Source organism: Nannocystis sp. RBIL2 (assembly GCF_026626745.1).
Classification (GTDB): Bacteria; Myxococcota_A; Polyangia; order Nannocystales; family Nannocystaceae; genus Nannocystis.
In genome coordinates this window covers 3,942,812-4,000,056 of the sequence record NZ_JAPNJW010000001.1, presented here as the reverse complement: position 1 = coordinate 4,000,056, position 57,245 = coordinate 3,942,812, and the positions used below count along the sequence as shown (strand labels likewise).

The following is a 57,245-nucleotide window of genomic DNA, read 5'->3' as shown; positions in this document are numbered from 1 at the left end:
CGGTTGGCCACCCGAGCGTGCCGGCCAGCACGAGGGCGTCGCCATAGACGACGCCCGCAAACCAGCCGTCGTCGGCTTCTTCCTCGAACACGCACCGAGGGTCTCCCGTCTCGGGCAACTCCACCTTCAGGGTGGCCGTTGCGATGTCCGTCTGGTCCTCGTCGTCCTTGGCGGTCAGCTCGAGCTGGTAGATGCCGTCGGACTTGGCCTTGGAGGTGGCAGTGAAGAACCACTCGAATTTCGCCGGAGCGCCGACCGGGACGTCGACGCCGTTGACCCTCAGCTCCAGCTGGGTGACGTTCTCGCTGAAGGACACGATCGCGTGGGCCGTGCCGGCCTCGTTCAGCATGTCGGGCTCGATCTCGAAATGAAAGATCTCCGGCGGCTGGTTCTCCGGCTCGCCGGTGGTCATGCTCCACGGATCGCCGGAGCCCGGGGTGGCGGGGAGTGGATCGTGGGTGGTCGCCGGCATGCCGCTCGCCGCGCTCGCGTCGACGCCGGTGCTGGTCGCCCAGGACGACGCGCCGCGGCTGTCGCTGTCCTTGGGGAACAGCGCCGTCGCGTGGCCCTCCACGTCCGTGTAGCAAGCGACGGTCACGAGGGAGAGGAGAAGTGTTCTTCGGGACATGTCCTCGGCTCCGCACGCGCCGCGCAAGAAGATGATACCGACGGAGCGGCCGCGCACGAACCACGGCAACTGCCGAGTCCTCGTCGGGACGGCGGGCGCCGACCCGTCAGAGAATCGAAGGCGGCGGCGAAGTTGACGCCCCGCGGCACGAGCTCAGTCGTTGCCTACGCAACGAAATAAATGTTCTGAAACTGTGCGCGAAGTCGCGCAAAACGCGTCGCATGGGCTCCTGGAGGCCAGTAGCCTGGCGCGCGATGTCGCGCGCCTCCCGCTGCGCTGACATGTTTTACATTCTTGGCTGCAACGCTGCGTCGCCCGCCGAGTCGACAGTGTTCAGCAGCGCGGGCGCCAAGGTGACCGCGGATGGGCTGCCGACGGTGACCTCGAGCGCGACGTGGTCGTCGTCGACGACCACCGGCATGCGCGACATGTCGACGGCCGGTGACGCGCCGACTTCGGCGTACGCCGGCGAGGCCGCGCCCGCTGCAGGGCCGGCCTCGTCGACGCGCAGCACGTGTACATGCAGCGAGTGAGGCTGAATCTGCGCCGTCTCGAGTCACTCGGGCAATTCGGGCCGCCTTCTTCGGAAGCGCCGTTCGCTCGCACCGAGCCCAATGGCATAGACCAGGATGATGCCGATGCCCCAGAATGGGCCCGAGGAAAATACGACAAGAGCGCCGAGTGACAGCTCCAGGGCGAGCCGTATCGCTCCTCCGGCGCTCCCAAAATGGTGGCGGAAGAAGGCTTGTTGAAATTCCTCGGTAGCGCAGAAGCCAAGAGGTTGATCGGGGCCAGCCTGAACCAAGGCCACGGACTGGGTAGGTTCGGACTGGGCGGGTAACCGGGGTGGTCGTCGCTGGACAAGGTCGCGCGTGAACCGCTCGATCATGCCAGCGACAGGAAGTAGCAGCAAACTATACACCCATATTTGCCACGCCGAGAAGCTGAACCAGCTGTCCAAGAACATGAGCGAGATGAAAGCCAAGGCCATCGCCCCAAGCCCCAGCGGGGTCCGAATCGCCACGTTCCAGAATTCGCGGGTGGGCCAGAAACCCAGGTACTGGGCGGGGAAGGGCCGCTTCCCGTAGATTGAGAGCTGCATGTGCCCCTCAACTCCTTGTTCTTCCCGTTCTGGGCTTTGTCACACTTGTTCTTCACAAGGCCCCGGCGGCGAGCGCGGTCGCGGCGGCCGCCCTGAGCGGCCCGTGAGACAGCATCGACGGGTGATGGGTGCGGGCCGCGCGATGGCGGCGAGGTTGCCGCCCTCCGTTGGTTCGAGGCCGGTCGTTGCTCAAGCAAGGAAATAAATTTGAGTTGCGCCTAGGGACGCGCAAAGAGGTAGCACGGGCCGTTGGGGGTCGGTAGCGTGGCGCCCGATGTCGCGCATCACCAGTCTTGCCGTCGTTCTCTACCTCGTTGGCTGCAACGCTCTGCCGTTCGCAGAGACGACGGCCTTCGGCAGCGGGGGCGCCGAGGGGACCACGGGCGGGCCGTCGACTGTGTCCACGGACGCGAACACGAGCACGACGACGGCGGCGCCGACGACGACCTCGGCGCGGTCGAGATGTCGACGACCAGCGATGCGTCGACTTCGGGGTCGAGCGAGCCCGTCCTGAGCAGCAGTAGTGGCGGAATCTTGCCTGATTTCGGGGATGTGGCGCCGATCGGCTGCCAGGGCAAGGTGGACATCATCTTTGCGATCTCTGCCGAGTTCACGATGGAATTCGCCCAGCCGCGGCTGCTTGCGGCATTCCCCGAATTTGTGCAGGCACTCGAGGAGGAACTCAGCGGCTTCGATCTGCACGTCCTTGTGACCGATTCGTCGTTTTGGTGGTCGATGGACGATTGCTCCTTGTGCCAGGATGCCGCCGACTGCGATCCGAACGGCATGCCGGACCTGTGCGGAGCGACCATCGACGAATGCGACTTCACGCTGGGCGCTGGCGAGACGTTCAGCAGCGAGATCGGCTCCTCAGGTCGCCGCTGCAAGCTCGCGGGCGGTCATCGCTACATCACCCGCGAGGAGCCCGACCTTCCCGCCGCGTTCGATTGTCTCGCCCGTGTCGGCTGGGGCGGGGCAAGCCCGCTGCCGTTCGACTCGATCCTCGCGGCTCTCGACCACCCTCTAATCGAGACGGGCGTTGTACTGAACGGCCCCGGCGGCTGCAACGAAGGGTTTTTGCGTGACGACGCGCTGCTCCTGGTGGTGGTCATTCAAGACATGTACGACCAACTCTCTCTTGGGGGCCCTTACCAGTGGACCAAAGCGCTATATGCGGTCAAGGGAGGCGACGAGGACGCCGTGTTCGCCCTCGTCATCACGACCGACGTGGACCTCGCGCCGAGCCTCTGTTTTCCCGGGGAGCCTCCGGTGGACGCCAAAAACCGCCTCCGGCTGTTCGGGGAGAATTATCTCAAGCACGGCAAGGTGGAGTCGATCTGCGCGCCGTCCTACGGCAAGTTTTTCAAAGAGACGGCGGCACAGGTAGCTGCGCTGTGCGATCAGTTCATTCCGCAGTAGAGCCGGTGCTTCGTCGGCGTGAGATCGCGTCACGGGTGATGCTCGCGGCCCCGGGGGCGAGGTTGCCGCCCCCGGGGCCGCGAAGCCGGTCGTTGCTCAAGCAACGAAATAAAATTTTTGAGTTGCGCCTAAGGACGCGCAAAGGGGTAGCACGGGCCGTTGGGGGTCGGTAGCTTGGTGCGCGATGTCGCGCATCACGGGTCTTGCCGTCATTTTCTACCTCGTTGGCTGCCACGCTCTGCCGCTCGCCGAGACGACGCCCTTCGGCAGCGGGGGCGGCGAGGGGACCACGAGCGGGCCGTCGACTGTGTCCACGGACGCAAACACGAGCACGACGACGGCAGCGCCGACGACGACCTCGGGCGCGGTCGAGATGTCGACCAGCGATGCGTCGATTTCGGGGTCGAGCGAGCCCGTCCTGAGCAGCAGTAGTGGCGGAATCTTGCCTGATTTCGGGGATGTGGCGCCGATCGGCTGCCAGGGCAAGGTGGACATCATCTTTGCGATCTCTGCCGATCACACGATGGAATTCGCCCAGCCGCGGCTGCTGGCGGCGTTCCCTGCGTTCGCGCAGGCGCTCGAGGAGGACCTCGGCGGGTTCGATCTGCATGTTCTCGTCACGGATTCGTCGGAGTGGTGGGCCATGAAGGATTGCTCCTTGTGTCAGGATTCGGCTGACTGCGATCCCAATGGCATGCCGGATCTGTGCGGGGCGACCGTCGACGAGTGCGATTCCACAATGGGCGCCGGCGAGAACTTCCCCGTCGGAATCGGTTCTTCCAACCGCCGCTGCAAGCTCGCGGGGGGCCACCGCTACATCACCCGCGATGAGCCCGACCTTCCCGCTGCGTTCGACTGCCTCGCCCGGGTCGGCTGGGGCGGGGCCACTCCGGCTCCCTTCAACTCGATCCTCGCGGCCGTCGATCATCCCTTGATCGAGACAGGCGTTGAACTGAACGGCCCCGGCGGCTGCAACGAGGGGTTTTTGCGCGACGACGCGCTGCTCCTGTTGGTGGTCATTCGGGATACCTTCGATCAGGAGTCGCTCGGAGGCCCTTATCAGTGGACGAAGGCCCTCTATGCGGTCAAGGGGGGCGACGAGGATGCCGTATTCGCCCTCGTCATCACCTCCGACGTCGAGCTTTCGCCGAGCTTGTGCTTTCCAGGCGAACCCCCGTTAGCCGCGACAAACCGCCTCCGGCTGTTCGGGGAGGATTACATCAAGCACGGTAAGGTCGAATCGATCTGCGCGCCCTCTTACGGTGTCTTTTTTAAAGAGACAGCGGCGCAGGTGGCCGCGCTGTGCGACCAGTTCATCCCGGAGTAGCGCTGGTAGCGGTAGGGGCGCTTCACGGGTGATGCACGCGCACCCACGCGTGATTGCCCAGAAGGCCGGCTGCCGCGCAGAAGCCACGGGAATCGCAATCGACGGCCGCCAATGTGGCCTGCGGAAACAAGTGATTGAACAGGAAGGGATCGTCGCTGCTTTTGAAGTTGACGGCGTAGGCGTCGGTATCGGTCGTCGCCACTGCCGATATTTTCTGCTCGCGATCACAGGCCACGGCCCGCATGGATGCGTCGGCCAGGTTGTCGATTCGGCGCTTGTCGCCGTTGCCGAGGGGATCGAGCCAGCGAGTTGCCGTGGTGCTGCTGTTCGGTCCGGAGCTCACCCAGCCGGCAGCCACTGGTTTTCCGCTGCAAGTGGCGACCGCAAGGAGTCCGTCCTCGTCGCCGTCGAGACCGCTCGAGGTCCAGGCACCGACTAGGGCGCCGTTCGCCGTGTAGCGCGCCGAGAAGGCCCGCGTCCACTTGAAAATGATGTTTTCTCTGACCAGACGTTCGCCGACGACGAGCAGCGTCTGACTCTCCTCCTGCCACTTGAGTGCGCGTGGATGCTCGGCGAGGTCGTTGTTGTTGTCCGCGAAGTCATCGCCCGGCAGCGGTGCTGCGAGAATTCGCGACCAGACCTTCGTGCCTGCGGCGTCGAAGCTCTCGACGAGCCCGTCGTAGGTCGGAGGATTATTATTGTCATTGGGATTGACATGCACCTCACCCACCACCACGAAGCGATTCGGCGCGGCAGTGACCCCGCTGTACGTCTGCCCCATCGGGCCGACGTACTCCCACTCGAGCGCGCCCTCGGGCGACAGCACCGCCAGGTAGGGCCGGCGTGACAGGCCCGCGCCGATGTTGGCGGCGATCACCATGCGGCCCTCGGCGTCGAGCGCCAGGCCCACGGCCTCCGAGGTCGTTGGCATCGGCTGCGGGCTCCACTGCGAGAGCTGCCACGGGTAGCCGGCTTGCGGCTGGCACGAGTCCGGGTCGAGGCGCCACACCGTGGCCTGGTACGACGGATTGGCCAGCGCGCCGACGACGACCAGCGCATCTTCAGAATAGACCGCGGCGGTAAGGCGGCCTGCGCCGACGTCTTCGGTGAATGTGCAGCGCTCGGCCCCTGTGTCCGGCATCGTGACCCACAGCATCGCAGTCGCGCTGGCGGTGAGGCCCTCGCTGTCGCGGGCGACGAGCTCGAGCGTGTACGTGCCCTCGGACGCGGCTTTCGAGGTGGCCGCGAAGCTCCACTCGAACTCGGCCGGCGGCCCGGCCCATACCTCCTCGCCGTCGACGCGCAGCTGCAGCGACACCACGTCGTCGCTGACGACGGCGTGCACCTCCGCGGTGCCGGCCTCGTGCAGCGTGTCGGGCTCGACCGTGAAGCTGGAGATCTCCGGAGGCTGGGCCGCGGGACCCTCGGACGTGGACGAGCCGGTGACGAGGTCGGTGGTGCCCGGCCACGTGGTTCCCGTCACGGTCTGCGGCGGCTCGCCGGTGGTCGTGGTCGTGCCCGTGCTCGTCGCTGCCGACGAGCCGGCTTCGCTGTCGGTCTCGTGGGGGAATCGATCCGAGCCGTCGGCCCACGACTGCGCGAAGCAGGCGGCGGCGGCGAGCGGGAGCACGAGTGTACTTCGGGACATGTGCGCGGTGCTCCGATCAGAACGCCCCGCTGAAGATGACACCGGCGGTCTCGCCGCGCACGTACGGGCTCACTCGGGTCCGCCGCTTCGCCTTCGCGAACATCGGGATCCCGACGGCCAGGGTCATCACGGCGGCGACCCCGAAGCCCAGCCCGAGCCACCGCGTCTGGTCCGCGATGCCGAACACCCGCAGGAACTCGTCCTTCTCCTCGAAGGTCATCAGGCGGTGCTCGACGATCGCCTGCGACGTGATCGACCGGGCCTGGTCGAGGTACACGCCCGACACCACGAGCGTGCCGATCATGAGCGCAGCGAGGCCTCCGCCGGCGCCGAGCAGACCTCGGCCGGTGCTGAGGCGCTCCTTGTCGTCGCGCTCGGGGACCGGCGATCGCGGCGGCTTCGTCGGGCGCGGCGCCTCGGCTTCGGACGGCGACGCGGGCGGGGGAGTCGCCGCGGCTTGCGGCGGGGCTTCGGCGGGCGAGCCGGACTTTTCACACTTATCGGCCTCGACCGCGCGGCGGCGGCGCTCGAGCGCCGAGTTGCGCGGCAGGGTCGGGTCCGCGAAGTAAGCGTCGAGCAGCGCCTTGGCCCTGCACCGGGTGTCGGTGCGGCCTTCGTCGATCCACACGCCTGCCGCCATGGCGGCCGCCAGGCGGCGGTCCTCTGGCGCGACGGACGCGGCGGCTGCGATCGGTGCGGCGAGCTCGGCGGCTTCGAGCCGGCGGTCGGCGGCGTATTCGGTGCAAGCCGGCACTAAAACTTCGGGACAGGTGCTGGGGGCTCCGACCAGCGTGAAGAACAACATGTGCGTGTACATCGTCTTACCGTCGCAGGGCCTGGTCTCGTCTCGTATACCAAGAACTTGCAGCGCCGGGGAAACATGTGCGTGTACATCGTCTTGAAGGCGCTTGGCTCACGCCCCCTCGTATACCGCAGACCTGCGGTCGTGCTATGAGACGCCATGGTCAGGCCGGATCCGAAGGCGCTCGTGGGACGCACCTTGGGCGGCGTCTACCGCATCAAGCGGCACGTCGCGGCCGGTGGCTTCGCCGACCTGTACGAGGGCTGGCACGAGGTGCTCGAGACGCCGGTCGCGGTCAAGGTGCGGCGGATGGTCGGGGCGGACGGCGACCCGGAGGACTTCGCTCGCAACGACGACTATTGCTTCGCCCACTTCAAGACCGAGGCGATCCTCGGCTTTCGGCTGCGCGACCCTCATGTGGTGCGCGTGCTCGACTTCCGCCTCGAGGCCAAGGTCGAGTACCTGGTGATGGAGTGGCTCGACGGCAAGAGCCTGCAGGGGCTCGCCGACGGGCGGCCGATGTACTGGCGGCGGGCGGTCGAGCTGATGGCGAAGGCGGCCGACGCGGTGGCGAGCCTGCACGCGGCGGGGTGGTTTCACCGCGACATCAAGCCCGACAACTTCATGGTGCTCGGCGGCGGCGACGACGACGAGCGGGTCGTGCTCATCGATCTCGGGCTGGTGCGTCAGCGGCCGCTGGCGGCGCCGATCGTGTCGCAGCTCGCCGAGCCCACGGCGTGGATCGCCCACACGCCCGGTTATTGCGCGCCCGAGGTCTACGCCCAGATCAAGGAAAAAAAGATCGAGACCTCGCCGTTCACCGAGGCCTCCGAAGTGTTCGCGCTCGGCGTGACGCTCTACAAATTGCTCACGGGCCGGATCCCCTGGGACGGTCACACCGCGCAGCAACAGCAGGCCGAGATCGCGGGCGGCTCGCCGCCGATCCCGCTGTCGCGGCTCGGCACGCACGTGCCGCCCGAGCTCGATCAACTGCTGCAGCGCGCCCTCGGCACCAATCCCGCGCGGCGGCCGAGCTCCGCGCAGGCGTTCGCCCGCGAGCTGCGGCGCGTCCAGGCGCCGTCGAAGTCGATGCCCGGGGTCGCGACTGCGCGGCCGCCCGCGGCCGACGTGGAGCGCGAGGCCGGCGAGGCGGCGCCGTGGATCGCCGCGCCGCCGGTGTCGCCCGCGAGCCCGCCGCGCTCGCGCTGGAGCCTGCTGCGATGGGCTCCGCTGGTGTTGTTGCTGGCGCTGGGCGGGTCGCTGTGGTGGCTCGTGCCTGCAGTGCCGGCGGCGCTGCAGATCGCCGAGGCGCCGCCGCCGAGCCCCGCGCCGTCGCCGGTGGTGGTGGTCGTGCCCGACGCGAAGCCGCCACCGCCGTCACCGCCGCCCGTGCCGGTCCGCCGCGCTCGACCCACTCTGGTCGATCAGCTGCGCCGCTGCCCGGCCGCGCCGTCGGGCAACGTGGCGTTCACCATCCGCGGCGGACGTCTGGGCGCCGTCGATTTCGAACCGCTGCGCGCCGACGACGAGTGGCATCAATGCGCCGCGAAGTGGGTCCGCGGTTCGAAGGACGGGCCGCTGGTCGTCCACCTGTGAGCGGCGATCGGCGCTGCGTACATTCGTCGCCGCGGTCGCATGAAAAAGTTGGTACTGCGACTCTCGGTGGGACAGTCGCACGTATGTCGGAGGACAGGGTTCGATTGCGCGTTCTCGCGCGCCGCCGGTGCACGAGCGTGCTCGGCGCGGGCGGAAAGCAGCGAACGGGCGTGAGTCGCCAAACGTTGTCTGCTGGCCCGCATTCGTGCATAAAGCAGCGGTCCGGGCGGCGGCGGCGGGCGCGAGTCCGCTTGCGAAGATACCGACCAGCCGGTATGTTTCCCGCCCCGTGTCGCTCGCCAACCAGCGCAAGAAAGAGCCGGATGTCGTGCGACAGAAGTTGCTCGATTGCGCTGCGCAGATTTTGGTCGACCGCGGCCTCGCCAACCTCACCGTGCAGGCGGTGGCCGACGCCGCGGGGGTGACGAAGGGCGGGCTGCTGCATCATTTCGCCAGCAAGCAGAGGCTGACCGAGGCGCTGTTCGCCGAGCAGCTGCGGAACCTCGACGGCGAGATCGACGCGGCCATGGCGGCGGATCCCGTCGCCCACGGACGATTCACGCGGGCATATGTCCGCAGCACCCTGCGCGTCGACAAGACCGGGCCCTGTCCGTGCGCGGCGCTCTCGGTCTCGACCCTGATCGACCCGGCGCTGCGGCAGGCGTGGGGCGACTGGTACAGGGAGCGCCTGCAACGTCACCGCGACACCGACGCCGATCCGGAGCTGCAACTCGTCCGCTACGCGGCCGACGGGGTGTGGCTGGAGGACCTGATGGCGCAGGACGGTGAACCCCCGATCGACCGCCAGACTCTCCTCACGCAAATGATCGACCTGACCCGAAAGCGGTAACGACGGAGCCTGCGGCGCTCCACGGCACCTGCGATCGTCCCCCACATTTCTACCAATGCGCGCTGCGCCTCGGACCCGGACGTCGTCCGGTCGGAGAGGTGCGAATGCGACGGGTCCTGAATCATGCAACCGTATCTCTCCTCCTCGTTCGTCCCTGGCCTGGCGCTGCTCGCCCTGCTCGTCGGGTGTGAGCCGTCGGCGACTCACGCGGCCCCCGCAAGCGAGCCGCCCGTCACCGAGGTGTCGACCGTGGTCGCCGCGACCCAGGCGGTCCCTCGCGTGCGCGAGCTGCCGGGGCGTGTCGCCTCCTCGCGCGTCGCCGAGGTCCGAGCGCGGATCTCCGGCATCGTCCTCGAGCGCGTGTTCGAGGAGGGCAGCTTCGTGCGCAAGGGCGACGTGTTGTTTCGCCTCGAGCCCACGCTCTACCGGGCGGAGCGCGACGCCCAGACGGCCGCGCTCGTGCGCGCCGAGGCGACACGCGATCAGGCGCAGCGCCACGCGAACCGCACGCTGACGCTGCTCGAGCGGCAGACCGTCAGCACTGCCCAGAACGACGTCGCCGACTCGGCGCTCAAGCAGGCCGAGGCGGACGTCGCGTCGGCGCGGGCGCGGGTGGCTCGCGCGCGCGTCGACCTCGATCACGCCACGGTGCGCGCGCCGATCAGCGGGCGGATCGGTCGCGCTCTGGTGACCGAGGGCGCGCTCGTCAACGAGGTCGCCGCCACCCACCTCGCCACCATTCAGCAGCTCGATCCGATCTACGTCGACTTCGTGCAGCCGGTCGACCTCGTCGACCCGAGCGAGCGCGACGGCGCGGCCAAGGTCGAGCTGGTGCGCGCCGACGGCAGCCTGTACGGCGAGGTCGGGCAGCTGCTGTTCACCGACGTCAGCGTCGACCCGGGCACCGCCCAGGTGACGACGCGCGCGTCGTTCCCCAACCCGGAGGGCGGCCTGCTGCCCGGGACCTACGTGCGCGTGCGGCTGGCCCGCGGGCGCGACGTCGAGGCGATCGTGGTGCCGCCGCAGGCGATCCAGCGCAGCAGCGCCGGCGAGGCGCAGGCGTACGTGGTCGACGACGCCGGCAAGATCGCGCTCAAACCACTGCGCACCGGGCCGCTCACCGAGCGCGGCTGGATCGTCGAGGAGGGCCTCGTCGCCGGCGACAACGTGGTCGTCGAGGGGTTCCAGAAGATCGGTCCGGGCGCCAGCGTGAAGGCCGTGCCCTGGGCCGCGCCGGCGCCGGCGTCGGCCACCGCGCAGCGCTGATTTTCATTCGCCCGAGGGGGCACCGTCATGATCCGCTTCTTCATCGATCGCCCGATCTTCGCCTGGGCCGTGTCGCTGTTCATCATGCTGGCGGGAGCGATCTCGCTGGTCTATCTGCCGATCTCGCAGTACCCGAGCGTGGCGCCGGTGACGGTCTCGGTGACCGCGATCTATCCCGGCGCGCCGCCCGAGCGGCTCTACGAGGGCGTCACGCGCATCCTCGAGGAGGAGCTCAACGGCATCCCGGGGGTGATGTACTTCGAGTCGACCAGCGACGCCTCGGGCACCGCGCAGATCATGGTGTCGTTCGCGCCCGGCTACGACCCGGCGAAGGCGACCGTGGCGGTGCAGAACCGGCTCAAGCGGGTCGAGGCGCGGCTGCCCCGGGTGGTGGCGCAGCAGGGCGTGCAGATCGAGGAGGCGACGACCGCCATCATGCAGTTCGTCACGGTGCGGGCGACCGACGGCAGCATGACGGAGGTCGAGCTCGGCGACCTCGCGGCCCGGCGGATCCTCGGCGAGCTGCGGCGCGTGCCCGGGGTCGGTCGCGCGACCCTGTTCTCGACCGAGAAGGCGCTGCGCGTGTGGATCGATCCGGTCCGCCTGGTCGGCTTCGGCCTCACCGCCGGCGACGTCACGGCCGCGATCGAGAGCCAGAACGCCCAGATCGCGTCGGGCACCGTCGGCGCGCCGCCGGCGGTCGACGGCCAGCGGATCGCCGCCAACGTGCTCGTCAAGGGCCAGCTCGGCACCGTCCAGGAGTTCGAGCAGATCGTCCTGCGCGCCAACACCGACGGCTCGCTGGTGCGCCTGCGCGACGTCGCCGACGTCGAGCTCGGCGGCCAGAGCTACCTGTTTCAGTCGCGCCTCGACGGCGTGCCCGCGGCCGGCATCGGCATCCAGCTCGCGCCCGGCGGCAACGCGCTGGCCACCGCCACCGGCGTTCACGAGAAGATCGCCGAGCTGATGCGGACGATGCCGGCGAACGTGGAGATCTCAGTCCCGTACGACACGACGCCGTTCGTCGAGGTCTCGATCCGCCAGGTCGTGGTCACCCTGCTCGAGGCGATGGGGCTGGTGTTCGCGGTGATGTTCCTGTTCCTGCAGGACTTCCGCTACACCATCATCCCGGCGATCGTGGTGCCGGTGGCGCTGCTCGGGACCTGCGCGGCGCTGCTGCTGGCCGGGTTCTCGATCAACGTCCTGACCATGTTCGGCATGGTGCTGGCGATCGGCATCCTCGTCGACGACGCGATCGTGGTGGTCGAGAACGTCGAGCGCATCATGGCCGAGGAGGGGCTCGGGCCGAAGGCGGCGACGCGCAAGGCGATGAGCCAGATCACCGGGGCGATCATCGGCATCACGGTGGTGCTGATCGCGGTGTTCCTGCCGATGGCGTTCTTCCCCGGCTCGGTCGGCGTGATCTACCGCCAGTTCGCGGTGTCGATGGCGACGTCGATCGCCTTCTCGGCGTTCCTCGCGTTGTCGCTGACACCGGCGCTGTGCGGCACGCTGCTGCGCCCGCACACCGCGGAGCACGGCCGCGCGCGCCGCGGGCCGTTCGCGTGGTTCAACCGCGGCTTCGAGGCCCTGACGATGGGCTACCGCGCCGGCGTGGGCGGGGTGCTGCGCCGGCCGGCGCGGTCCCTGGTGGTCTACGTGGCCCTGCTCGGCGCGCTGGCGTGGTGCTACCAGCGGCTGCCGTCGAGCTTCCTGCCGACCGAGGACCAGGGCTATCTGATCGTCGACGTGCAGACCCCGCCGGAGGCGTCGCAGGAGCGCACGCTCGACGTGATCGAGAAGATCGAGGCGCACTTCGCCAGCGATGCGGCGGTCGCCAGCGTCGCCACGATCGCGGGCTTCGGGTTCTCGGGCCAGGGTCAGAACGCGGCGCTCGCGTTCATCATGCTCGACGACTGGTCGCAGCGCGGGCCGGAGGACTCGGCCGACGCCGTGGGCAGGCGGGCCAACGCCGCGCTGGGCGGGATGGCCGACGCGATCGCGTTCGCCCTCGCGCCGCCGGCGATCGAGTCGCTCGGCAACTCGAGCGGCTTCAGCTTCCGCCTGCAGGACAAGGCGCAGCGCGGGCAGAAGGCGCTGGCGGCGGCCCGCGATCAGCTGCTCGCGGCGGCCTCGCAGAGCCCGGTGCTGGCCAACGTGTACGTCGAGGGTCTGCCGACGGCGCCGCAGATCGAGCTCCGGGTCGACCGCGACAAGGCGAACGCGCTCGGGGTCCAGTTCGGGGCGATCAACCAGACGCTGTCGACCAGCCTCGGCTCGGGCTACGTCAACGACTTCCCCAACCAGTCGCGGATGCAGCGGGTGATCGTCCAGGCGGACGCGGCCCGGCGCATGAAGGCGGAGGACCTGCTCGACCTGTTCGTGCGCAACAGCGAGGGCAAGATGGTGCCGATGCGCGCGTTCGCCGAGGTGGCGTGGACGATGGGGCCGTCGCAGGTGGCGAGCTTCAACGGCTACCAGACCATCAAGTTCAGCGGCATGGCGGCGCCGGGGCGCGCCAGCGGCGACGCGATGGCCGAGATGGAGCGCCTCGCGGGCCAGCTGCCGGAGGGCTTCGACCACGCATGGACCGGCCAGTCGCTGCAGGAGAAGCTGTCGGGCAGCCAGGCGGTCTATCTGCTGGCGCTGTCGCTGGTGTGCGTGTTCCTGTGCCTCGCGGCGCTGTACGAGAGCTGGTCGATCCCGCTGGCGGTGCTGCTCGTCATCCCCACCGGCGTGCTCGGCTCGGTCCTCGCCATCCTGTGGCGCGAGCTGCCCAACGACGTCTACTTCAAGGTCGGCCTCATCACGATCATCGGCCTGACCGCGAAGAACGCGATCCTCATCATCGAGGTCGCCAAGGAGCTGGTCGCAGAGGGCCGCTCGGTCCGCGCCGCGGCGGTCGAGGCCTGCCGGCTGCGCTTCCGCCCGATCGTCATGACCTCGCTGGCGTTCATCCTCGGCGTGGTGCCGCTGGCGATCGCCTCCGGCGCGAGCTCGAACAGCCAGCGGGCGATCGGCACCGGCGTGCTCGGCGGGATGCTCGCGGCCACGGTGCTGGCGATCTTCGCCACCCCGCTGTTCTTCGCGCTGATCGCCGCGGCCTCGCGCAAGAAGGCCGAGCCCGAGTAATCTTTCGGGACATGCCCGTTCGGACATGCCCGATGCGGCATGTCCGCGACGACATGTCCCTTCGGGCGCAGAAAGTCAGGCGCGGCCGAGCTGGTCGCGCAGCTCGCGGGCCCAGCGCTCGAGGTCGTGGAGGGTCGCCTCGGCGAGCTCGGGCGCGGGGGCGAGGGCGCGGAGGTGGTCGCCGAGCAGCTCGCGGGCGCGGCGGAGGCGGCTGCGGACGGTGCCCTCGGGCAGCTCCAGCGCGGCGGCGATGGCCGGGGCCGGGTAGCTCTCCCAGTAGAACAGCTCGACGACGATCTGCAGCTCGAGCGGCAGCGAGCGCAGGGCGTGATAAAGCAGCTGGAGGTGCTCGCGGCGGTCGACCAGGGCGCTGGGCGACTCGCCGAGATCGGCGACCGAGACCGTGTCGCCGTCGAAGATGCCGTCGCGGTACTGGTCGCGGAAGCGGCGGAGCAGCAGCTTGCGCGCGATCCCGAACAGGTAGGCGCGCACCGGCACGCCCTCGGGGAGGTGCTCGCTGCGCTCGACGAGGGCGAGGAAGGTGCGCTGCACGAGGTCCTCCACGCCGGTCTGGACCTTGCTGTAGAAGAAGCGCGCGATCGGCTCGAAGTGGCGGGAAAACAGGCGGCTGCCGGCGCGCTTGTCCCCGTCTCGCCAGGCGGCCACCAGCGCCTCGTCGGTCTCCACGCGGCGATGGTAGTCGGGCGCGCGGCGGGCGGCGAAAAAAAATCGTCACCGGGGGTGATCGATCGGCATCCTCGTGGAACGTCGCGGGCAAGAGCCTCCCCCATGACCGCGGCCGCCCTCGAACGCCTCAGCCCGAGCTCCGACACGTTGCAAGCCTCCGACGACGTCCTCCTGCACCCGCTCGAGCAGATCCGCCGCCAGGTCGCGGCGTCGCTGTTCGACGAGCCGCACGAGCCGAGCGCGATCGGCCGGTTCCAGGTGCTGCGGGTGGTCGGCGCCGGCGGGATGGGGGTGGTCTACGCGGCCCGCGATCCGCAGCTCGACCGCACAGTCGCGCTCAAGCTGCTGCGCCCCGGCCAGCTCGGGCCGCTGGCGCAGCAGCGGCTGCTGCGCGAGGCGCAGGCGATGGCGCGGCTGCAGCACCCGAACGTGCTCGCGGTGTTCGACGCCGGGATCCACGCCGGGCAGGTGTGGCTGGCGATGGAGTACGAGGGCGGCGGGACGCTCGGCGACTGGCTGCGGGCGGCGCCGCGGCGCTGGCAGGAGGTCGTCGAGGTGTTGACGCAGGCCGGGCGCGGGCTGGCGGCGGCGCACGCGGCGGGGCTCGTGCATCGCGACTTCAAGCCGGCCAACGTCCTCGTCGGCGGCGGGCGAATACGGATCTCCGACTTCGGCCTCGCGCGGCTCGGCGAGGACGCGGTCGCCGAGGCCGAGCGCACCGCCGACGAGCACGCGGCCGCGCTGGCCGAGCCGATGACGCGCACCGGCGCGGTGCTCGGCACGCCGGCGTACATGGCCCCCGAGCAGTTGATGGGCCTCCAGGCTACTGCGCGCAGCGACCAGTTCGCGTTCTGCGTGGTGCTGTTCGAGGCGCTGCACGGGCACCGGCCGTTCCGCGGCGAGACCCTGGCGCAGCTGTGCGAGGCGTTCGCGGGCAAGGAGCTGGTCAGGCCCACCCGGGCGCTGCCGCGGGCGCTGCAGGCGGTGCTGACGCGCGGGCTGCAGATCGATCCCGCGGCCCGCTACCCGTCGATGGACGCGCTGCTGGCCGCGCTGGCCCGCGCGAGCGCGTCGCGGGCGTGGCGGCCGGCGCTGATGGTCGCGGGGGTGGCTGTCTCTTCGGCCATGGCCTTCGGGGCCTATGTCTATTCTTCAAAGGAGCCGCCGACCTCGTCGGCGGCCGTCGTGACGGAGGAGCTGGGCTTCAAGTACAACGACCGCCCGGGCAAGGACATCGACGAGGTGTGGAACACGGAGCGGGCGCGGGCGCTGCGGTGGGCGCTGCCGCGGGCGCGCGACGAGGTCGACATGCTGGTGCTGGCGCTCGACGCCTACGCGGCGCGCTGGCTCGAGGTCTCGGCGAAGCCGTCTGCGACCAAGGATCAGTTCAACTGGACCAACACCTGCCTGGCCGACCGGCTCACCGCGCTCGACGATCTGGTGATCGCGGCGGGCGAGGGCGTGCGCGAGAGCGCGATGCTGGTCGGCAACGCCCACGAGTTCTTGCCCGACCTCGCCGACTGCGAGCAATCGTCGCAGTACAACACGCTCACCAGTCAGGGCTTCGCGCCGACGCGGAGGATGAGCTGGCGGGCGCGTCTGCTGATGGCGGGAGGTTTCGGGCCGCGGGCGCTGCACGCGGCGCGCTTGCCCGAGCTGGGCAAGGGGTTCGAGGCGCTGGGTTCGGCGCACCTGCTGGGCGACGCGCGCGTCAACGCGGAGATCGAGCTCGCCACCGCGCTGCTCGGCTTCCACGACCCGACGGACGAGCCGAACACGTACTCGTACACCGACCCGCGGACGGGCGAGCGCATCGTCCACAGCGAGCGTCAGCTGCCGCCGCGGGCGCGCACCCTCAAGCTGCTGCAGGGGATCGCGGAGAGGAGCGCGGCCGCCGGGTTCGCCGACGTCGCCGCGCGAGCCTGGGCCGCGACGGCCGAGCTGCTCGAGGCCGGCCCGCACAGCGAGCGCGCGCGAATGGCCGCGTGGGACGGCCTGCGCGCGGCGCTGGCCAAGTTGCCGGCGGAGCACCGGCTGCGGCGCCGGTTGGCCGCGGACCTGGCGATCTTCGCGGCCGCGCACGTGCGCCACGCGGTGCCCGCGGGCAGCTGCGTCGCCCCGGACGGCACTTTGCCGGCGTGCGAGGTCGTGCGCGGGGCGCTGGACGACTTCGCCACCGCGCTGCGCGGCGAGCTCGATCCATCACGGCGCGGGTGGCTGCGAAGGCAGCAGGCGGCGCTGCTCGAGTACGTCGGCGACGTCGCGGGCGCGGCGGCGCTGCGCCAGAAGGACGCCGGCGAGCTCGACGAGCGCAGCCCGCAGGAGCGCGGCTACCTCGACTTCTCGGTCGGCACGATCGTGCCGCACACGCCGGACACGGCCGAGAGCCTGCGCTGCACCTACGACCACAGCCGCTGCGAGATCGATCCGGCCGTCCTGAAGGGGGAGATCGATCCCGAGGCGCTGCTCGAGGGCAGCTGGTTCATGCCGGACCAGGAGGACGGCCAGCTCGTCGGCTTCCGGGTGATGGTCGCCCACGGCAGCGAGGTGATGCGCCGGCTCGACCTCGCGGTGCGCGACCGAATCGTCGCCGTCGACGGCGCGCCGGTGGGCCCGGACTTCATGTGGGACACCGAGGCGGTGCTCGGCCGCGGGCGCCTGACGCTGACGCTCGATCGCGGCGGGACCACGATCGAGCGGGAGTACGTGCTGAGGGCCCCGCGAGCGGGCGATTGACGATTCGACCGGCGAGGCCTCTCGCGGTGTTGACATTGATCCACCGGGCCGAGCCGCGGCCCGGGAGGACCTCACTGGCAGACATGGGGCGCCCGATGGGGCAGATCGGTTCTGGAACGTGTTTCAATGGGCCATGTCGGTGACGGCGAATCGCAGTTCGCCCCTCAACTGGCACGAATGACGGGGAAATGGCGGTAGCGTCGCGCAACGACCGCGACGAATGTCGGCACCTGCGTCCTGACGGGGCGCGAGCGCGGACCCGAGGGGACGCCGGCGCGAGCGAGCTGTGCGGGCCGCCCTGTGGCCATTCGCCGGCGGGGCGACGATCCGCGAGATCGAGCCCGCAGCGGCTCCGGGACAGCTCCTGCGGGCGGGCTCATGCTTGTGGCGGGGCGGGAGAACGACGGCCTCGGGGTGCGCTGGTTACTCGGGCCTACAGTCCGACTGTGCCGGCGCTGAATTGGGCGTTCGCGCGGCGTTTCGCCGTACCAATTCGCCTGCAATCATTGCACAACTACCGTGATTTGCGGCGCGGCAACCGCAGGTCGGGCGCCTGCGGCCGGGCTCGGCGCCGTCGATTCACAGTTGCACTCGGTGCCCGCAAAATCGCTTCAAACAGGCTCCTGGCGGGTCTGGCGAGCTCGTAGCGCCCTGTCGACGCGGTCTGCAGGCCCCGGCTGCAACCGCTCACCCCCGATTTTTCTGCTTGCCCGCCTCAAGGTGCTCACCATGGTTGACTCGTCAATGTCGCCTGCGGGACGGTCCGCGGCGATTCGATAAACCCCTCGCTGTGTAGACCCCCATCTACCAGTGACCCGCACACTCTTGTGCCCTGAAAGGAACTTGCCATGTCTCGCATCATCTCTTCGTTCTTCGTCGCCCTCTCGTTCGCCACCGCCGCCGGCTTCGCCTACACGACGACCGACGCCGATGCTCACGGCTGCGAGAACGGCTGTGGAGGAGGAGGTTGGGGAGGGCTGGGTCTCGACCTCGACCTCGGCATCGACCTCGACATCGACGTCGATGTCGACCTCGACCTGGGCACCTGCTACGACATCGACGTCGATCTCGGAGCTGATTGCGCGATCGTCACCGACATCGACGCAGAGCTTTACTGCGATCCGCTCAGCGTCGAAGCCGCGTGCATCGCCCAGCTCGGGGTCGACTGCGGCATCGATGCGTTCCTCGGCTGCGTGGCCGACATGACCGCGCACTGCGAGGCGGAGATCGAGGCCGGCGGCGCGCTGTTCTGCGACGGCGTGTTCCTCGGCGCCGACAGCTGCCTCGACGGCCTGGACGGCCTGCTCGACGGCCTGCTCGACGGCCTCCTCGACATCGACCTCGACATCGACGCGTGCTTCGACGTCGACCTCGGCGTCGATGTCGACCTCGACCTCGACATCTGCCTCGACGTCGGCCTGGGCGTGGACGTCGGCTGCGAGGTCGCCCTGGGCGTCGAGTGCCTGGCGAAGTGCGACCCGATCGCGGTCGAGGCGGCCTGCATCGTCGAGCTCGGCGAGGACTGCGGCCTGCACGAGATGGCGGCCTGCCAGGCCGGCCTGATGGCCCATTGCGTGGCGGCCTGCAACCTCGGCGGCGCGCTGTTCTGCGACGGCGACATCTACGCCGGCTTCTTCTTCTGCGGCGAGTGATCGCCGTAGAGAGCCCCGGCCCGCGACCGCCCCGCGCGGTCGCGCCGGGCCACGACTTCGACGAGAGCGGCGAGCTCGCGACAGATGGACCCCTTTGCGAGCTCGCCGCGTCTCGTCCCCTTCTTTATTTAGAGAGATTGCGCGAGCGCAGCGTCGCAGATGTCCCCGAGGACATGCGATGATTGCCTCGCGCTCTTTGTTTGACTGTTACTTGATAGGTATGTCCGTCAGGCCTCGGTCGGCAGCATGCGGCGGAGGCGGGCGAGGCCGCGGAGGACCTCGTCGCGGTGGCGGGCGAGGATCAGCCAGCGCGGCAGGCGGGCGATCCGGTAGCGGTCGGGCAGGAACAGGCGCAGGCGCTCGCGCAGCGGGCTGCGCACGTAGTCCTCGAGCTCCTGCAGGTGCTCGGTGCCGGTGGCCCACAGCACGTGGCCGCAGCAGTCGGTCTGCAGCCAGTGACGCAGGCCGATCGGCTCCTCGCGGATGGCCCCGCACGCGGGGCAGTGCATCCGGCGCTGACGCGACGGCGGGGTGTCGTCGCTGTACAGGGTGACGAGGCGCGCGCAGCCGTCGCAGCGGGGACAGGCGACGAGGATCGACTCGCGCGTGCCGGGCTTCAGGGGCTGCGGCTCGCGGTCGTGGAGCTGCCGGAAGCGCAGCGGCGGTCCGGGGCGGCGGAGGCGTTTCGGCACGCGAGCAGCGTCGCACGAGCGGAGGGGCGAGCGCGAGCCGGGAGCTCCGCCGAAGTCACACCAAGGAGGATATGTCTCTTCGGACAGACGGTCGCGAGCTCGCTGCGCCGGGAGATCGGCTCGCGGTCGCGGCGCTAGACCAACGTGGCGATCAGGGCGCAGGCGAGGTAGGCCATGCTGATGTAGCCGTTGAGGTCGAAGAACGCCTTGTCGATGCGGCTGAGGTCGCCGGGGCGGACGATCGCGTGCTCGTAGACGAGGATCGCGGCGATCAGCGCGACCCCGACGGCATGGGCGACGCCGAGCCCCTCGCGCAGGTGGACGACCACCAGCGCGGCGACTGTGCCGACGTGGAGGAGGGCGCTGAAGACCAGGGCGCCGACGGTGCCGAAGCGGACGGGATCGAGTGCAGCCGCTGCTCGCGGTCGAAGGTCTCGTCCTGCAGGCTGTAGAGGATGTCGAAGCCGGCGACCCAGGTGGCGACCGCGAGCATCAGCCACAGCGGGGTGGCGGGCGCGGCGAGGTCGCTGGTGACGGCCACCCACGCGCCGCCGGGCGCGAGCGAGAGGGCGAGCCCGAGCACCAGGTGGGCCGACCACGAGAAGCGCTTGAAGAGGCTGTAGGCGAGGACGACGATCAGGCAGCCGGGGGCCAGCAACAACGGGACAGGTCCCAAGAGCCAGGCGCAGCCGAGGAAGGCGAGCGACGAGAGGACGGTCAGCAGGACCGCGGCCCGCAGCGAGACCAGCCCGGCCGGCAGCTCGCGCATGGCGGTGCGCGGGTTGGCGGCGTCGATCCGGCGATCGACGATTCGATTGAAACCCATGGCGGCGGTGCGCGCCGCGGTGAAGGCGAGGACGATCAGCGCCAGGCGCCCGAGGTCCAGGCCCGCGCCGCCGTGCGCGAGCGCGTGCCGGTGCGCGAGGGCGACCGCGGCCAGCGCGAACGGCAGGCCGAAGACGGTGTGGCTGAAGCGGACGAGGCCGCCGAGGCGACGCACGACGAGCCACGGGGCCGGAGCTGCGGTCACGCGCGCAGTGTAGCAGCGCGCGGCGCGTGGAGGCCGCGGCGGTCGGTCGCAGGGACGTGCGGAAGGGCAACTCGCGGGGGCGGCGAGGCGGGGGGGCTGCAAGCGCGGCGCGGGGGCGAGATCCGCAGCGGCCGCCGACGGCTGCTCGGGGGTGGACGGGGGGATGTCCTCGGGGACAGGTGGCCGTCGCGAACTGTTTCGCATGTCCTGAAAGACAGGTGCCATTCGGCGGCTGTCTCGTCGGTGCGCTCAAGGAGCGCCCCATGGCGCGGGTGTCATGACGCGGCCGCCATGCCTTGCGCTCGTGGTGTGCGGTTTGTTCGCGAGAGCGGCCGTCGCCAGCGGCTTCATGCCTTTGGCGGGCCCGGACTCGCGTGCTATGCCGTCGCCATGCTTCCTGTTCATGCCTTGAGGGTGCGCGTGATCATCGGGTTGTGCTGTGGGGCGCTGGCGTGCTCCACCGAGAAGGGCGGGTCATCGGATACGTCTCCTCAGGAGACAGAGGGCGCGACGGAGGGCGCGACGGAGGGGACGCCGACCGAGACGGGCGAGGAGCCGACGGCGGGCGAGACCGAGGGCGCGCTGCCGGCGGCCTGTGAAGAGGCCGACCCGGCGGTGTCGGTCGACTTCGAGGTCGCGATCGACGGTAAGGCCGGCGTGCACGAGATCGACCTGCCGTGCACGGTCGACGCGGTGGCGGCCGAGGGGGACAAGTCGGTCACCTCGCTGACCTGCGACGAGGGGGGCACGCCGCGGGCCGTGACGCTGAGCCTGCCGATCGCGCCCGAGGGCGAGGTCGCCTGGGCGGCCGGTGACAGCGTGCAGCTCGACTCGGGCTCGCAGGACCTCGACGTGATCTCGGAGAAGTGGCTCGAGCTGCGCGGGGCCGACGACGCGCTGCTGGCCGCCGGCGTCGCGCCGCGCAACGGGGAGCTGCCCGCCGGGCTGTTCGCGCCGATCGTCATCGCGCCGGTGACCGCCTGCGGGCCCGCCGGCTTCGACCTGGAGGTCAGCTCGTTCCAGCTCGACTTCACGCTCGCGGACCAGACGCTGAGCGTGTTCTCCGGCCACCGCGGCGAGCTGGTCGCCGGCCCGGGCGAGAGCTTCGCAGTCGATGTCGACACGGCGCAGTACAACGAGTGCTGCCACTCGGAGGAGATCTTCGCGCTGCTGCTCCGGCGGGTGAAGACGGAGTAGCGGCGCGACGCCGGTGACGCAGGAGGCGTCGGCGTGGACCGCTTGCGCGGCGCCGGCGCCCCGTAGCAGCGCAGCATGTCTCCGAGGACATGCCGATCGGGGCATGTTTTCAAGAGCATGCCCGATCGGACATGCTCTCACGGTCAGCTCACTTGCCGAGCTTGGCCTTGAGCTTGGTCAGGCGCTCGTCGGCGTCGCGCGAGCCGAGCTCCTTGGCCTTCTCGTAGGCGCGGCGGGCGTCGGCGTAGCGCAGCAGTTTGAAATAGGCGTCGCCGAGCTTGAGGTGGTAGAGGGCGGTCTTCGGCGCGGCGGCGATCGCCTTCTCGGCGTAGTCGGCGGCGCGCTGGTGGGCGCCCTTGTCGAACTCGAGGTCCGACAGGCCGATCAGCGCCACCGCGTTGCGGTTGTCGGACGCGAGGGCCTGGTGGAACAGGGTCTCGGCGCGCTTGCGGTCGCCGCCGGCCAGCGCGGCGCGGGCGTCCTGGGCCAGCGCCGTCGACTGCTTGCTGTCGCGTTTGCTGCTCGCGGTCGGCTTGCCCGGGGTCTGCGGGGTCGGCTCCGGGTCGGAGGCGGTCGCCGGCCCGGGGCTCGTGCCCGGGGCGGTCGCCTCGGGCGCGGGGTCGCTGGTGCGGCGCCCCTTCGGCCGCGCCTGCGTCGACTGGACCAGCTTCTCGGCCGAGGCGGCGATCACCAGCGACGTGCTGTCCTCGCCGTCGACCAGGTCGAGCAGCGCCTGGTCGCGCTTGGCCGTGTCCTGCTCGGCGAGGGCCACCAGCACGCCGGTGTTGCGCAGCTCGGCCTGGGTGAAGCCGCCGCTCAGGGCGCGATCCTCGAGGTCGGAGACGAAGCCCGGGGTCACGCCGGAGCGCTCGCGGGCGCGGACGTCGCCCGGGTCGAACAGCACGGCCTGGATGTAGAAGTCGCGGGCGAACGGCTTGCCGCCGTCCATGTCCCAGTACTGGTCGCCGAGGCGGACCAGCGTCTGCGCGAACTCCTCGCGCAGCTCGGTGGCCTTGCCAGCGGCGAGAGTGCGGGCCCCGCCGCGCAGCTCCTCGAGCGCGCGGATCTTCAGCAGCGCGGTGAGGTCGGGCTCGTTCTCCGGCGGATAGACCCAGTGGGCCCGCGCGCCGGCGGCTCGCGCCTCGTTGACGAGGTTGTCGACCATGACCTGCTCCTCGGGCGCCGGCAGCCGGCGCAGGTTCCACAGCGCCAGCGCGAGCAGCAGCGCGAGCAGGGTGCTGGCCCCGGCGATCGCCGGCCACAACCACCGCCGACGCTGCCGGATCACCCCGGGCTGCGGCATGTCCTTGCGCAGCCGCTCGTAGCGGTCGGGGTCGACGTCGGGCAGCGCCAGGTCGTCGTAGGCGGTGTGCAGGCCGGCGGCGATCTGGGCCTCGCACAGCGCGGCCTCGACGTCCCGCATGTCGCGGAAGCGCCGCGTCGGCTCCTTCTCGAGGCAGCGCAGGATCACCGCCTCGAGCGCCGGGTGCACCGCGCCGGGCGGGCACAGCTCCGACGGCGGCGTCGGGTCCTGCGTCAGCTGGTTCTCGAGGATCTCCTCGATCGTCGGCGCGACGAACGGCGGCTTGCCGACCAGTAGCTCGTAGGCGGTGCAGCCGAACGAGTACATGTCGAGGCGGCCGTCGAAGCTCTGGCCCAGCACCTGCTCGGGCGCCATGTAGTGCGGCGTGCCGGCGGCCCCGGCGTCGGTCTCGGCGTGGACCGTGGCGATGCCGAAGTCGACGACCTTGACCCAATCCGCCTTGCCGTTGTGCGTGACGAGGATGATGTTGTCGGGCTTGACGTCGCGGTGGATGATCCCGACCTCGTGCGCCGCCGCCAGGCCCTTGCACACCTGGCGCAGGATCCCGATCATCCGCGCCTGGTCCATGGGACACTTGTCGAGCTCGCTGTCGAGGCCGTGGCCGTTCAGCAGCTCCATCGCGAACATCAGGCGGCCGTCGGGCAGCTCGCCGAAGTCGAAGATCTCGACGATGTTGGGCGAGCCGATCCGGCTGGCCGCGCGCGCCTCGTCGCGGAAGTGGGCCGCCTGCTGCGGGTCCTCGCTGGCCTCGGGGCGGAGGATCTTGAGGGCCACGCGGCGCTCGATGTCCTCGTGCTCGGCCTCGTAGACGACGCCCATGCCGCCCTCGCCGAGCCAGCGGATCAGGCGGTAGCGCGTGCCGGGGACGCGGCGGCCGGGGAGCAGGCGGACCTGCTTGCCCTCGGCGTTGACCTGCGAGCTGCTGCTGCGCGTGGAGATCCGGCCAGAGATAGCGACTGCGCGGCCGGTCTTGCCGGCGAGCGGGCGCGCGAGCGGTCGGCTCTTGTCGAGGTCGTCGAGGCTGCTCGGCTCCTTGCGCGTGATGGCGTCGGGACGGCCGGGCGCGGCGTCTTCGGGGCCGCTCGGCTCCTTGCGCGTGATGGCGTCGGGGCGGCCGGGCGCGTGCTCGAGGCCGGCAGGCTCCTTGCGAGTGACTGCGCGGTCGTCCTGGCGCAGCGCCGGTGGTTCGCGGCCGAGGTGGTCCTTGCGAGTGACGGCGCGATCGTCGGTGCGGGGCTCGGCGGGCGGCTCGTCGAACGAGATCGTCCAGGAGTCGACGGCCGCGGTGGGGCCAGCGGGGCCGCGCGGCGGGGCGGGCACGAGCGGGGCCGGGATCAGGTCTCGGGGCGGCGCGGGCATCCGGGCGGGCGCCTCGAGTGTGGGCGGCCATGGGGGGGCGCGACAAGGGGCGAGTGTCGTGATGCGCGGTTTCGCGCGGTGCGAGCGCGCCCGGGGAGGCCCTGGGCCGAGGGCGTTGATGCTAGGGTAGAGCGGTGCGGGTCCCGCTTTGCGTGCTTCTGGGCTGGCTGCTGGCGATGCCGCCCGTCGGGGTCGTGTGGGCCGCGCCACCCGGGGGTGCGGCGGCGCAGGACGATTCGGTGCGGATCGCCGTGGTGCCGCTGCGCGTGGGGGGCGGCCAGGTCGACGAGGCGACGCGCACGGGCTGGGTCGCGGGGCTGCGGCGCGGGCTTCAGCGCGGCGACTTCACTCTCGTCGAGCAGGACGTGGCCGACCGCGTCGGCGAGCCGGGCTGCGAGCGGCAGGCGTGCCTCGACGCGCTGCGCGAGGCGGGTGCGACCCATCTGGTGCGCACCGGCATCACGATGAAGAGCCGCGACTACTTGCTCGAGCTCGAGCTGGTCGACGCGGGCTCCGGCGCGGTGATCTTCAAGTCGCAGGAGCGGTGCGAGATCTGCGGCGTCGGCGAGGTCGCCGACCTGCTCGACTCCCAGGGCGCGCTGCTGCAGACGCGGCTCGCGGTGCTCGGCAAGGGGCCGCCGGTGCTGGTGCTCGACACCCGGCCGAGCGGCGCGCTGGTCCACGTCGACGGCGAGGTCGTCGGCAAGACCCCGCTCGAGCGGCCGTTGCTCGCCGGGGCGCGGAAGATCCGGGTCACTCTCGGCGGCTACGTCGCCGAGGAGCGCGAGCTGACGTTCGTCGCCGGCGCCCGCGAAGAGGTGGTGATCGAGCTGCAGCGCACGCCGGGCAACCCGCGTCAGCGCGCGCTCGGTGGGGCGGCGCTCGGTGGCGGGCTGGCGCTGTTCGGGGCCGGCGTGGCCTTGCTCGCGCTCGACGACTTGCCGTTCAAGAAGCGCTGCACGGGGACTGAGGTCGACGCCGACGGCGACTGTCGCTGGCTCTACAACACCGGCTGGGGCGGGGCGGCGCTGGCGGTGTCGGGGGCGGTGCTGGTGACTTTGGGGATCGTCGCACTGGTGCGCAATCGCGCGCCGAGGCCGGCTCGGAGCGCGCGGGTGCTGCCGACCGGGCTGGGGGTGATGGCGCGGTTTTGAGCGCGCTGCGCCCGCGATCATTTGCCGACGGCGGCGACCTCGGCGGCGTCCTGGCAGGTCAGCACGCAGGTCGCGCGGTTGGTCGAGTTCAGGCTCTTGTCGGCGAAGCAGGAGTTGACGCAGCCAGTGAAGCTGGCGGCCGCGGCCTTGAACTTCTCCTTCGACGGGCCGCCCGGCATGCTCTCGATCGCGGCCTCGGCGGCGTCGTCGCAGGTGAGCTTGCAGGTCTCGCGGTTGGTCGCCTTCTTCTCGGACACGCAGTCGGTGTAACAGCCGCTGTACGAGCGGACGACCGAGGCGACGTCGGTGGCGGAGCCGGTGGGCAGCAGGTCGGTGGCGGGCGGCGGCGTGGTCGGCGTGTCGGAGCCGGTGGCCGGGCGCTTGGGCTTGGGCTCGGCGGGCGGCGTGTCGGAGCTGCGATCGACCGCCGGGACCGCCGGCGTCGGGCCTGGTTTACGCTGCTCGGCGGAGTCGTCGCAGGCGACGAGGAGCGCGCCGCCGAGGAGGAGCCCGCGAGCAATCACGGCCCAGCGGGCCTGCACGCGGGACAGGGTGTGACAGATCTGGGTCCTCGTGGTCATGCCGCAAGCATACACATCGTGGGGAAATTGCCCAGAAACGTTGACATTCGCCGGCGCGGGCTGGATCCTGCGAATACAAGGCCTGCGTGGACCTGACGCCCGACAGCGACGACCCGTCGCCGGAAGTGACCTGGGCCGTGCGGCTGCAGGCGTCGCGGCTGGTGGTGCGCGAGCCCAACAAGCGCGAGGTGCCGTACCCGCTCGACGGCAAGGCGTTTCGCCTCGGCCGTGCCGACGACAACCGCATCGTCGTCAAGGCCGAGTTCGTCGCGGCGCACCAGCTGCGGTTCGAGCCGACCGGCGTCGGCGACGGCTACCGCGTCCGTGACCTCGGCGGCCCGTGCAGCCTGATGTTCAACGGGCACCAGGTGCCCGAGCACGAGCTGCGCCACGGCGACGTGCTGCGGGTCGGCGACCCGTACACCGGCAGCTTCGTCACGATCACCTACCAGCGGCTGGCGCGGACCATGGCGCCGCCGGACGAGTCGGTGCCGCGCTGCCGCCTCGACCAGCCGGAGGTGACGATCGGGCGCGAGGGTTGCGAGGTGACGCTGGCGAGCCTCCTGGTGTCGCGGCGGCACGCGACGGTGCGGGCGCTGGCCGACGGCCACGAGGTGCGCGACCTCGGCAGCGCCAACGGCACCTTCGTCAACGGCGAGCGGGTCCAGATCAGCAAGAAGCTGGCGCGCGGCGACATCATCCAGGTGGGGCCGTTCAAGCTGGTCTACGACGGGCGCTCGCTCGATTCGTACGACCACCGCGGGGCGATCGAGCTCAAGGCGCGGCGGCTGGTGCGGCGGGTCGGCGGCGGCAAGGTGATCCTCGACCGCGTGTCGCTGGCGATCCTGCCGCGCGAGTTCGTGGCGATCGTCGGCGGCTCGGGGGCGGGCAAGTCGACGCTGCTCGGCGCGCTGTCGGGCTTCAGCCGGGCCAGCGAGGGCGACGTGCTCGTCAACGGCGACGACTACTACGCCAACTTCGACGCCTATCGCGGCCAGATCGGCTACGTCCCGCAGAGCGACATCCTGCACCAGACGCTCACGGTCGACGAGGCGCTGCGCTTCACCGCCCAGCTGCGCCTGCCCGAAGATACAGGTGACGCCGAGATCGCGGCGCGGGTCGAGCGAGTGCTGGCCGACGTCGACATCGAGGACCGCCGCACCACTCGCATCAGCGAGCTGTCGGGCGGCCAGCGCAAGCGGGTCTCGATCGCCGCCGAGCTGCTGGCCGACCCCAGCCTGTTCTTCCTCGACGAGCCGACCTCGGGGCTCGACCCGGGCCTCGAGAAGCGCTTGATGTACACGCTGCGCCGCCTGGCCGACGGCGGGCGCACGATCGTGATGGTCACCCACGCGACGGCCAACATCCATCAATGCGACCACATCGCGTTCATGGCCGACGCGCGGCTGGTGTGGTTCGGGCCGCCGGCCGAGGCGCTGCAGCACTTCGGGGTGCGCAGCGGCGACTTCGCCGACATCTACACCAAGGTCGAGGGCGACGCTCACGAGTCGCACCCGCTGGTGCTCGGCGAGCTGCGCAGCGAGTACGCCCGCTGGCGCGAGGCCCACGAGCGCGGCGAGCCGTCGCTGGCCGAGCTGTGGGAGCTGCGGTTCCGCCGCTCGGACGCCCGCACGCGCTACATCGTCGAGCGCCTGGCCGGCGAGACGCGCGGGCCCTCGGTCAAGTCGAACAAGCTGCACAACTCGCAGAGCCGGCCGTCGATGTCGATGACGTCGATGAAGGTCGGCGGGACCACGCCCGAGGACCGGCCGGACACGGCGCGGGTGTCGGCGTGGCAGCAGCTGATGATTTTGGTCCGGCGCAACGTCCGGCTGCTGGCCGTCGACCGGCGCAACCTGGCGACCTTGCTGCTGCAGGCGCCGATCATCGGCGCGATCCTGGTGCTGGTCGCCCGCGAGCGCGCGCTGCAGGACCTGCAGAGCTCGCACGGCCGGCTGGTGCTGTTCCTCGTCGCGCTGGTGGCGGTGTGGTGCGGGATCTTGTGCTCCGCGCGCGAGCTGACGAAGGAGCGGGCGATCTACCGCCGCGAGCGGCTGGCGAACCTGCGGATCGGGCCCTACCTGCTGGCGAAGTTCGTGGTGCTGGCGGCGGTGTGTCTGGTGCAGTCGGTCGTGCTGCTGACGGTGCTGGCGCTGAGGGTCGACTTCTCGGCGGCGGTGACGATCTTCACCGCGGACGGGCCGGAGTCGGTGATGCGCGGCGTGGCCGGGCTCGGGTTCTTCGGCAGCATGCTGGTCACGACCTTCTTGAGCTCGTTGTCGGGGCTCGGCATGGGGCTGCTGCTCTCGAGCACCTCGCGGACGTCGGACCGGGCGATGAGCGTGGTGCCGCTGGTGCTGGTGCCGCAGCTGCTGCTCGCGCTGGCGCTGGTGTCGCTGCCGGCCGGCCTCGCGCCGCTGTCGTACCTCACCAGCGCGCGCTGGGCGATGGAGGCGTTCGGGTCGCTGGCGCACCTGCAGCCGCCGCGGGACTTCGCCGCTTGCACGATCCCCGGCAACCCGCTGAGCTGCCCGGTCTACCCCACCGTCGATTACGACCCCTCCACCGCGCACGTGTTCGAGGTCTGGGGCGTGCTCCTGGCGTACACGGCGCTGTGCGTCGGCTTCGCGGCGGTGGTATTGGCGCGGCGCGACCGCGAGCGCTGACCTCGGGCCGAAGCGCGAGCCCGCGCTTTTCATCATAGATGTCCTAAAGGTCATATCAGCATACTGTCGTCCGCTCGCCGCGGGCGGCCCGCCCGGCGCATAATTTCGCGGCAGAGTCTGCTCGACGATTCGCCGGACCGGGCTCATGGTTCCGGACACCCGTCGCATTGGACGCGCGGGGGCCACGTCGCGCGCGCGTGGACACGGACATTCGATAGTGAAGAGGAGAAGGTGTCATGATGATCTTCAGCGCACTGTTCAGCGCGTGGGCCGCTCTCGCGGCGCCCGAGCAGCCGATCGAGGAGCTGGCCGACCAGGCGACCGCCGCCGAGGGCGACGTCTCGGGCGACGATGTCGAGTTCACCGACGAGGTCGACCCCAGCGAGAACGACCGGTGGGAGTGCTACGACGACAACGATCACTGGCGCGGCTACTGCCTCGCGCGATGCGAGCGCGGCCATCGCTACCGGGCGGTGACCGAGCGGATCAAGATCCGCGGCCACCGCGATTACTGCGAGCGACGCGCCCGCAAGCACTGCCGCGGCCGCGGCGGCCTCGATGACTGGTGCTTCGGCGAGCGCGATTGAGCGGACGGATGTGGCGAGCGCGACCGAGACGACACAGCGTCGCGCTTACCCGGCAGGTCCGGCGGGGACGAGCTTTGGCTCGCCTCTGTCGGGCCTGCATTTTTTATTCGACCATGATCATTCGAGAATGATCATACGCGCGACGGGTCACGCGGCGGTCGGCGGGGCGGCGTCGACCGCCATCAGGGTGGCGACCAGCAGCTGCGCCAGCAGGTCGCGCAGCTCCTCGCGCGGGAGGTCGCGCCGCGCCAGCCAGTCGAGGCTCGAGCCCTCGACGAAGCCGACCCACCCGCGCAGCGCCAGGCGCACGCGCGGGGTCAGGTCGGCGAGGCCGAGGCGGCCGGCCAGGCGGGTGACGAAGCGAGCCCGCGTGTCCTCGACGATCGCCGCGACCTCGGCGTCGTGGCCGACGCCGCTGCGCATCAGCGCGACGTAGGCGCTGGCGTGCTCCTCGGCGAACAGCAAATACTGGTCGAGCGCGGCCAGCAGCGCCTCGGGGTCGGGGCCCTCGCCGGCCGGGTCGGTGCGGGCGAGCAACGATTCGGCGGCGCTGCGCACGGTCGCGGCGTAGAAATCGCGCTTGCTCGAGAAGTAGTGGTAGAGGAGCCCCTTCGAGATGCCGGCCGCGGTGGCGATGTCGTCGATCGACAGCTCGTCGTAGCTGCGCTCGCTGAACAGGCGCAGGCCCAACGCGACCAGCTGGGCCCGACGCTCGTCGACTTGCAGTCGCGCGCGTTCACGCCCCTCATCCGGTTCGCTGCGACGGGGCGCCCTGGCCACGGGCTACCGTACCCGAAGACGCGGCCGCGGCGGACAAGAAGTCGTGGCCGTGCTCGCGTTGTTTCCTGACGGTCACAGCGGGCTCCGCGCTGACCCCGAACATCGCCACGGTCAGCACGATCATGACCGCCGCGAACACGTGGAGGCCCATGAACACCCCGATGCCCGCGTGCATCGCCGCGACCGCGGCGACCCACCAGCGGCGCGTGACCGCCGGCCAGATGAACGCCGCGTAGCCGATCTCGACGACCAGCACCAGCCAGCCGGCCACCGTCGGCAGCCACGGGACCTGGGCCATCCAGGTGAAGTCGAGCAGCTCGTAGCCCTGGGCCACGAGCGAGCGCCAGATCGCCTCGCCGTCGCGCCACTGGGAGCCGCTCGCTTTCTCCACCCCGGACAGCAAATAGGCGATGCACAGGTGGAGCTGCATCACCCGGATCGCCAGGCGCGTCCCCGCGGTGGGTGTGTCTCCGGCCCGGCCGGCCCGGCGATCGAGCGACAGGGCGGCGCCGCCGGGGGCGACGGTCGAATAGAACAGGAAGATGTTGGCGAAGTCGTCGGCGCCGTAATTGGTGTGCGGCGCCAGGCGCATGAATACGAGGTGCAGCAGCCAGGCGGCGCCGGTCGACAGGCGGGTGCGCCAGCCGAGCAGCATGCCGACCAGGCTGGCGACGTAGAGCACACCGAGGACCGCGAGCACCTGCGATTCGATCGGCGTCGCCAGCAGCTCGCCGAGCGGCGGCAGATGCCGCGACCCGAACGCGTCCTTGAGCGGGCCGCGGAGCAGGCCGCCGTGGTGGTACAGCGCGTGGAAGAGCGGGGCGATCTGCAGCGCCTGGGCCAGCAGCACCGCGGCGAGGCCGATCCGCAGGGCCACCAGCGGGGCCGGACTGGCCGGGGCGAAGAAGAAGCGATCGATCGCGCGCAGGGCGGCTTCGAGGCGGGCCTTCACGGTTCACCTCGGGAGTCGGTCGCGTGCGCCGGGCGGACGACGCGGGCGCGGTAGACCGAGCGCCAGCGGGCCCGGGCGCCGCGGGCGGCCTTGACCAGCGAGGGCACGCGGTGAAAGCCCATGTCGACGGTGACGCTGCGGGCCTCGGGGTGGCGCGCGAACAGGGTCGCGGCCCACGATGCGGCCAGGCGGCCGCGCACCGCGTCGTCGCTGCGGCGGTCGTGGAACACTTCGATGAGGTCCTCGACGCGGATGTCGGCCTCGCGGGTGATCTTCGGCACGAGGCGGTCGACTGCGGTGCGGCCGGCGTCGTCGACGAGGGTGAGGGTGAGCGTCGGCGGGTCGCCGACCGAGGGCGCGTAGAAGCCGTAGCCGTTGTTGGCCCCGGTCAGGGCGCCGTACGCGATGAGGAGCGGTCCGAGCGGCCCGGCGCCGCACGGGCAGAATCCGAGCCCGCCGAGCGCGACGAGCACGAGGTGCGCGGCGACTGCCGCGAGTAAGAGGAGGCGACGTCTGAGGGTCATGGGCGGACTTTCGCGACGCGGCGACGGCCGGCCGCGCCCGCGACGTGTCCGTCGCTGCGGCGCGGTCGGCCGTCGAGCGGGGCTTACCAGTGGCGGCCCCAGCCGTCGTCGTCGTGGCGGCGGCGACGGCCCCAGCCGTCGTCGTCGTGACGCCGGCGACGGCCCCAGCCGTCGTCGTCGTGGCGGCGGCGTCGACCCCAGCCGTCGTCGCCGTGGCGGCGCCGCTCCTCGTCGGCGCTGACCTCCTCGTCGGCGTCGGCCTCCGCGTCGACGTCTTTCAGCTCGTCGACCGTTTGGCCGTCGACCTGACCCGACTCGGGCTTCTCCTCATCGATCGATTCGACGGCCAGATCCTCCTCGTCGATCGCCTCCGCCTCGTCACACGCGCTCGTCACGAACGCGGTAGCGAGCGCCAAGATGCTCGTATGAATCCAGGTGTACTCGGTGATTCTCATTCGCATGTCACTCCTCCTCCACGCCATTGTCCGTGGGCCTGACAGGTACGCGTCTATGCGTCGGGTCGAGGGGGGCATCAAGCGAGCTCAGTCGCGAATCATGGCACCCGGCGAGCGGCCATTCACCGGACGTCCGCTCGCGTGGCGGCCCCGCCGGGCCCGGGCACGCGGCACGCCATTTGGCCGCGCGTGCGCGTGGAGGGGCGAGGAGCGGGCGGGCTGCATCGCCGGCGATCGGCGCTATGCCGCCGGTCATGCCAACCACCGCTGCAACGCTCGACGCCCCGCGCGCCTCGCTGGCGCGCCGGCTGTTCGCCACCGTCGACATCACCTCGCTGGCGTGCTTCCGCGTCCTGTTCGGCCTCCTGATGTTCGTCGAGGTGTGGAGCGACCTGGCGGACATCGGCGAGTACTACGTCGCGCCCGAGTTCCACTTCACGTTCTTCGGCCTCGAGTGGGTGCGGCCGCTCGCCGGCGACGGCATGTACGTGGTGTTCGGCGTGCTCGGCCTGGCGGCGCTGTGCGTCACGATCGGCCTGTGCTACCGCCTGGCCGCCGCGGTGTTCTTCGTCGGCATCTCCTACGTGTTTCTGGTCGAGCAGGCGCTGTACCTCAATCACATCTATCTGATCGCGCTGATCAGCTTCCTGATGATCTTCGTCCCGGCCCACCGCGCGCTGGCGGTCGACGCGTGGTTGCGGCCGCAGCTGCGCGCCGATTCGGCCCCGGCGTGGGCGCTGTGGCTGGTGCGGGCGCAGATCGGGATCCCGTACTTCTACGCCGGGCTGGCCAAGCTGAACCCCGACTGGCTGCGCTGCGAGCCGATGCGGATGTGGCTGGTCCAGCGCGAGGAGCTGCCGGTCGCCGGGTGGCTCTTGCGCGAGTGGTGGGCGCCGTACTTCTTCAGCTACGGCGGGCTGGTGTTCGACCTGCTGGTGGTGCCGGCGCTGCTGTGGCGACGCACCCGCGTGATCGCGTACGTCCTGGCGCTGTGCTTCCACCTGATCAACACCGCGGTGTTCTCGATCGGCATCTTCCCGTGGGTGATGATCGCGGCGACGACGATCTTCTTCGAGCCCGACTGGCCGCGCCGCCTGTGGAACCGCGCGGCGGCGTTCGTCGGCGCGCCGCCGTCGCCGGCGCCGATCCTCGCGGGGCCGCCGGTGCGGCTCGGACGCGCGCAAAGGGTCACGCTCGCGGCCCTGGCGCTCTACGTCGGCTGGCAGCTGCTGTTCCCGCTGCGCCACTGGCTGTACCCCGGCGACGTCGCGTGGACCGAGGAGGGCCACAAGTTCGCCTGGCGCATGAAGCTGCGCGACAAGGACGGCTACGTCCGCTTCTTCGCCACCGACCCGGAGCTCGGGGCGACGTGGAAGATCGATCTGGCCGGTCGCCTGCCGGGCTGGCAGCGCGAGGAGATGAGCGGCCGGCCGGAGATGATCCTGCAGTACGCCCGCTTCCTCGCCGACGACCTGCGCGCCCGCGGCCACGCGGCGATCGAGGTCCGCGCCGTCGCCCTGGTGTCGCTCAACGGGCGCACGCTGCAGCCGCTCGTCGACCCGACCGTCGACCTGGCGCACGTGGAGCCGTCGCTGCTCCCGAGTCCGTGGATCGTCCACGACTTCGTCGACCGCTGAGGGCGATCCCGCGCCCGGCCGTAGGCTGGTGGCCCACAGCACCCGCCCCAGAGGCTTTCAGGGATCTATTGACTTTGATTCAATAGACGGTAGGCTCGGGGAACAGAGGAGGTTCTCGATGCCACACGCCCCCGCCGACCTGGGACCCATCAAGCCGCGTGCGCTGGACTTCGACCTCGACGACATGCCGCGCTACTGGATGGCGGGGCTGCCGGTGTCGACGGCCATCGGCAACGCGCTGCACCTGATCTTCCCGATGGGCGAGCGCTTCTTCGTCCGCGCGGTCCGCCACTACATGAGCGAGATCGAGGACCCGAGCCTGCGCGAGCAGATCCGCGGGTTCTTCGGGCAAGAAGGTCGCCACGCGCACGAGCACGAGCGCGTGTTCGAGACGCTGCGCGGCCAGGGCTACGACATCGACACGTTCCTGCGCGTGTACAAGCGGGTCGCGTTCGACTTCATCGAGCGCATCAGCCCGCCGGCGCTGCGGCTGTCGGTGACCGCGGCGCTCGAGCACTACACCGCGATCATGGCCGAGGGGGCGCTGGCGAGCGAGGGCACGCTCGAGATGGTGCACCCGAAGATGCAGCGGCTGCTCCGCTGGCACGCGGCCGAGGAGATCGAGCACAAGGCGGTGGCCTTCGACGTGCTGAAGCAGGTCAACCCGAGCTACGCGCTGCGGATGGCCGGGATGGCGCTGGCGACGACGCTGCTCGGGGCGTTCTGGTTCGCCGGCGCGACGATGCTGCTGCGCCAGGAGAAGGGCCTCGGGCTGCGCGAGATCGGCAGGCAGCTGCGGGCGACGCAGCGGCGCGAGCCGATCATCCGCCGGGTGTTCCTCCGCGGGCTGCGTGAGTACCTGCGCCCGAGCTTCCACCCGTGGGACAACGACAACTTCGAGCTGGCCCGCCGCAGCTTCCAGATGCTGGCGGACGAGGCGGCGTGACCGCCCGGACTGCGTGAGCAGCGACCTGGCCGTCGGGACAGGTCGCAGGCTCGCGCGGCAGCGCGCCGAAGCCGTCGCCACGGCGACCCCGCACACCCCAGGATAGGTGGGGCGCCTCCGCTCGCGGGTGCTTCGGCAGCGGCAGTTCGTCGTTCGCAGTGGGCGGCGGAGGCCGTCGCTTGACGCTGGCACGGTCCCGGTTCACAGCCCGCGGTCGCGGGAGGGTCGGGGCTCATGGCGCAGAACAACTTCACGGTCGACGCGAGGACGCACAGCATCTCGGGCGGGACGGGGCTCGACACCGGGATCGCGCTGTCGCCGGGGCAGCTGCTGACGGTCCACGTCGACCCCGACGAGACGTGGAGCGCCGGCGCGGCCGACCGCACCTCGAACGCGAACGGCCTCGGCAACCCGCTGGGCGGCGACTACGGGCTGTTCGGCCGCGGCGCGCAGTCGTTCCTGTTCGGCGCGCTGGTCGGCAGCCTCGACGGCGGCGCCACCTTCTTCGGCGTCGGCACCCAACTGAGCATGACGATCCTGACCGAGGGCACGCTCAGCTTTTATTATTGGGACTCGAACCACGAGGACAACTCGGGCCAGATCCGCGTGAGCGTCCAGGTCTACGACGGCCCGCGGGTCTGACTCCCTCGCGCATGTCCGGAGGGACATGTCGAACGCGCATGTCTTCAAGAACATGCGCGAATGGACAGGCTCAGCGCTTGCCGCCGAGGCCGATCACGACCACGCCGGACAGGATCACCGCGGTCGCCAGCCAGGTGATCGGGCCGACCGGCTCGCCGGCCAGGGCGGCGCCGAGGACGATGGCGACCACCGGGTTGACGTAGGCGTAGCTGTTGGCGACGGCAGGGCGGGTGCGGCGCAGCAGGTAGCCGTAGGCGGTGAAGCCGATCAGCGAGCCGCTGACGACCAGGTGGGCCACGGCGGCCAGCGACCTGGCCGAAGGGACAGTCGGGGACTCGCCCAGCAGCGCGGCGACGAGGGCCATCATCAGGCCGCCGGCCAGCATCTGAGTGGCCGCGCCCATCGGCCCGGGCGGCAGCGGGCGCGTGCGGCCGAGCACGACGCCGAGGGCCCAGCACACCGGCGCGAGCAGGACCAGCAGCGCGCCGAAGCCGGCGCCGGCCAGCTCGCCGCCGAGCTGCAGGACCGCGACGCCGAGGAAGCCGAGGCCGAGGCCCAGCCACTCGCGCGTGGTCGGCGGCTGCCCGGCGGCGCGCCCGAACAGCGCCGCCCACAGCGGCATGGTCCCGACCACCAGCGCGACCAGGCCGGAGCTGACCCACTGCTCGCCGAGCACCACGAAGCCGTTGCCGGCCACGAACAGCAGCGCGCCGGTGAGGAACGAGGTGCGCCACTCGGCCGCCGTCGGCCGGCGGACGCCGAGCAGGCGCAGCACCGCGTAGAGCCCGCCGCCGGCGATCAGGAACCGCGCGGCCCCCAGCGAGAACGGCGGGATCGTCTCGAGGCCGACGCGGATCGCCAGGTAGGTCGAGCCCCACAGGAAGTACACCGCGAGCATCGCCGCGACGATCATGAGCGGGGGCCTCGCGCGCGCGGGGCGGACCGCGGCGGCGGCGGCCCGATCCCAGGCGATCCGCACGGGCGGGGCGATCCAGACGCCGGAAGAGGAAGCCATGCCTCAAGCATGGGCCGGCCGACCCGACCGTAACAGATGCAGAAAGACCGCAATCGTACCGGTACAGTTCCCGCTCCCTGCAACTGTGCCGGTGGCGCCTCCCCCGGGCTGTGCTGGTCGCACCCCTCGCGGCGAGGTAGGCTGGTGTCGTGGACGCGCAGGCGTTGCTCTACGAGCGGGTGGCCGCCCACGTGGCGGGGCTGATCGAGCGCGGGGCGCTGCGCCCGGGCGACCGCGTGCCGTCGGTGCGGCGCCTGAGCAAGCAGCAGGGCGTCAGCGTGTCGACGGTGATCCAGGCCTACCAGCACCTCGAGGGCAGCGGCCTCATCGAGGCGCGGCCGCAGTCGGGCCACTACGTGCGCCGCCGCTGCGCCGCGCTGCCCGAGCCGCGAGCGCCGCGGACGTCGACCACAGCCTCGAAGGTGTCCGTGGCGAGCCTGGTGGCCAAGGTCTACGGGGCTACCCGCGACCCGCACATCGTGCCGTTCGGGGCGGCCACGCCGAGCCCGGAGCTGCTGCCGACCGACCGCCTCAACGCCACCCTGGCGCGGATCGCCCGCGCCTCCGGGGCCGTCGGGGTGTCGTACGACCCGCCGCCGGGCTGCCCCGCGCTGCGGCGACAGATCGCCCGCCGCGCGGTCGAACGCGGCTGCACCGTCACCGCCGACGACGTGGTGACGACCGTGGGGGCGATGGAGGCGCTGGGCCTGTGCCTGCGCGTGGTGGCCCAGCCGGGCGACACGGTGGCGATCGAGAGCCCGCTGTACTTCGGCCTGCTGCAGCTGATCGAGGGCCTGCGGATCCGCGCGCTCGAGATCCCGTGCCAGCCGAGCACCGGGATGGACCTCGACGCGCTCGAGGAGGCGATCGCGCTGCACAAGATCAAGGCGGTGCTGACCCTGCCGGTGGTCAGCCAGCCGCTCGGGGCGTCGATGAGCGACGCGGCCAAGCAGCGCCTGGTCGAGATGCTGGCGCGCCGCGACATCCCGCTGATCGAGGACGACATCTACGGCGAGCTGTACTTCGGCCAGGCCATGCCGCGCCCGGCCAAGGCGTTCGACGAGGCCGGCCTGGTGATGCTGTGCTCGTCGTTCACCAAGACGCTGGCGCCCGGCTACCGCGTCGGCTACGTGATGCCGGGCCGGTTCCGCGACCAGGTCGAGCAGCTCAAGTTCGCCAACAGCGTGGCGACGCCGACGCTGCCGCAGCTGGCGATCGCCGACTTCGTCGAGAACGGCGGCTACGAGCACCACCTGCGGGCGATGCGGCGCAAGCTGCAGGCCCAGGTCGAGCAGGTCAGCGCCGCGATCGCCGAGCACTTCCCCGCCGGCACCCGGGTGTCGCGCCCGGCCGGCGGCTTCGTGCTGTGGGTCGAGCTGCCGCCCGGGACGTCGGCGCTCGAGCTGCACGCCCGCGCCCTGGCCCACAGCATCAGCATCGCCCCCGGGCCGATCTTCTCGGCCAAGCCGCGGTTCGCCAACTGCATCCGCATGAGCTGCGGCTACCCGTGGTCCGACCTGCTGGCCCACGCGGTCCGCACGCTCGGCCGGCTCGCCCGCGAGGTCGCCGAGCGGCCCGGGCCCGAGCTCGGGTGAATTTTAAAGATTCACATGTCTAAAAAGACATGTCGATGCATTGGAGCATGTCCGTACGGACATGCCCTTGGGTTCATGTGCGAGAGAACAGGTAGAGCGTGCTCGGGGTGGTCCGGGTGGCGACGGCCAGGCGGGCGCCGTCAGCCGTCAGGGCCAGGGCGAGGCCGGGGGCCGACCCCTCCGGGCGGAACGTGAACGGCTCGCCGTCGCCGTTCAGGGCGGCCGCGCGGACGCGCAGGCGGTTGTCCGGGTCGCGGGTGACTGTGGCGACGTGGTCGCCGCCTGCCGCGACGACGAGCTCCTCGGGCAGGCGCTCGCCCCACAGCGCGCGCAGGCCGAGCGGGCGCGCGGCCCAGGTGCCCCACTCGAGCAGCACGACGTCGCCGAGGCTGTCGCTCACCGCGACGAGGCCGCGCGGGGCGGCGCGCACGGGGCTGTAGACGAACACCGACGGCAGCGGCTGCTGCGGCGTCGGCTGCAGGTTCGAGCCGCCCGGCTCGAGGTCGATCGTCTGCAAGAACAGCGGGCTCGAGACGCGGCTGGTGAACCACAGCTGGGCGCTGTCGGGGCGGAAGCCGAGGTCGACGAGCGAGCTGGCCCGCACCGTGGCGCGCTTGGTCGGGTTCGGGTCACCGACGTACCACAGCTCGAGCACGTCGAGGTGCTTGTGCAGGGCGAGCCAGCGGCCGTCGGGGGCCGCGGCGATGCGCGTGAGGCCCTTCTTCTCGCCCTCGATCGCCAGGGTCGGCTTGCCGGAGCCGGCCTCGCCGAGCTCGTGGCGGTGGACTGTCTTGCCGGCGACGAACAGCGCGCCGTCGCCGGCGAAGGCGAGGTCGTTGCGGATGAAGCGGGGCGCCGGCACCGGCGCGAGGTCCTGGCTCCGCAGCAGCCGCACGCTGTTGTTCTTGTCGCTCGTGAGCAGCGCCAGCCGCTCGCCGTCGGGGGAGAATTGCAGCTGGCCGATCGCGGTGTCGGTCGGCAGCTCGCGCTCGAGTCGATAGGACAGCGTCATCGTCGCGGCGGCGAAGCTACCACGAGGCGGCGACGATCTCGCGAGCGTCAGGGCACCTGCGCCCGCACCCACGCGCGGGCGCCGGGGCGGGCGGCGGTGCGGGCGGCGACGAGGTCGCGCTCGACCTCGGACATGTCCGCAGGGACAGGCAAGCCTGCGACCGCGGCGACCTCCAGCAGGCGAGCGCGGGCGCGCAGGCCGAGCCCCGCGAGGGCGCCGACGAGGATGTCCGGAGAGACAGCCTGTCCCGAGGACCAGGCGGGCGCGCCGACGGCGGCGCGGCGGGCCGGGTCGGCCAGCTCGACCGTAGCGAACGCGCACTCGAGCCAGGCGAGCGCCTCGGCGAGGGCGAAGCGGACGCCCTGGTCGTTCCACGCCTTGTGCCCGCGCAGGCCGCGGCCGAGGGCGACGAGGGCGTCGGCGAGGGCGACGAAGGCGGTGAAGCCGACGCCGCCGTCGATCGCGTCGAGGGCGCGCGCGTGGGCCGGGAGGTCGAGGTGGCGCACGGGCGCCCGCGCGTCGCCGAGGGCCGCCAGCGAGCGCGGGGGCGCGGCGAACATCGCGGCCACGCGCGGCAGCGTCGGCTCGACGTCGTCGCGGACCTTGACGATCTGCGGCAGGCGCAGGCTGAGGTCGGTCAGCATCAAGTGGCTGGTGCCGTCGAACACGCCGTAGAGGGTGACGTCGCGGACGAATTTTTCGTAGGGCCGATCGGCCAGCAGCGCGCGGCTCGAGACGACCCGCCGGCCCTGTTCGACCGCCTCCTCGGCGAGGGCGCAGCAGGCCAGCTTGGCCGCGGCGGTGTAGATGGCGGCGCCGATGCCGAGCGCGTTGGCAGCGACCGCCGCCTTGACCGCCATCGCCGCGGTGACGAGGTCGAGCTCGGCGTGGGCGACCAGGTGGTCGGCGATCGCGTCGAGGCCGACGATCGGCGCGCCGTAGACGTCGCGGGTGTGCGCGTAGGCCAGCGCCAGCGCCAGCGCCCCCGAGGCGCTGCCGGACGCGAGCCCGCTGATCCCGCCGCGCGACAGGGTGAGGGTGCGCTGGACCAGGCTGAAGCCGTCGCCGAGCTTGCCGACGAGGTTGTCCTCGGGGACATGTGTGCCGTGGAACCGGACCCCGGCGATGTCGGCCGCGCGCGCCGGCAAGGTCGACCAGCGCGGCAGGGCCTCGACGCTGTCGTCGCGGTCGACGCAGAACACCGAGAAGTCGCCGAACGCGACCGCGCCGCCGCGGGCGGTCCGCATCAGCGCGACCAGGACGTCGTGGTGGGTGGCGCCGTTGATCAGGTGCTTCTCGCCGCTGAGGCGATAGCCGCCGTCCGGATGGGGGCTCGCGGCGGCCTCGTTGCGCAGCAGGTTCGAGCCGTGGTCGAGCTCGGTCAGCAGCATCGCCGCGAACGCGCCGTCGTTGATTTTCCTAAAAACTCGAGCGCGCAGCTCGGGGCCGGCGCCGAGGTGGACGGGCAGCAGCGCCAGGGCGTTGACGCCGAGGGTGATCGCCAGCGAGCCGTCGACGGCCGCCGCGATCGCGTTGAGGCCGCAGAGATGGAACACCTCGGCCTCGTCGGTGTACAGCTTGGCGACGCCGATCCGCCGCAGCGCGGCGACTACCTCGGCGGGGTAGGTGCCCGCCCGCTGACCCTCGTGCAGCGCGGCCTGGATGTCGGGCGCGGCCAGCAGCTCGGCGACACCGGCGACGACCGGGTGACGCAAGACGTCGACAGGGCAGAGGCGGGTCCAGACGGGCAGGCCGGGCACGCGCGGAGCTTCGCACGTCCGCGTCCGCGCGGGGCCTCGCCGGGGCGTGAGACCACGCGGGCCAGGCACGAAAGGATTGCGACGGCAGCGGGGCGCGTCCCGCCGTCGGCGCAGGGTGCCGTCGATCCGGGGGCCGCGCGAGGGCAGGTTCCGGTTCGCCGCGCCGTGGAATGTCCGCGCCCGCGTCGCGCGTTGCCGGAGGGTGCGCGCGCTCGCTCGTCGCAGGTCTCCGGGTGCCGGTGCCTTGAATGTCTCTTCGGACATGTCTTTTGGGATGGATCTCAGAGGTGTGCGCCGGCCCGGTCAAGGCGCGCGTCGGGCTGCCGGCGCCGTCGATTCGGCGACGGCCGCGAGGCGAGCACGCCGGGTCGAGTTTGCCGAGGCCGCCGATCTGCCTGATGATTCTGCAGTCCGGCCCTTGGAAAGAAATCGCCGGGGCATGCGCGAGCGTCAGCGGATTCTCTCGACTGTCACATCGGACATGTCCATGCGGACACGTCATTGGGCCATGGGGGCGCTGACCTTCATCGGCATCATTGCTGCGATCGTGGGCCTCGGCTGTCGCGCCGAGGCGAGCCTCGCCGCGAGCACGGGCGAGGCGGCGGCGATCGAGGCGCCGGCGCGCGACTTCGCGGCCACTCTGGCGGCGATCGCCGGCGAGCGGGCCCGGCTCGGCCAGCGCTACGCGGCGACCCGCGACGAGGCCAAGCGCGCGGCGATCCGCGCCGAGGCCCGCGCCTACTTCCGCGAGGCGGTGCTACGGGAATTGTTCCCGGCCTGGCTCGGCATGCAGTGGGGCCTCGGCAAGAACAGCACCGCCGACCGGCCGCACGCGCCGGGCATGACCGTCGCCTGCGGCTACTTCGTCGCCGCGGTGCTGGAGAACGCCGGGCTCGCGCTGTCGAGCCGCTTCAAGTACGCGCAGGCGCCGGCGCTGACGGTGCAGAAGGCGCTCGCGCCGGAGCCCGCCGACCTCCACCGCTACTTCAGCATCCCCGCCGAGACGCTGGACGCCAAGATCGCCGGGCTCGGCGACGGCCTCTACATCATCGGCCTCGCCAATCACATCGGCTTCGTGGTGGTCGAGCGCGACGAGGTCCGCCTGGTCCACGCGTCTTATACCGGCGCGCAGGTGGTGACCGACGAACCACTGGTGTCGGCCCAGGCGATCGCCGACTCGCGGCCCAAGGGCTACTTCGTCAGCCCCGTGATGCACGACGACCGCCTCGCCGATCTGTGGCTGCGCGGCGTCCCGGTCCCCCTGTGAGGCGCAGGCGTCGGACCGCGATCGGACCCCGGACCGCGAGCCCGACCGCCGCCCAAGCCGACAATGTGACGCCGCGGAACCGCGGTGCTAGGTTGCGCGCGATGCTCCGCCGCGCCGCGCTCCTCCTCCTCGCGCTGACCGCCTGTCGCCCCGTGGCCGAGCCGGCAGTGGTCAGCGCGCCCGACGCGGCGCCCGGGCTCGACGAGGCGGCGATCCGGGCGATCGTGGAAGATCCGGCCCGGCCGGCGGCGGAGCGGGAGCTCGACCCGGGGCGCAAGCCGGAGGAGCTGCTGCGGTTTTTGGCCCTGCGTCCGGGGATGCGGCTCGCCGACCTCGGGGCCGGCCGCGGCTACACGACCTTCTTGCTGGCTCGCGCGGTCGGGCCCGATGGCGTGGTCTACGCGCAGAACAACAAGTTCGTGACCGACCGGTTCTTGGAGCCGGCCTGGACCGAGCGGCTGAAGACGCCGGAGCTGCGCAACGTGGTCCGCGTCGATCGCGAGTTCGACGACCCGCTGCCGCCCGAGGCCCGCGACCTCGACGGCGTGATCAACGTGCTCTTCTATCACGACACCTACTGGATGGGCACCGACCGCACCCGCATGAACCAGGCGATCTTCGCCGCGCTGCGCCCCGGCGGCTTCTACGTGATCGTCGATCACAGCGCGCGCGCAGGGGCCGGCGCCAGCGAGGCCGAGTCGCTCCACCGCGTCGAGGAGTCGACGGTGGTCGAGGAAGTGCTACAGGCGGGCTTCGAGCGCGCGGGGTCGGCGGAATTTCTCCGCAACCCGGATGACCCGCGCGACTGGAACGCGGCGCCGTCGGCTGCGGCGGCGGCGGGGAAGCGCGGCACGGCCGACCGCTTCGTGGTTCGCTTCGTGAAGCCCGCAAACCTCTGAGCCCGGCAGCGCGCGCGGTCCGTGGACCCGCATCCAGGTCTGGCCCCAGGCCCGCTCGACCTCGCGGTCCTGCAGCCGGTCGCGCCGCCGCTCGAGCGCCTCGCCCAGCGGCGCCACCAGCAGCAGCGGCAACAGGAGCATGGCCACGAGCGCCTCCATCCCGTCCAGTGTGACCCCGCCGCGGTCACCCGGCCACCCGCCTGCGTGACGCGGTCGGCTCGGCGCGGCCACGCGCCGGGCGCTGCTGCGCAGACATGGCCTGAAGGACATGTCGTGACGGTCATGCCCCGAAAGACACCTGACGCGCCGCGCCAGTGTCCGCTGGCACGGTCGCGTCCGCTGGCCGCGCCGGGGCCGCCGCGCGGGCCCCTTGACAGCTCGATGTCGTCGGTCACGGTTGTGTTCGGAGGACGCGCCATGGCTCTACCCAAGCCGCTCATGGACTCGCTGCTGTCGCAGTACCGCGGCGAATTGTCCGCGATCGAAGCTTACGACCGCGCGCTGCAGAAGTTCGCCGGCCAGACGGAGGAGGCCGAGCTGCTGCGGCTGCGAGAGGACCACCTCGGGGCAGTGCGCCGGCTGGGCGCGATCATCCGCCAGCACGGCGGCGTCGAGCCGGAGAGCTCCGGCGCGTGGGGCTCGCTGACGACCGGCCTCGAGCGTCTGGCCTCGATCGTCAACGACGAGGTCCCCCTGCGCGTGCTGCACCGCGGCGAGACGGTCGGCTACGAGGGCTACGCCAAGCTCCTGTCCGACCCGACGCTGGAGACCGACGTGGTGCAGGAGCTCCAGGTCCTGCTCGACCACTCGCAGGACCACCTGACCCGCCTGGAAACGATGCTCGAGCAGCTGCCCGCCGCGCCCAATCGCCCGATGATCTAGCGATTGGACGCGAGGCCTCGCCCAGTCTATCGTGAGTGCATGCACTTACGATGGATTGGGTTGTCTTCTTCGCTCCTCGCCCTCGGCTGTCTGCTCCCGGCGTGCGTCGTGCAAAAGGCCGACAGCGGCGGCACCGAGCCGACGTCGACGGACACTTCGGGCCCGGCCGCCAGCGCGACCGAGTCGGCCAGCAGCGAGGCGCCCGGCGTCCCGTCGAGCACGGGCGAGGCCACGAGCCCGGGCGAGACCACGAGCACCACCGCGGAGCCGCTCACGACCACCGCGGACTCGCAGAGCTCGACCAGCGGCGGGGTCCAGCACATGGTCTGCGAGATCCCGTTCCCCGAGCCGGCGCCTGAGCTGCCGCCGATCAACTTCGGCCCCGACGCGCGGCCCCGGTTCGACGACTGGACCGACCTCGACTGCGGCAGCCTGACTGCAGCGGCCTGCGGCCAGCCCCAGGACCCGCCGTGCAACGGGATCTGCCTGCGCGGCACGGCGGGTGGCCCGGGCGTGTGCACCTTCGCCGACATCGACATCTGGTGCGACGGGGAGGGTGAGGCGATCGGCTACGGCGAGGGCACCTGCTGGGCCTGCTCGCCGTCCGAGGCGCGGGCGCTGGCCTGCTGCGAGTTCCCCGAGGGCTTCGACTGCCGCGACTGGCCGTACCCGAGCGACGGCCCGCCCGGGAGCATCTGCGCCCGCCACGAAGACTGCGAGCCCGGGCTGGTGTGCGGCGCGCACCGGGGCAAGGGCTACGGGATCTGCCAGTGCCCCGGCCTCGACGCGGAAGACGTGGCGCCGCCGCAGAGCTGCTTCCAGCAGTGAGCGTAAGCGCCTGTCCGCAAGGACAGGCGCGCGGGCTGCGAGAGCGACGCCTGCTCCAAGAGACAGGAGGTCCGAAGCAGTGCGCCTGATTGAAGCTGTCCGCGAGGACAGGCGGCGTCAGCCGAGGATCACGCGGGCGACGTCCTCGGGGACGGCCATGCGCGCCGCGAGGGCGAGGAACAGCTGGCGGCCGACAGCGGCGTGGTTGCTGCTGCGGATCTGGCGAGCGATCTCCTCGAGCGCCCGACCGCGACGCTCGGGCTCGGCGAGCTGCAGGGCGCCGCCGAGCTCGTCGAGAGTAGGAGCCTGGTCGAGCAGACGCAGGGCCCGCTGGCGGCGCGGCTCGCTGAGCGGAAGGCGGGCCAGGAGGACGCGGAACTCGGCCCGGCCGTCCTCGTCGATCGTCTGCATCGGATCTCGCGCCGCGTCGGCACGGCGGTGCAGCATCATCGCCGCGAACGCGGCCACGTACTGCGCCAGCTCACCCGCTTCCGCCGTCCACGCCTTGCGCCACGCCGTCAGCGGCTCGCGGTCGACGCCGAGCAGCTCGCCGACGCGGCCGAGCACCTCCGCCTCCTCCGCGCTGCCCTCGCCGTCGACCAGCGCGATCGACCAGGCGCTGCGCAAGATGTCCGCCGCGCGCTCGGCCGGCGGCTGCGGCAGCCCGCGGGCGTACTCCCACAGCGCCCCCGCGTCGGCGAAGCGATCGATCCACGCGTCTTGCTCCTCGGCGGGCAGCTGCTCATGCGCCAGCCCCAGGATCCGCGTCGCCTCGCCGCCCTTGAGCACGCCATCGGCCAGCGCGACGAGGCCGGCCGAGGTCAGAGTCCACGCTTGTTCGTCAGTGAGCGCCACGCGCCCACGTTAGCCAGCTTCGGCCGGGGCGTCACCCGCTCGCGTGACGCGCGGCCGCGCCTGCCGTCGATGTCGACCCCGGCGCGCGCGACCCAACATCATATCCGTCTTTGCCCACGAACGAGAAGTGGTTTCGAGCACGAGGCGCGGCGAGGGGACGCGGGCGGACATCGGTCGTGGGACGTGTGGGGACTGGAGGGGACTCAGGATGACGGTAGGGGACTTGTGGGGACACGGCGGGCTCGGGTATGGTGGGCGGAGAGCGAGGCCAAGCCATGGACTTCAGGCAGCGGACGCGACACGAGATCACCCGCGACGTCCGGATCACCGCCGCGGGGTTCGCCCAGGAGCTCGTCAAGACCGCGGTCGCGTCGCTGCAGCGCGCGGCGGTCAGCGACAGCGACCCCGACGTAGTGCGGCTCTTCGACGAGGTCGACGCGCTCGTCGACCGCTTTCGCAGCCATCACCGCGAGCTCAGCAACGCGCGGGTGTTGCGGCGCGGCAATCAACTGGCGCGGCCGCCGGAGCCGGGCGTGCCGGAGCCGGCGCGGCCGTTCTCCTACGTCGGCGCCTACTTCGGGGCTTACAGCGACTTCGACGCGTTCGCCCGCGGCGCGCTCGGCTTCACCGGCCGCGTCCATCCGCGCACCGACATGGCCGGGATCGGCCTCGACATGCACCTGCAGCGGCACTTCTGGACCGTCGAGCGCGAGGGCACGCTGTACGCCTTCCGCCTCGGCGACGAGGGCGGCGAGGGCGAGGCGCAGCAGGCCGAGCACGTGCGCCGGCTCCTGCGCGCCCGCTTCGGCGACGACGGCATCGACGAGGCGCTCCCGGTCTACGCCGGCAAGTTCGCCAGCATCCCCGAGTTCGTCCGCGACTTCCTGTGGAAGCTGCCCTTTCCGACCTGGCTCTTGATTCATGTCGACGTGACCACCCTCGGCTACGAGTGGAGCGTCGACCGATCGATCTTCACCCTCGCGGCCGGCGAGGGCAAGATGCACGTGTTCATCCGCCGCGACCCGCTGTCTCACTGGCGCTATCGCCTGCCGGTGTGACGCGGGCGCGGAGGTCGTTCCTCGACCGGTCGAGCGAGGCGCTGGCGGCTCGGGGCCTGCGGCGCGTGGGGCGAGCGCCGCTCCGCCTCGCCACGGTCGACCTCGCGCGAGGCCGCGGCGCATCGGTGGAGGCGACGGACGTCGCCCGGCTCCGCTCGCGTTCGCCGGACGCGACGGGCGCTCGAGCCACGCTCGTTCCTCATGTCCACCCGCATCCATCCTCATCCTCGGTCCGCCGCGCGCCCCGCCGCCGGCCTCCTCGTCGCCGGCCTGACGGCGCTCGCAGCGGCTTGCCTTCCAGACATGTCCCGGGAGACATATAGCGACTCTTCGGCGATCGAGGTCGCGATCGTGCCGCGGTCCGACCCCGAGGCGGGCCGCCTCGCCGGGATCACTGCCGCGCACAACGCAGTGCGCGCCGAGCTGAACATCGCGCCCCTGAGCTGGTCACCGCAGGTCGCCGCGTTCGCTCAGGCGTGGGCCGACACGTTGGCGGAGCAGGGCTGCGTGACGATACACCGCCCGTACGAGGGGCCCGACGCGCAGAAGTACGGCGAGAACCTCTTCAGCAGCTGGGGCTACGCGCCGAGCGCCGTGGACGTGGTAGCAGACTGGGCCTCGGAGGCCGAGGACTACACCGCGCTCACCGACACCTGCAGCGGCGTGTGCGGCCACTACACGCAGGTCGTGTGGGCCGCCAGCGAGCGCCTCGGCTGCGGCATGGCCAGCTGCGGCGACAAGGAGGTGTGGGTCTGCAACTACGACCCGCCCGGCAACATCTGGGGCGAGCGCCCGTACTGACGCTCGCGGCGGCGCGGCGCGCCCGTCAGCGGCGCGCCACCAGCACCAGCCCGAGGATGAGCAGGCCGAACGGGATCAGCGACCCGATGTCGCCGAGCTCGGCAGTCTCCCCGAAGTTGATCGCGTGCTGCACCGATGGCGCGAGGGCCAGCAACGCCAGGCCGATGCCCGCGATCGCCCCGCCGGCGATGAGGCCGCTCGACATCAGCACGCCAGGGCTCGACTCGGCCTCGAGCTCGCTCTCGGCGGCCAGGCCGGCCTCGGAGCGCCGGCGCTGGCGCGCGCGGTCGGCGAAGTGACGCACGAGGCCGCCGACGAAGATCGGCGCGCTGGCGGCGATCGGCAGGTACACGCCGACGGCGAACGGCAGCGCGCTGACGCTGGCCAGCTCGAGCGTCACCGCGATCATCACCCCGAGGATGACGAGCACCCACGGCAGCTGCTGGGTGAGGATGCCGTCGGTGATGAGCGCCATCAGGCTCGCCTTGGGCGCGTCGTACTTGACCACCGGCGTGTCGTCGTCGCGCTTCTTGACCCGGCCGTTGATGCCCGGGTCGACCAGGTACTTGATCTTGCCTGTCTCGTCGACCAGGTACTTGCCGGCCGGGATGCCGTCGCGCGGCTTGGGCAGCTGCAGCACCCGATAACTGGCCGAGTCGCTCACCGCCTCGGGCCCGCGCAGCGGCTCGGCCGGGCCGAGCGGCACGTCGGCGGGCGCGTGCACGCCGGCGGCCTCGTGCTTCAGCGTGTAGACGGTGCTGGCGTTGTTCAGCAGCAGCAGCGTGAAGCCGATCACCAGCGCCGAGGTGGCCGAGCCGATGATCATCGTGATCTGCTGTCGCCGCGGGGTCGCGCCGATGAGCGCGCCGGTCTTCAGCGACTGGGCCGTGGTCCCGCCGACGCTGGCGGCCACGCAGACGACGCCGGCGATGGTGAGCGCGCCGAGGCGATGCTCGGGCCCGACCCAGTCGGCGGCGAGGAAGATCAGGCAGGTCAGCAGCAGGGTCGCCACGGTCATGCCGGAGATCGGGTTCGACGACGAGCCGATCTCGCCGGTCAGGCGGCCCGACACGGTGACGAACAGGAACGCGAACAGGCCCATCAGCAGCGCGCCGAGGAAGCCGACCGGGAAGAACGGCGACAGGCTGATCGCGGTGATCACCCCCAGCGCGCCGAGCAGCACCACCTTCATCGACAGCTCGCGCTCGGTGCGGATCACCGCGGTATCACTCTTGTCGCCGCCGAGCGAGGACAGGCCGGCGCGCAGCGACGAGACGATCGTCGGCAGCGAGCGCGCCATGCTGATGATGCCGCCGGCCGCGACCGCGCCGGCGCCGATGTAGAGCACGTAGGCGTTGCGGATGTCGTCGATGCCCATCGACGCGATCGGCTTGGTGGCCGGGAACACCAGCGCGTCGGGGCTGGCGCTGCCGAAGAACTTGATCATCGGGATCAGCACCAGATACGACAGCACGCCGCCGCCGAGCATGATCCCGCCGACGCGCAGCCCGACGATGTAGCCGACCCCGAGCAGCTCCGGCGAGATCTCCGCGCCCACCGAGCCGCCCGGCAGCACCCCCGGCGTGTGCACGGTGAGGTCGCCCTGCGGCGTGGCGATCGTCTTCGTCCCGCCCGAGACCCACGTCGGCACCTCCTTCCACAGGTGCGCGCCCGCCATCGCCAGCTTGTAGAACAGGCCGACGAAGAAGCCGGAGAACACGGTGCGCGCGGTCGATCCGCCGCGCTCGCCGACCTTCAGCACCTCGGCGCAGGCGGTGCCCTCGGGGAACGCCAGCGACTTGTCGGCCATCATCGGCCGGCGCATCGGCGAGAACAACAGCACGCCGAGGATGCTGCCGAGGATCGCCACCAGCATCACGCGGCCGATGTCCATGTCGTAGCCGAGGATCATCAGCGCCGGCATGGTGACGCCGACGCCGAACGCGATCGACTCGCCGGCCGAGCCGGCCGTCTGCACGGTGTTGTTCTCGAGGATGGTGGCGCGGCGGGTCCCGAGCGCGCGGCTCAGCGCGCGCAGCACGGTGATCGCCAGCACCGCCACCGGGATCGAGGCCGACACGGTGAGGCCGACCTTGAGGGTGAGGTAGATCGACGACGCGCCGAACACGATCCCGAGCAGGACGCCGAGCAGCAGCGGCCCGCGCGTCAATTCGGGCGGGTCGCGGTCGGGCGGGACGGGGATCGGGAGGGCTTCGCCGGCGGACACGCGGCGACGGTAGCCGATCCGCGCCCAGCGGTCACGCGCGATTCAGGCGGCCTGCTTGCGCCGCTGCTTCAGCTCGAGCACGAGGCCGAGCAGCAGGGTGATCGCGGTCAGCGGCAAGGCGACGTAGCGCATCAGCATGCCGTAGGTCGCCAGCGCCGCGTGCTGCTGCGAGGCGAGGATCAAGTAGGCCGTGTACGCGACGTAGTAGAACAGGAACAGCGCGCCCTCCCAGCGGGCCAGGCCGCCGCCGGTGATGAACAGCGGCAGGCAGGACACGGCGACCGCGGTCATCACCGGGATGTCGAACGACAGCGCGGCCGGGGCGACCGCGACGCCGTTCGGCGCGACTGCGGCGCTGATGCCGAGGACGCAGAAGACGTTGAAGATGTTGCTGCCGACCACGTTGCCGACGGCGATGTCGCGCTGGCCGCGGATCGCGGCGAGCACCGACGTGGCGACCTCCGGTAGCGAGGTGCCGGCGGCGACGATCGTCAAGCCGATGACGAGCTCGCTGACGCCGAACAGGCGGGCGAACGCGACCGCGCCGTCGACCAGCCAGCCCGAGCCGAGCACCAGCATGCCGAGGCCCGCGGCGACCATGACCAATTGGACAGGTAGCTTGGCGGTCATGCTGCCGGGTTGGGCCAGCGGGACCTCCTCGTCGCTGCTCTGGCCGTCGCGCTTGGCGATCCGCAGCAGCAGGAAGGTGTAGACCAACAGGGAGACGAACAGGACGATGCCGTCGACGCGGCCGATCGTGCCGTCGAGCGCCATCAGCCAGCAAGCCGCGCTGGCGACGATCATCAGCGGCACGTCGAAGCGGACCAGTTGCCGCTGGACCAGCAGCGGCGCGATCAGGGCCGAGACGCCGAGGATGAACAGGACGTTGAAGATGTTGCTGCCGACGACGTTGCCGAGCGCGACGTCGGCGCCGCCGTCCGGCGACAGCGCCGCGCTGACCGAGACTGCGAGCTCGGGCGCCGAGGTGCCGAAGGCGACGACCGTGAGGCCGATGACCAGCGGCGAGATGCCCAGGCGTGCGGCGAGGCGAGCGGCGCCGTTCACCAGCAGCTCGGCGCCGACGACGAGGAGGACGAGGCCGAGGACGAACAGCGCGATGGTGACGGCGGACATCGGTGGCCGGGAGGATACGCGACCGAACCGCTGTTCGCCGCTCGCAGGCGCCTGCGCGCGGGCAGGAGCGCCGTGGCGGAGGGGGGCCGTCGCAGAGGGGCCGTGCCCCCGACGCGCGGCGGCGCTCGCCCTTACTTCTTCTTCTTGTCCTTGGCGTCGCCCTCGCCCTCACCGTCCTTGAACTTGTTGACGGTGAGCGTCTCGTCCTTCTCGATCTCCTCGAGCGCCTTGTTGATGCCCTCGAGCTCGGTCCGCGCGTTCTTGATGGCCTCGGTGAACGCCGCCTCGCTGGCGATGGTCGGCCCGAGGTTGTTGACGATCTCTTCGAGCGGGCGGAACAGCTTGTTGTAGCTGGCCTGGGTGTTGCCGCCCTTGGTGCTGCGCTCCGACAGCTTGTCGATCTGCTTGATCAGCGCCTTGAAGCGGTCCTGCAGCGGCTTGATGCCCTTGTCGGCGGCCTTCTGCGGGTCCTTCGCGGCGGCCCACTTGCCGGCCTCTTTCTCGACGTCGTCGATGAACTTGCCGGTGTCGACGTCGAGCTGCTTGTACTCCTTGATGCGCGTCTTGATCCACTCGCGCTCGGCCTTCTCCATCTCCTTGGCGTTCTCGGCCGCCAGCTCGGCGTCGATCTCGGCCTTGGTCTTGAAGCCGGCCTCCTTGCGGCGGCGCGCGAGCTCCTCCTCCGACACGCCGGCGTCCTGCTTGAGCTCCGACACCTTCTTGGTCGGCGGACCGATCTGTTCGGCGATCGACTTGCGCTCGCCGCCGTCGCACGCGGGCGCGGCCAGGAGCGCCCACGGCAGGGCGAGCATCAAGCTGCGCGTTACGACATGGCCCGAGAGAACAGAACGTTTGGACATGAGCAGATCCCCCAGCCGGCACGATACGAGCGCCGGCGCGGGGTTGTCAAATACCGCTCGGTGTTCCCCTTCTTGCCTCACTCCTTCTTGAGGATAAAACGCAGTTCGCCGGCCTGAAGCGTGAGATGAGCGACGGGCGCGCCCGGAGGCCCGAATTCCGCGATCGTGGCCGACGGATCTTTGAAGAAGAAGCGGTCCTCGCCCATGAAGTGCATCCACTTGTCGCCGTGCTCGGGCACGTTCATCCACAGGCGATCGCCTCTGCGGAACACCCGGACCTGCTCGATCGCGCTGAGCTCGTCCTCCTCGACCAGGCCCTTCAGCTCCTTGTGCGTCGTCTCCGTCAGCACGTAGTTGCCGACGTAGCGGCCGAGCTGCGGGGCCGACAGCCGGATCTCCTCGAACTCGCGCGGCGGCTGGACCTCGCCGCCGTGGACGATCTGCGCCAGGTCGTAGGTGACCGCGCGGGTGTCGATCGCCTCGGTGTTGGCGAGCACGAATACAGTGATGCCGTCGCCGAGGAAGCGGGCGATCGTGGCGTTATAGCCCTCGACGCCGCCGGGGTGCCACGCGATCGTGCTGCCGCCGTCCTGGCGGACGAACCAGCCCATGCCGTACTCCTCGCGCACGACCGTGGTCATCTCGTCGAGGCTCTTCTGCGCCAAGAGCAGGCCCGGCGTGCGCAGGGCGCGGTCCCAGCGGGCCAGGTCGGCGGCGGTCGAGACCATGCCGGCCGCGCCGCCGTAGGCCGAGAAGTGGCGCTGCCCCGCGGGCACGAGCACCTCGTCCTCGTCGAACTCGTGGCCCAGCGCGTCGGCGGACAGGCCGAGCCCGCTGTTCTTCATGCCCGCGGGCGCGAGCACGTTGGCGCGCAGGTAGTCGGCCAACGGCTCGCGCGCGACCTGCTCGACCAGTTGCCCGAGCAGGAAGTAGCCCGAGTTGCTGAGGTCGAAGTCGGTGCCGGGCACGAACTCGAGCGGCAGGTCCTGGAAGATCGCCCGCACGTCGGCCGCCGCGACCGGGCGCGTGTGCCCGACCGAGAACACCGCGGCGTCGGTGTAGCTGGGGATCCCCGAGGTGTGGGTGAGCAGCTGGCGGACGGTGATCCGGCCGCCGATCGCGGGGTAGTCGGGGATGTACTTGCGGACAGGTGCGTCGAGGTCGACGAGGCCGCGGTCGCGCAGCTGCAGCACCGCGACCGCGGTGAAGGTCTGGGTCAGCGAGCCGATCTTGAACTTCGTGTTCGCGTCGATCGGGCTCTCGCGGCCGAGGTCGGCCCGGCCGTAGCCGCGCGTCAGCACCAGCTCGCCGTCCTTCACCACGCCGACGACGCCGTGGAACTTGAAGGCCTCGCCGTAGTTGCGGCCGAACGCGCCGAGGTAGGCGTCGATGCGGGCCGTGAGGTCGGCAGGAAGCGCGAGCGCGGGCACCGGCGGGCCCTCCGGCAGGGCCGCGCCGATCGACACCTCGTCGCGCGGCGCCTCGGCCGGGATGACCTCCGGGACATGTCGAGAAAGACCTGTCCATTCGGGCAGCCAGCCGGCGGCCGCGGCGGCGACCGCGGCGACTGCGACGGCGAGCACGCCGGCCGCGGCGACGCCGGCGAGGCGGGGCAGGCCGAGGCCGAAGAAGCGGCGGAACGGCGTGCGCTCGGGCTCGCTGCGGCCCTCGGCGGCGAGGGCCGCGAGGACGCGGTCGGCGAAGTCGGTCGGCGGCTCGGCGGCGGTGAACGCCGCGAGCGCGCGGCGCTCGGCGTCGGTGCGGGGTTCATCGTGCACGGTACACCTCCTCCAGGGCGCGGCGCAGGGCGGCGCGGGCGCGAGACAGTCGGGACTTCACGGTGCCGAGATCGATCTGCAGGTTGTCGGCGATCTCGGCGTACTCGAGCTCGTGGTACTCGCGCAGCATGAAGGCGGCGCGGAACTCGGGGGACAGGTCGTCGATCGCCTGTTGCAGCGCGGTAGCGAGGCGCACGCGCTCGGCGTCGGCGTCGGCCGCGGCGGGACCGGCGGGCTCGGCGAGCGGATCGATCGGCGCCACTTCAGGCCGGCGCCGCCGCAGCTCGTCGATCGCCAGGCGGCTGGCGATCGTCAAGATCCACGTCGACAGCCGCGCGGGTCCGCGGCGGTCGAACCCCTGCAGGGCGCGGAACACTCGCAAAAATGTCTCTTGGGCCAGGTCCTCGACCAGCGGCGCCGCGGCCCGCCCGTGCAGCATGCGCGACAGCAGCGCGAACACGGGGCGTTGATAGCGGATGACGAGGTCCCTCCGCGCCCGCGCGTCGCCCCGCTGGGCGCGGGCCAGCGTGAGCTCGTCGAGCTCGTCGGGTGGTGGTCGTGGCGGCACGGCTTCGGGGTCCCGCGAGGCGAGGGCGGTCACGCGAGGGTGTCACGGGCGGCCCGCCCGCGGGTTCCCGATCGACGCCAAAAAGCACGAGACCGGCCGCCACGTGGCGATGGAGGCGCCTGCGCGAAAATGAACGGCGAAGGACGCGACGTTTCGGACGAGCGCTCGGGAGGCGGTGTGATGCGGTCCTCGGGAGGCTCCGCGATCTTCAGAGGTGCGGAACTCAGAGATGATGCGAGGACCGTCGAGGTCGAGCAGAAAGATCGCGGGCTGCGGGAACCTCGGCGCCTCAGGTCCGTGAGACGGGGCGAACGGAGGAACACAACGCAATGCGCAGATGGTACCCGGCGATGCTACTCACCACGATCGTGACCGCGACCACCCCGGCCCGGGCCGGCGGCGGATCGCTCGACAAGGACGAGATCCGCAAGGTCGTGAAGACGCACATCCAGGAGATCCGCAGCTGCTACAACGAGGGCCTGTCGCGCAAGCCGACGATGGCGGGCAAGCTGACGGTGGACTTCGAGATCGCGGCCGGCGGCGAGGTCAGCAGCAGCAAGATCCATCAGGGCTCGACCCTGGCCGACGCGAAGGTCGAGGGCTGCATCGCGGCGACGGTGCAGTCGTGGAAGTTCCCGGCGCCGACCGGCGGCTCGGTGCAGGTCAGCTACCCGTTCGAGTTCGCTCCGGGGTGACGGACGCGCCCCTGCGAGGCGCGATGACCCGTGCGAGCTCGAGGCGCCCGAGCTCGCACGGGTCATCGGCGAATTTTATTTTAAATTCTAAGACCAAACTATGTCTTTCAGGACATGTCGCCGAGGTCAGCCCCAGAGCTGGAGGCCGATGGCGATGAGACCGCCGAGCACGGCGCCCCACAGGCCGCCGAGCACGGCGCCGGCGGCTCCGCCGACGAGGGCGGTGTCGCTGATGGGCGGCTCGGCGGGCGCGGGCGGCTCGGCCTGCGCCTCCTCGGCCGCGGGTGCCGGCCTGTCGTCGGTGATGGCGGGGGCCGGCGCGCACTTCGGCAGGCGGCGCGGGGTCGGCTTCTGGACGCAGCGCAGGCAGCCCGGCAGCAAGGCGAGGACCTTGGGGTGCGGGCGGACGGCGTCGATGTCCCAGGCGCCGCGGCCGTCGTCGCAGCCGAACCGCGAGAAGGCGAGCTTGCGGCGGCAGCGGTGACAGAAGCCCTGCGTGGAGGTGTAGATCGAGTTGAGGGTGTCGCTGTCGAAGGCCATGGTCATCGCCAGGAGGTAGGGCTCGTATAGGCGAGTCGCCTTATCTGGTGCGGACCATGCGATCGGCCTGTGGAGGGCCTGCAGACGGGCCATGAACGACGTTCTGCGCGAGTCCGTCCGGACCTGCGCGGCGGCCGCTGATGCGCGCTTTTGCGGCCCGCGAACGGCCTCTGCGCAGCGCGCCCGCAAGGGCTGCGTGGGTGAGGAACATGCGGCCCGTGACGGCCGCCACGACGCGCTCACGCGGACGACTGGCACGCTCCAAGAGGTGACTGAATGGACATGACCTTTCAGGCATGTCTTATCAAACATGATGATGCCTGCGGGCCCACCGGGCCCAGGCGTGTGGCTTGAGTCGGTCGCGCCGGTGGGTTATGCTGCCGGCGACATGATGATGTTCACGATCGCTTCGGCCTTCTTCCAAGTTTGAGGCAGCGCGCTTCGAACCGGGCGCCTCGCGCCCACGGCTGAACTGCCGGCCTCCGCACGCCCGCGGCGCTGCGGGCCGGCGCGATCGGAGAATTTTTTCATGACTGCCCACGACAATTCCCCCCGCGCGCTCGGCGACGGGGACATCGACAATTTCATCCGCGACGGCTTCGTCCGCATCGACCACGCCTTCCCGCGCGAGGTGGCCGACGAGGCCCGCGCGATCCTCTGGCGTGACACCGGCTGCGACCCCGCCGACCCTGCGACCTGGACCCGGCCGGTGATCCGGCTCGACCAGTACGGCCAGCCGCCGTTCGTCGCCGCGGCCAACACTGCGGTGCTGCGCGACGCCTACGACACGCTGGTCGGACGCGATCGCTGGCTGCCGCGCGGGACGCTCGGCACCTTCCCGGTGCGGTTCCCGTCGCCCGTCGATCCCGGCGATGCCGGCTGGCACGTCGACGTCAGCTTCGGCTTCGACACTCCGGACTTCATGGAATGGCGCGTCAACCTGGTCTCGAAGGGCCGCGCGCTGCTGATGTTGTTCCTGTTCTCCGACGTCGGCGAGGACGACGCGCCGACGCGGATCCGCGTCGGCTCGCACCTGGCGATCGCGCGCCGGCTGGCGTCGGCCGGCGACGCCGGGCTGACCCTGCGCGAGCTCGTGGCCGATGATTTCGGCGGCTCGGCGCAGCTGCCCGAGGCGCTGGCGGTCGGCGAGGCCGGGACGGTGTACCTGTGCCATCCGTTCCTCGTCCACGCGGCTCAGCTCCACCGCGGGACGCGGCCGCGGTTCCTCGCGCAGCCGCCGTTGCAGGCGCGCGAGCCGTTCCGGCTCGAGCGGGCCGACGGCGATTACGTGCCGGTCGAGGCGGCGATCCGCCGCGCGCTCGGTCGCGAATGAGGTGAGCGACGGGCCGCCGCGCGAGGCCTCGCGCGGCGGGCCCGCGCGCGACAGTTCGACAGGCGCAGGTGACATGTCCGAAGCGACATGTCATCGCTTCGCCGGCCGGTGACATGCAGCTGTCGATGGGGTGGGGATGTCCCTGGGGACAGGTGGCGAGGCCACGTATGTCCCGCAGGACAGATTCAGGCGATCATCCCGATCGGCGCTGGAGGCGGGACGCGAGCGATCCACTGAAGCCCGGAGATCGTCGGTTCGCCCGGGACTGGAGCGCGGGCGTGATTCACGGCGCCAGGAGCTCGCGGGCGGCGTGCTCGGCGAGCATCCCGATCGGCGCTTGCGCCACCCAGGCCGATGGCCTAGCTTCGCGCACCCCCCATGGCGAACAAGCAGAGCGAGTCGTTCAACCTCGAAGACGTGCGGCCCCGGCTGGAGCGGACGGCGTTCGTGCCGACGCTGGTGGCGGTAACCGACGACCCCGATTACGTCGACGACGAGACGGTGCTCGGCGTCGACGACGTCGCCGCGGCGAAGATCGGCGGAGCCCCGTTCCTGTCGAAGGAGGCGCCGACGCCGAGGTGCGGCAAGTGCAAGCAGCCGCTCCGCTTCGTGCTGCAGCTGCGTCGCTCCGATCTTCCGGCTGCCGCGCAGGCGAGCCTCGCCGACGAGCTGCTGCAGCTGTTCTGGTGCGACGACTGTCAGAGCAGCGGCGGCGCGGAGAACCCGTGGAGCAAGGGAGCGCTGATCCGCGAGGTCGCGCTCGGCGA

The 57,245-nt window shown here is 71.2% G+C and carries 50 protein-coding genes (2 of these 50 running past the window's edge); 25 read left to right on the top strand and 25 right to left on the bottom strand.

The genetic code is table 11. The annotated features are described in order from the left end of the window. From OV090_RS15690 to OV090_RS15680, 3 genes are all read right to left on the bottom strand, one after another. Positions 1-628, bottom strand: the beginning of a protein-coding gene (locus OV090_RS15690) for a hypothetical protein (protein ID WP_267704469.1). 992 nt of this gene lie to the left of the window's left edge; only the first 628 of its 1,620 coding nucleotides appear in the window; it begins with the start codon at positions 626-628; its stop codon lies off the left edge, out of view. Between the two features lie 286 nt (positions 629-914). Then, on the bottom strand, positions 915-1,142 hold the full coding sequence (locus OV090_RS15685) for a hypothetical protein (RefSeq protein WP_267704468.1): 228 nt from the start codon (positions 1,140-1,142) through the stop codon (positions 915-917). A 42-nt stretch (positions 1,143-1,184) separates the two neighbouring features. Then, positions 1,185-1,730: a hypothetical protein gene (locus OV090_RS15680; protein WP_267704467.1), complete on the bottom strand. Its 546-nt coding sequence runs from the start codon at positions 1,728-1,730 to the stop codon at positions 1,185-1,187. Positions 1,731-2,264: 534 nt separating this feature from the next. Here OV090_RS15680 and OV090_RS15675 point away from each other — a divergent pair. Together OV090_RS15675 and OV090_RS15670 are read left to right on the top strand one after the other, a co-directional pair. After that, positions 2,265-3,149 (top strand): hypothetical protein, encoded by an 885-nt coding sequence (locus OV090_RS15675; protein WP_267704466.1) that lies wholly within the window; start codon positions 2,265-2,267, stop codon positions 3,147-3,149. 184 nt (positions 3,150-3,333) lie between these two features. Beyond that, complete coding sequence (locus OV090_RS15670) at positions 3,334-4,476, top strand: hypothetical protein (RefSeq protein ID WP_267704465.1); 1,143 nt, start codon at positions 3,334-3,336, stop codon at positions 4,474-4,476. A 22-nt stretch (positions 4,477-4,498) separates the two neighbouring features. On the opposite strand, the gene OV090_RS15665 is transcribed toward OV090_RS15670, so the two are convergent. Further along, on the bottom strand, positions 4,499-5,959 hold the full coding sequence (locus tag OV090_RS15665; RefSeq protein WP_267704464.1) for a hypothetical protein: 1,461 nt from the start codon (positions 5,957-5,959) through the stop codon (positions 4,499-4,501). A gap of 181 nt (positions 5,960-6,140) precedes the next feature. Next, positions 6,141-6,941, bottom strand: a complete 801-nt coding sequence (locus tag OV090_RS15660) for a hypothetical protein (RefSeq protein ID WP_267704463.1) — start codon at positions 6,939-6,941, stop codon at positions 6,141-6,143. A 171-nt stretch (positions 6,942-7,112) separates the two neighbouring features. Here OV090_RS15660 and OV090_RS15655 point away from each other — a divergent pair, with 171 nt between their 5' ends. The 4 genes from OV090_RS15655 to OV090_RS15640 all read left to right on the top strand — a co-directional run bounded on the left by OV090_RS15655 (position 7,113) and on the right by OV090_RS15640 (position 13,770). Then, entirely contained in the window at positions 7,113-8,522 is a 1,410-nt protein-coding gene (locus OV090_RS15655; protein WP_267704462.1) for a serine/threonine-protein kinase, read from the top strand. A gap of 289 nt (positions 8,523-8,811) precedes the next feature. Then, the gene (locus OV090_RS15650) at positions 8,812-9,372 is read left to right on the top strand and encodes a TetR/AcrR family transcriptional regulator (RefSeq protein WP_267704461.1); all 561 of its coding nucleotides are present in this window, start codon (positions 8,812-8,814) and stop codon (positions 9,370-9,372) included. A gap of 123 nt (positions 9,373-9,495) precedes the next feature. After that, positions 9,496-10,638, top strand: coding sequence for an efflux RND transporter periplasmic adaptor subunit (locus OV090_RS15645; protein ID WP_267704460.1), 1,143 nt, complete (start codon positions 9,496-9,498; stop codon positions 10,636-10,638). A 27-nt stretch (positions 10,639-10,665) separates the two neighbouring features. Further along, entirely contained in the window at positions 10,666-13,770 is a 3,105-nt protein-coding gene (locus OV090_RS15640; RefSeq protein ID WP_267704459.1) for a multidrug efflux RND transporter permease subunit, read from the top strand. Positions 13,771-13,845: 75 nt separating this feature from the next. On the opposite strand, the gene OV090_RS15635 is transcribed toward OV090_RS15640, so the two are convergent. Further along, positions 13,846-14,457: a sigma-70 family RNA polymerase sigma factor gene (locus tag OV090_RS15635; RefSeq protein WP_267704458.1), complete on the bottom strand. Its 612-nt coding sequence runs from the start codon at positions 14,455-14,457 to the stop codon at positions 13,846-13,848. A 102-nt stretch (positions 14,458-14,559) separates the two neighbouring features. Between OV090_RS15635 and OV090_RS15630 the strand changes: the two genes are divergently transcribed. Together OV090_RS15630 and OV090_RS15625 are read left to right on the top strand one after the other, a co-directional pair. Beyond that, positions 14,560-17,193 (top strand): serine/threonine-protein kinase, encoded by a 2,634-nt coding sequence (locus OV090_RS15630; protein ID WP_267704457.1) that lies wholly within the window; start codon positions 14,560-14,562, stop codon positions 17,191-17,193. Between the two features lie 848 nt (positions 17,194-18,041). Beyond that, positions 18,042-18,845 carry a hypothetical protein gene (locus OV090_RS15625; RefSeq protein ID WP_267704456.1) on the top strand — a complete coding sequence of 268 codons (804 nt, stop codon included), beginning with the start codon at positions 18,042-18,044 and terminating at the stop codon, positions 18,843-18,845. A 227-nt stretch (positions 18,846-19,072) separates the two neighbouring features. Here the strand turns inward: OV090_RS15625 and OV090_RS15620 are convergent, their stop codons facing one another. The 3 genes from OV090_RS15620 to OV090_RS15610 all read right to left on the bottom strand — a co-directional run bounded on the left by OV090_RS15620 (position 19,073) and on the right by OV090_RS15610 (position 20,567). Then, complete coding sequence (locus OV090_RS15620; protein ID WP_267704455.1) at positions 19,073-19,537, bottom strand: hypothetical protein; 465 nt, start codon at positions 19,535-19,537, stop codon at positions 19,073-19,075. Between the two features lie 134 nt (positions 19,538-19,671). Beyond that, positions 19,672-19,866 (bottom strand): hypothetical protein, encoded by a 195-nt coding sequence (locus tag OV090_RS15615; RefSeq protein WP_267704454.1) that lies wholly within the window; start codon positions 19,864-19,866, stop codon positions 19,672-19,674. Next, positions 19,809-20,567, bottom strand: coding sequence for a UbiA-like polyprenyltransferase (locus OV090_RS15610; protein WP_267704453.1), 759 nt, complete (start codon positions 20,565-20,567; stop codon positions 19,809-19,811). Before OV090_RS15610 ends, OV090_RS15615 begins: the two co-directional genes overlap by 58 nt. A gap of 390 nt (positions 20,568-20,957) precedes the next feature. Here OV090_RS15610 and OV090_RS15605 point away from each other — a divergent pair, with 390 nt between their 5' ends. Continuing rightward, complete coding sequence (locus OV090_RS15605) at positions 20,958-21,764, top strand: hypothetical protein (RefSeq protein WP_267704452.1); 807 nt, start codon at positions 20,958-20,960, stop codon at positions 21,762-21,764. A 148-nt stretch (positions 21,765-21,912) separates the two neighbouring features. Here the strand turns inward: OV090_RS15605 and OV090_RS15600 are convergent, their stop codons facing one another. Beyond that, positions 21,913-24,408, bottom strand: coding sequence for a serine/threonine-protein kinase (locus OV090_RS15600; protein WP_267704451.1), 2,496 nt, complete (start codon positions 24,406-24,408; stop codon positions 21,913-21,915). Between the two features lie 173 nt (positions 24,409-24,581). Here OV090_RS15600 and OV090_RS15595 point away from each other — a divergent pair, with 173 nt between their 5' ends. Beyond that, complete coding sequence (locus OV090_RS15595) at positions 24,582-25,601, top strand: PEGA domain-containing protein (RefSeq protein WP_267704450.1); 1,020 nt, start codon at positions 24,582-24,584, stop codon at positions 25,599-25,601. Between the two features lie 17 nt (positions 25,602-25,618). Here OV090_RS15595 and OV090_RS15590 read toward each other — a convergent pair whose 3' ends face one another. Next, the gene (locus OV090_RS15590; protein WP_267704449.1) at positions 25,619-26,182 is read right to left on the bottom strand and encodes a hypothetical protein; all 564 of its coding nucleotides are present in this window, start codon (positions 26,180-26,182) and stop codon (positions 25,619-25,621) included. An 86-nt stretch (positions 26,183-26,268) separates the two neighbouring features. Between OV090_RS15590 and OV090_RS15585 the strand changes: the two genes are divergently transcribed. Together OV090_RS15585 and OV090_RS15580 are read left to right on the top strand one after the other, a co-directional pair. Further along, the gene (locus OV090_RS15585; protein WP_267704448.1) at positions 26,269-28,848 is read left to right on the top strand and encodes an ATP-binding cassette domain-containing protein; all 2,580 of its coding nucleotides are present in this window, start codon (positions 26,269-26,271) and stop codon (positions 28,846-28,848) included. 236 nt (positions 28,849-29,084) lie between these two features. Further along, entirely contained in the window at positions 29,085-29,435 is a 351-nt protein-coding gene (locus OV090_RS15580; protein ID WP_267704447.1) for a hypothetical protein, read from the top strand. 147 nt (positions 29,436-29,582) lie between these two features. Here the strand turns inward: OV090_RS15580 and OV090_RS15575 are convergent, their stop codons facing one another. From OV090_RS15575 to OV090_RS15560, 4 genes are all read right to left on the bottom strand, one after another. Then, positions 29,583-30,125 (bottom strand): TetR/AcrR family transcriptional regulator, encoded by a 543-nt coding sequence (locus OV090_RS15575; protein ID WP_267704446.1) that lies wholly within the window; start codon positions 30,123-30,125, stop codon positions 29,583-29,585. 55 nt (positions 30,126-30,180) lie between these two features. Further along, complete coding sequence (locus OV090_RS15570) at positions 30,181-31,167, bottom strand: HTTM domain-containing protein (protein ID WP_267704445.1); 987 nt, start codon at positions 31,165-31,167, stop codon at positions 30,181-30,183. After that, on the bottom strand, positions 31,164-31,691 hold the full coding sequence (locus OV090_RS15565; protein WP_267704444.1) for a hypothetical protein: 528 nt from the start codon (positions 31,689-31,691) through the stop codon (positions 31,164-31,166). The genes OV090_RS15570 and OV090_RS15565 overlap by 4 nt, the downstream gene beginning before the upstream one ends. 83 nt (positions 31,692-31,774) lie before the next feature. Further along, complete coding sequence (locus OV090_RS15560) at positions 31,775-32,152, bottom strand: hypothetical protein (protein ID WP_267704443.1); 378 nt, start codon at positions 32,150-32,152, stop codon at positions 31,775-31,777. A gap of 248 nt (positions 32,153-32,400) precedes the next feature. Here OV090_RS15560 and OV090_RS15555 point away from each other — a divergent pair, with 248 nt between their 5' ends. The 3 genes from OV090_RS15555 (at position 32,401) to OV090_RS15545 (ending at position 35,371) form a co-directional block, all read left to right on the top strand. Continuing rightward, positions 32,401-33,783 (top strand): HTTM domain-containing protein, encoded by a 1,383-nt coding sequence (locus OV090_RS15555; protein WP_267704441.1) that lies wholly within the window; start codon positions 32,401-32,403, stop codon positions 33,781-33,783. Positions 33,784-33,901: 118 nt separating this feature from the next. Next, positions 33,902-34,729: a metal-dependent hydrolase gene (locus OV090_RS15550; protein WP_267704439.1), complete on the top strand. Its 828-nt coding sequence runs from the start codon at positions 33,902-33,904 to the stop codon at positions 34,727-34,729. A 234-nt stretch (positions 34,730-34,963) separates the two neighbouring features. Further along, positions 34,964-35,371 (top strand): hypothetical protein, encoded by a 408-nt coding sequence (locus OV090_RS15545; RefSeq protein ID WP_267704437.1) that lies wholly within the window; start codon positions 34,964-34,966, stop codon positions 35,369-35,371. A 70-nt stretch (positions 35,372-35,441) separates the two neighbouring features. Here OV090_RS15545 and yedA read toward each other — a convergent pair whose 3' ends face one another. Beyond that, a complete protein-coding gene (gene yedA / locus OV090_RS15540; RefSeq protein ID WP_267704435.1) occupies positions 35,442-36,386 on the bottom strand; it encodes a drug/metabolite exporter YedA in 945 nt (314 codons plus the stop codon). Positions 36,387-36,535: 149 nt separating this feature from the next. Here yedA and OV090_RS15535 point away from each other — a divergent pair, with 149 nt between their 5' ends. Further along, the gene (locus tag OV090_RS15535; RefSeq protein WP_267704434.1) at positions 36,536-37,981 is read left to right on the top strand and encodes a PLP-dependent aminotransferase family protein; all 1,446 of its coding nucleotides are present in this window, start codon (positions 36,536-36,538) and stop codon (positions 37,979-37,981) included. 73 nt (positions 37,982-38,054) lie between these two features. Here OV090_RS15535 and OV090_RS15530 read toward each other — a convergent pair whose 3' ends face one another. After that, positions 38,055-38,993 (bottom strand): hypothetical protein, encoded by a 939-nt coding sequence (locus tag OV090_RS15530; RefSeq protein ID WP_267704432.1) that lies wholly within the window; start codon positions 38,991-38,993, stop codon positions 38,055-38,057. 47 nt (positions 38,994-39,040) lie between these two features. Next, positions 39,041-40,753, bottom strand: coding sequence for an acyl-CoA dehydrogenase family protein (locus OV090_RS15525; protein ID WP_267704431.1), 1,713 nt, complete (start codon positions 40,751-40,753; stop codon positions 39,041-39,043). Between the two features lie 481 nt (positions 40,754-41,234). Here OV090_RS15525 and OV090_RS15520 point away from each other — a divergent pair, with 481 nt between their 5' ends. From OV090_RS15520 to OV090_RS15505, 4 genes are all read left to right on the top strand, one after another. Beyond that, positions 41,235-42,020: a hypothetical protein gene (locus OV090_RS15520; protein WP_267704430.1), complete on the top strand. Its 786-nt coding sequence runs from the start codon at positions 41,235-41,237 to the stop codon at positions 42,018-42,020. A gap of 101 nt (positions 42,021-42,121) precedes the next feature. After that, positions 42,122-42,919, top strand: coding sequence for an SAM-dependent methyltransferase (locus tag OV090_RS15515; protein WP_267704429.1), 798 nt, complete (start codon positions 42,122-42,124; stop codon positions 42,917-42,919). A 417-nt stretch (positions 42,920-43,336) separates the two neighbouring features. Then, the gene (locus OV090_RS15510; RefSeq protein ID WP_267704428.1) at positions 43,337-43,801 is read left to right on the top strand and encodes a ferritin-like domain-containing protein; all 465 of its coding nucleotides are present in this window, start codon (positions 43,337-43,339) and stop codon (positions 43,799-43,801) included. Positions 43,802-43,861: 60 nt separating this feature from the next. Beyond that, entirely contained in the window at positions 43,862-44,629 is a 768-nt protein-coding gene (locus tag OV090_RS15505) for a hypothetical protein (RefSeq protein WP_267704427.1), read from the top strand. A 117-nt stretch (positions 44,630-44,746) separates the two neighbouring features. On the opposite strand, the gene OV090_RS15500 is transcribed toward OV090_RS15505, so the two are convergent. After that, positions 44,747-45,484 (bottom strand): TerB family tellurite resistance protein, encoded by a 738-nt coding sequence (locus OV090_RS15500; protein WP_267704425.1) that lies wholly within the window; start codon positions 45,482-45,484, stop codon positions 44,747-44,749. A gap of 275 nt (positions 45,485-45,759) precedes the next feature. Between OV090_RS15500 and OV090_RS15495 the strand changes: the two genes are divergently transcribed. After that, on the top strand, positions 45,760-46,542 hold the full coding sequence (locus OV090_RS15495) for a hypothetical protein (protein WP_267704423.1): 783 nt from the start codon (positions 45,760-45,762) through the stop codon (positions 46,540-46,542). Between the two features lie 303 nt (positions 46,543-46,845). Then, complete coding sequence (locus OV090_RS15490) at positions 46,846-47,343, top strand: CAP domain-containing protein (RefSeq protein ID WP_267704421.1); 498 nt, start codon at positions 46,846-46,848, stop codon at positions 47,341-47,343. A 25-nt stretch (positions 47,344-47,368) separates the two neighbouring features. Here the strand turns inward: OV090_RS15490 and OV090_RS15485 are convergent, their stop codons facing one another. The 5 genes from OV090_RS15485 to OV090_RS15465 all read right to left on the bottom strand — a co-directional run bounded on the left by OV090_RS15485 (position 47,369) and on the right by OV090_RS15465 (position 53,910). Further along, positions 47,369-49,570 (bottom strand): oligopeptide transporter, OPT family, encoded by a 2,202-nt coding sequence (locus tag OV090_RS15485; RefSeq protein WP_267704419.1) that lies wholly within the window; start codon positions 49,568-49,570, stop codon positions 47,369-47,371. 42 nt (positions 49,571-49,612) lie between these two features. Beyond that, complete coding sequence (locus OV090_RS15480) at positions 49,613-50,704, bottom strand: calcium/sodium antiporter (protein WP_267704418.1); 1,092 nt, start codon at positions 50,702-50,704, stop codon at positions 49,613-49,615. Between the two features lie 131 nt (positions 50,705-50,835). Next, positions 50,836-51,564: a hypothetical protein gene (locus tag OV090_RS15475; protein WP_267704417.1), complete on the bottom strand. Its 729-nt coding sequence runs from the start codon at positions 51,562-51,564 to the stop codon at positions 50,836-50,838. A gap of 77 nt (positions 51,565-51,641) precedes the next feature. Continuing rightward, positions 51,642-53,342, bottom strand: coding sequence for a serine hydrolase domain-containing protein (locus tag OV090_RS15470; RefSeq protein ID WP_267704416.1), 1,701 nt, complete (start codon positions 53,340-53,342; stop codon positions 51,642-51,644). After that, a complete protein-coding gene (locus tag OV090_RS15465) occupies positions 53,332-53,910 on the bottom strand; it encodes a sigma-70 family RNA polymerase sigma factor (RefSeq protein ID WP_267704415.1) in 579 nt (192 codons plus the stop codon). Before OV090_RS15465 ends, OV090_RS15470 begins: the two co-directional genes overlap by 11 nt. Positions 53,911-54,260: 350 nt before the next feature. Here OV090_RS15465 and OV090_RS15460 point away from each other — a divergent pair, with 350 nt between their 5' ends. Further along, the gene (locus OV090_RS15460; RefSeq protein ID WP_267704413.1) at positions 54,261-54,605 is read left to right on the top strand and encodes an AgmX/PglI C-terminal domain-containing protein; all 345 of its coding nucleotides are present in this window, start codon (positions 54,261-54,263) and stop codon (positions 54,603-54,605) included. A 126-nt stretch (positions 54,606-54,731) separates the two neighbouring features. On the opposite strand, the gene OV090_RS15455 is transcribed toward OV090_RS15460, so the two are convergent. Beyond that, entirely contained in the window at positions 54,732-55,151 is a 420-nt protein-coding gene (locus OV090_RS15455; protein WP_267704412.1) for a hypothetical protein, read from the bottom strand. A gap of 523 nt (positions 55,152-55,674) precedes the next feature. Between OV090_RS15455 and OV090_RS15450 the strand changes: the two genes are divergently transcribed. Both OV090_RS15450 and OV090_RS15445 read left to right on the top strand, forming a co-directional pair. Beyond that, positions 55,675-56,478 carry a phytanoyl-CoA dioxygenase family protein gene (locus OV090_RS15450; protein ID WP_267704411.1) on the top strand — a complete coding sequence of 268 codons (804 nt, stop codon included), beginning with the start codon at positions 55,675-55,677 and terminating at the stop codon, positions 56,476-56,478. Positions 56,479-56,856: 378 nt separating this feature from the next. Then, a protein-coding gene (locus OV090_RS15445; RefSeq protein WP_267704410.1) for a DUF1963 domain-containing protein crosses the window boundary here: on the top strand, positions 56,857-57,245 show its start. It continues 415 nt past the right edge of the window; the window shows 389 of its 804 coding nt (coding positions 1-389); its start codon is at positions 56,857-56,859; its stop codon lies beyond the right edge, outside the window.

Excerpts from the sequence above, each read along its gene's own strand:
- OV090_RS15680 (WP_267704467.1), bottom strand. The coding sequence starts at position 1,730 with ATGCAGCTCTCAATCTACGGGAAGCGGCCCTTCCCCGCCCAGTACCTG.
- OV090_RS15670 (WP_267704465.1), top strand. The coding sequence starts at position 3,334 with ATGTCGCGCATCACGGGTCTTGCCGTCATTTTCTACCTCGTTGGCTGC.
- OV090_RS15660 (WP_267704463.1), bottom strand. The coding sequence starts at position 6,941 with ATGTACACGCACATGTTGTTCTTCACGCTGGTCGGAGCCCCCAGCACC.
- OV090_RS15645 (WP_267704460.1), top strand. The coding sequence starts at position 9,496 with ATGCAACCGTATCTCTCCTCCTCGTTCGTCCCTGGCCTGGCGCTGCTC.
- OV090_RS15640 (WP_267704459.1), top strand. The coding sequence starts at position 10,666 with ATGATCCGCTTCTTCATCGATCGCCCGATCTTCGCCTGGGCCGTGTCG.
- OV090_RS15630 (WP_267704457.1), top strand. The coding sequence starts at position 14,560 with ATGACCGCGGCCGCCCTCGAACGCCTCAGCCCGAGCTCCGACACGTTG.
- OV090_RS15625 (WP_267704456.1), top strand. The coding sequence starts at position 18,042 with ATGTCTCGCATCATCTCTTCGTTCTTCGTCGCCCTCTCGTTCGCCACC.
- OV090_RS15605 (WP_267704452.1), top strand. The coding sequence starts at position 20,958 with ATGCTTCCTGTTCATGCCTTGAGGGTGCGCGTGATCATCGGGTTGTGC.
- OV090_RS15590 (WP_267704449.1), bottom strand. The coding sequence starts at position 26,182 with ATGACCACGAGGACCCAGATCTGTCACACCCTGTCCCGCGTGCAGGCC.
- OV090_RS15580 (WP_267704447.1), top strand. The coding sequence starts at position 29,085 with ATGATGATCTTCAGCGCACTGTTCAGCGCGTGGGCCGCTCTCGCGGCG.
- OV090_RS15565 (WP_267704444.1), bottom strand. The coding sequence starts at position 31,691 with ATGACCCTCAGACGTCGCCTCCTCTTACTCGCGGCAGTCGCCGCGCAC.
- OV090_RS15560 (WP_267704443.1), bottom strand. The coding sequence starts at position 32,152 with ATGCGAATGAGAATCACCGAGTACACCTGGATTCATACGAGCATCTTG.
- OV090_RS15555 (WP_267704441.1), top strand. The coding sequence starts at position 32,401 with ATGCCAACCACCGCTGCAACGCTCGACGCCCCGCGCGCCTCGCTGGCG.
- OV090_RS15550 (WP_267704439.1), top strand. The coding sequence starts at position 33,902 with ATGCCACACGCCCCCGCCGACCTGGGACCCATCAAGCCGCGTGCGCTG.
- OV090_RS15545 (WP_267704437.1), top strand. The coding sequence starts at position 34,964 with ATGGCGCAGAACAACTTCACGGTCGACGCGAGGACGCACAGCATCTCG.
- yedA (WP_267704435.1), bottom strand. The coding sequence starts at position 36,386 with ATGGCTTCCTCTTCCGGCGTCTGGATCGCCCCGCCCGTGCGGATCGCC.
- OV090_RS15530 (WP_267704432.1), bottom strand. The coding sequence starts at position 38,993 with ATGACGCTGTCCTATCGACTCGAGCGCGAGCTGCCGACCGACACCGCG.
- OV090_RS15520 (WP_267704430.1), top strand. The coding sequence starts at position 41,235 with ATGTCCATGCGGACACGTCATTGGGCCATGGGGGCGCTGACCTTCATC.
- OV090_RS15515 (WP_267704429.1), top strand. The coding sequence starts at position 42,122 with ATGCTCCGCCGCGCCGCGCTCCTCCTCCTCGCGCTGACCGCCTGTCGC.
- OV090_RS15510 (WP_267704428.1), top strand. The coding sequence starts at position 43,337 with ATGGCTCTACCCAAGCCGCTCATGGACTCGCTGCTGTCGCAGTACCGC.
- OV090_RS15495 (WP_267704423.1), top strand. The coding sequence starts at position 45,760 with ATGGACTTCAGGCAGCGGACGCGACACGAGATCACCCGCGACGTCCGG.
- OV090_RS15490 (WP_267704421.1), top strand. The coding sequence starts at position 46,846 with ATGTCCCGGGAGACATATAGCGACTCTTCGGCGATCGAGGTCGCGATC.
- OV090_RS15480 (WP_267704418.1), bottom strand. The coding sequence starts at position 50,704 with ATGTCCGCCGTCACCATCGCGCTGTTCGTCCTCGGCCTCGTCCTCCTC.
- OV090_RS15475 (WP_267704417.1), bottom strand. The coding sequence starts at position 51,564 with ATGTCCAAACGTTCTGTTCTCTCGGGCCATGTCGTAACGCGCAGCTTG.
- OV090_RS15460 (WP_267704413.1), top strand. The coding sequence starts at position 54,261 with ATGCTACTCACCACGATCGTGACCGCGACCACCCCGGCCCGGGCCGGC.
- OV090_RS15455 (WP_267704412.1), bottom strand. The coding sequence starts at position 55,151 with ATGACCATGGCCTTCGACAGCGACACCCTCAACTCGATCTACACCTCC.
- OV090_RS15450 (WP_267704411.1), top strand. The coding sequence starts at position 55,675 with ATGACTGCCCACGACAATTCCCCCCGCGCGCTCGGCGACGGGGACATC.